The sequence below is a fragment of the Desulfobacter postgatei 2ac9 genome, assembly GCF_000233695.2.
GTDB classification, from domain to species: domain Bacteria; phylum Desulfobacterota; class Desulfobacteria; order Desulfobacterales; family Desulfobacteraceae; genus Desulfobacter; species Desulfobacter postgatei.
In genome coordinates this window covers 1,587,703-1,645,373 of sequence record NZ_CM001488.1, presented here as the reverse complement: position 1 = coordinate 1,645,373, position 57,671 = coordinate 1,587,703, and the positions used below count along the sequence as shown (strand labels likewise).

53 protein-coding genes (1 of these 53 running past the window's edge) are annotated in these 57,671 nt (G+C 46.3%); 23 read left to right on the top strand and 30 right to left on the bottom strand.

Going from position 1 to position 57,671, the window contains the following annotated elements:
- Positions 1-1,573, bottom strand: partial view of a molybdopterin-dependent oxidoreductase gene (locus tag DESPODRAFT_RS07530; protein ID WP_004072542.1) — the 5' portion only. It extends 374 nt beyond the left edge of the window; the window shows 1,573 of its 1,947 coding nt (coding positions 1-1,573); its start codon is at positions 1,571-1,573; its stop codon lies beyond the left edge, outside the window.
- A 258-nt stretch (positions 1,574-1,831) separates the two neighbouring features.
- On the opposite strand from DESPODRAFT_RS07530, the gene DESPODRAFT_RS07525 reads away from it, so the two are divergent.
- From DESPODRAFT_RS07525 to efp, 10 genes are all read left to right on the top strand, one after another.
- Positions 1,832-3,244, top strand: coding sequence for a hypothetical protein (locus DESPODRAFT_RS07525; protein ID WP_004072540.1), 1,413 nt, complete (start codon positions 1,832-1,834; stop codon positions 3,242-3,244).
- A gap of 320 nt (positions 3,245-3,564) precedes the next feature.
- Positions 3,565-5,523 carry a proton-conducting transporter transmembrane domain-containing protein gene (locus tag DESPODRAFT_RS07520; protein WP_004072538.1) on the top strand — a complete coding sequence of 653 codons (1,959 nt, stop codon included), beginning with the start codon at positions 3,565-3,567 and terminating at the stop codon, positions 5,521-5,523.
- A gap of 43 nt (positions 5,524-5,566) precedes the next feature.
- Positions 5,567-6,487, top strand: a complete 921-nt coding sequence (locus DESPODRAFT_RS07515) for a respiratory chain complex I subunit 1 family protein (protein WP_004072536.1) — start codon at positions 5,567-5,569, stop codon at positions 6,485-6,487.
- The gene (locus DESPODRAFT_RS07510) at positions 6,484-7,128 is read left to right on the top strand and encodes an NADH-quinone oxidoreductase subunit K (RefSeq protein ID WP_004072534.1); all 645 of its coding nucleotides are present in this window, start codon (positions 6,484-6,486) and stop codon (positions 7,126-7,128) included. Before DESPODRAFT_RS07515 ends, DESPODRAFT_RS07510 begins: the two co-directional genes overlap by 4 nt.
- Before the next feature lie 3 nt (positions 7,129-7,131).
- Positions 7,132-8,556, top strand: a complete 1,425-nt coding sequence (locus DESPODRAFT_RS07505) for a proton-conducting transporter transmembrane domain-containing protein (RefSeq protein WP_004072533.1) — start codon at positions 7,132-7,134, stop codon at positions 8,554-8,556.
- Positions 8,553-10,067, top strand: coding sequence for a hydrogenase large subunit (locus tag DESPODRAFT_RS07500; RefSeq protein ID WP_004072531.1), 1,515 nt, complete (start codon positions 8,553-8,555; stop codon positions 10,065-10,067). The genes DESPODRAFT_RS07505 and DESPODRAFT_RS07500 overlap by 4 nt, the downstream gene beginning before the upstream one ends.
- Positions 10,068-10,085: 18 nt before the next feature.
- The gene (gene nuoB, locus DESPODRAFT_RS07495) at positions 10,086-10,826 is read left to right on the top strand and encodes an NADH-quinone oxidoreductase subunit NuoB (RefSeq protein WP_004072529.1); all 741 of its coding nucleotides are present in this window, start codon (positions 10,086-10,088) and stop codon (positions 10,824-10,826) included.
- A 68-nt stretch (positions 10,827-10,894) separates the two neighbouring features.
- Complete coding sequence (locus DESPODRAFT_RS07490) at positions 10,895-11,323, top strand: hypothetical protein (protein ID WP_004072526.1); 429 nt, start codon at positions 10,895-10,897, stop codon at positions 11,321-11,323.
- A 4-nt stretch (positions 11,324-11,327) separates the two neighbouring features.
- Positions 11,328-12,650 (top strand): TolC family protein, encoded by a 1,323-nt coding sequence (locus DESPODRAFT_RS07485; protein ID WP_004072525.1) that lies wholly within the window; start codon positions 11,328-11,330, stop codon positions 12,648-12,650.
- Between the two features lie 67 nt (positions 12,651-12,717).
- Positions 12,718-13,281 carry an elongation factor P gene (efp, locus tag DESPODRAFT_RS07480; protein ID WP_004072523.1) on the top strand — a complete coding sequence of 188 codons (564 nt, stop codon included), beginning with the start codon at positions 12,718-12,720 and terminating at the stop codon, positions 13,279-13,281.
- Here efp and DESPODRAFT_RS07475 read toward each other — a convergent pair.
- The 5 genes from DESPODRAFT_RS07475 to DESPODRAFT_RS07455 all read right to left on the bottom strand — a co-directional run bounded on the left by DESPODRAFT_RS07475 (position 13,232) and on the right by DESPODRAFT_RS07455 (position 19,149).
- Positions 13,232-14,239 carry a hypothetical protein gene (locus tag DESPODRAFT_RS07475; protein WP_004072521.1) on the bottom strand — a complete coding sequence of 336 codons (1,008 nt, stop codon included), beginning with the start codon at positions 14,237-14,239 and terminating at the stop codon, positions 13,232-13,234. The genes efp and DESPODRAFT_RS07475 overlap by 50 nt on opposite strands.
- A 15-nt stretch (positions 14,240-14,254) precedes the next feature.
- Positions 14,255-15,727: an MBOAT family O-acyltransferase gene (locus tag DESPODRAFT_RS07470; protein ID WP_004072520.1), complete on the bottom strand. Its 1,473-nt coding sequence runs from the start codon at positions 15,725-15,727 to the stop codon at positions 14,255-14,257.
- Positions 15,728-15,896: 169 nt separating this feature from the next.
- Entirely contained in the window at positions 15,897-17,840 is a 1,944-nt protein-coding gene (locus DESPODRAFT_RS07465; RefSeq protein ID WP_004072518.1) for a hypothetical protein, read from the bottom strand.
- Positions 17,837-18,214, bottom strand: coding sequence for a GtrA family protein (locus DESPODRAFT_RS21715; RefSeq protein WP_004072516.1), 378 nt, complete (start codon positions 18,212-18,214; stop codon positions 17,837-17,839). The genes DESPODRAFT_RS07465 and DESPODRAFT_RS21715 overlap by 4 nt, the downstream gene beginning before the upstream one ends.
- Before the next feature lie 2 nt (positions 18,215-18,216).
- The gene (locus DESPODRAFT_RS07455) at positions 18,217-19,149 is read right to left on the bottom strand and encodes a glycosyltransferase family 2 protein (protein WP_004072514.1); all 933 of its coding nucleotides are present in this window, start codon (positions 19,147-19,149) and stop codon (positions 18,217-18,219) included.
- 278 nt (positions 19,150-19,427) lie between these two features.
- Here DESPODRAFT_RS07455 and DESPODRAFT_RS07450 point away from each other — a divergent pair, with 278 nt between their 5' ends.
- The 3 genes from DESPODRAFT_RS07450 (at position 19,428) to DESPODRAFT_RS07440 (ending at position 22,315) form a co-directional block, all read left to right on the top strand.
- The gene (locus DESPODRAFT_RS07450; protein WP_245532040.1) at positions 19,428-20,705 is read left to right on the top strand and encodes an arylsulfotransferase family protein; all 1,278 of its coding nucleotides are present in this window, start codon (positions 19,428-19,430) and stop codon (positions 20,703-20,705) included.
- Positions 20,690-20,917: a hypothetical protein gene (locus DESPODRAFT_RS07445; protein WP_004072510.1), complete on the top strand. Its 228-nt coding sequence runs from the start codon at positions 20,690-20,692 to the stop codon at positions 20,915-20,917. Before DESPODRAFT_RS07450 ends, DESPODRAFT_RS07445 begins: the two co-directional genes overlap by 16 nt.
- Before the next feature lie 264 nt (positions 20,918-21,181).
- Positions 21,182-22,315 (top strand): sulfotransferase, encoded by a 1,134-nt coding sequence (locus tag DESPODRAFT_RS07440; protein WP_245532039.1) that lies wholly within the window; start codon positions 21,182-21,184, stop codon positions 22,313-22,315.
- Here DESPODRAFT_RS07440 and DESPODRAFT_RS07435 read toward each other — a convergent pair.
- From DESPODRAFT_RS07435 to DESPODRAFT_RS18605, 5 genes are all read right to left on the bottom strand, one after another.
- Positions 22,308-22,496: a hypothetical protein gene (locus DESPODRAFT_RS07435; RefSeq protein ID WP_004072507.1), complete on the bottom strand. Its 189-nt coding sequence runs from the start codon at positions 22,494-22,496 to the stop codon at positions 22,308-22,310. The two genes, DESPODRAFT_RS07440 and DESPODRAFT_RS07435, sit on opposite strands and share 8 nt — an antisense overlap.
- A gap of 12 nt (positions 22,497-22,508) precedes the next feature.
- Entirely contained in the window at positions 22,509-24,095 is a 1,587-nt protein-coding gene (gene tnpC, locus DESPODRAFT_RS07430) for an IS66 family transposase (protein WP_004072245.1), read from the bottom strand.
- A gap of 44 nt (positions 24,096-24,139) precedes the next feature.
- The gene (gene tnpB, locus DESPODRAFT_RS07425; protein WP_004072247.1) at positions 24,140-24,493 is read right to left on the bottom strand and encodes an IS66 family insertion sequence element accessory protein TnpB; all 354 of its coding nucleotides are present in this window, start codon (positions 24,491-24,493) and stop codon (positions 24,140-24,142) included.
- Positions 24,493-24,825 (bottom strand): IS66 family insertion sequence element accessory protein TnpA, encoded by a 333-nt coding sequence (gene tnpA / locus DESPODRAFT_RS07420; RefSeq protein ID WP_004070426.1) that lies wholly within the window; start codon positions 24,823-24,825, stop codon positions 24,493-24,495. Before tnpA ends, tnpB begins: the two co-directional genes overlap by 1 nt.
- A gap of 172 nt (positions 24,826-24,997) precedes the next feature.
- Positions 24,998-26,395, bottom strand: coding sequence for a glycosyltransferase family 4 protein (locus DESPODRAFT_RS18605; protein WP_004072504.1), 1,398 nt, complete (start codon positions 26,393-26,395; stop codon positions 24,998-25,000).
- 154 nt (positions 26,396-26,549) lie between these two features.
- On the opposite strand from DESPODRAFT_RS18605, the gene DESPODRAFT_RS18600 reads away from it, so the two are divergent.
- Both DESPODRAFT_RS18600 and DESPODRAFT_RS07405 read left to right on the top strand, forming a co-directional pair.
- Positions 26,550-27,764, top strand: coding sequence for a class I SAM-dependent methyltransferase (locus DESPODRAFT_RS18600; protein ID WP_004072503.1), 1,215 nt, complete (start codon positions 26,550-26,552; stop codon positions 27,762-27,764).
- The gene (locus DESPODRAFT_RS07405) at positions 27,761-31,174 is read left to right on the top strand and encodes a glycosyltransferase family 4 protein (RefSeq protein WP_004072501.1); all 3,414 of its coding nucleotides are present in this window, start codon (positions 27,761-27,763) and stop codon (positions 31,172-31,174) included. The genes DESPODRAFT_RS18600 and DESPODRAFT_RS07405 overlap by 4 nt, the downstream gene beginning before the upstream one ends.
- Here DESPODRAFT_RS07405 and DESPODRAFT_RS07400 read toward each other — a convergent pair.
- From DESPODRAFT_RS07400 to DESPODRAFT_RS07380, 5 genes are read right to left on the bottom strand one after another with little or no spacing between them, the layout of a single operon-like run.
- Entirely contained in the window at positions 31,161-32,363 is a 1,203-nt protein-coding gene (locus DESPODRAFT_RS07400; RefSeq protein ID WP_004072499.1) for an ABC transporter ATP-binding protein, read from the bottom strand. The two genes, DESPODRAFT_RS07405 and DESPODRAFT_RS07400, sit on opposite strands and share 14 nt — an antisense overlap.
- Positions 32,360-33,502, bottom strand: a complete 1,143-nt coding sequence (locus DESPODRAFT_RS07395) for a glycosyltransferase family 4 protein (RefSeq protein ID WP_004072497.1) — start codon at positions 33,500-33,502, stop codon at positions 32,360-32,362. Before DESPODRAFT_RS07395 ends, DESPODRAFT_RS07400 begins: the two co-directional genes overlap by 4 nt.
- Positions 33,499-34,275: an ABC transporter permease gene (locus tag DESPODRAFT_RS07390; protein ID WP_004072494.1), complete on the bottom strand. Its 777-nt coding sequence runs from the start codon at positions 34,273-34,275 to the stop codon at positions 33,499-33,501. The genes DESPODRAFT_RS07395 and DESPODRAFT_RS07390 overlap by 4 nt, the downstream gene beginning before the upstream one ends.
- A gap of 24 nt (positions 34,276-34,299) precedes the next feature.
- A complete protein-coding gene (gene gmd / locus DESPODRAFT_RS07385; RefSeq protein ID WP_004072493.1) occupies positions 34,300-35,427 on the bottom strand; it encodes a GDP-mannose 4,6-dehydratase in 1,128 nt (375 codons plus the stop codon).
- Entirely contained in the window at positions 35,428-36,405 is a 978-nt protein-coding gene (locus tag DESPODRAFT_RS07380) for a GDP-mannose 4,6-dehydratase (RefSeq protein WP_004072490.1), read from the bottom strand.
- A gap of 283 nt (positions 36,406-36,688) precedes the next feature.
- Here DESPODRAFT_RS07380 and DESPODRAFT_RS07375 point away from each other — a divergent pair, with 283 nt between their 5' ends.
- Positions 36,689-37,336 carry a hypothetical protein gene (locus DESPODRAFT_RS07375; protein ID WP_004072488.1) on the top strand — a complete coding sequence of 216 codons (648 nt, stop codon included), beginning with the start codon at positions 36,689-36,691 and terminating at the stop codon, positions 37,334-37,336.
- Positions 37,320-38,594 (top strand): DUF4214 domain-containing protein, encoded by a 1,275-nt coding sequence (locus DESPODRAFT_RS21450; protein ID WP_004072486.1) that lies wholly within the window; start codon positions 37,320-37,322, stop codon positions 38,592-38,594. The genes DESPODRAFT_RS07375 and DESPODRAFT_RS21450 overlap by 17 nt, the downstream gene beginning before the upstream one ends.
- A gap of 63 nt (positions 38,595-38,657) precedes the next feature.
- Here DESPODRAFT_RS21450 and DESPODRAFT_RS07365 read toward each other — a convergent pair whose 3' ends face one another.
- Together DESPODRAFT_RS07365 and DESPODRAFT_RS07360 are read right to left on the bottom strand one after the other, a co-directional pair.
- The gene (locus DESPODRAFT_RS07365; protein ID WP_004072484.1) at positions 38,658-39,911 is read right to left on the bottom strand and encodes a hypothetical protein; all 1,254 of its coding nucleotides are present in this window, start codon (positions 39,909-39,911) and stop codon (positions 38,658-38,660) included.
- A gap of 66 nt (positions 39,912-39,977) precedes the next feature.
- On the bottom strand, positions 39,978-41,951 hold the full coding sequence (locus tag DESPODRAFT_RS07360) for a BACON domain-containing protein (RefSeq protein WP_004072482.1): 1,974 nt from the start codon (positions 41,949-41,951) through the stop codon (positions 39,978-39,980).
- Between the two features lie 286 nt (positions 41,952-42,237).
- Between DESPODRAFT_RS07360 and DESPODRAFT_RS07355 the strand changes: the two genes are divergently transcribed.
- Positions 42,238-42,933 carry a SapC family protein gene (locus DESPODRAFT_RS07355; protein WP_004072481.1) on the top strand — a complete coding sequence of 232 codons (696 nt, stop codon included), beginning with the start codon at positions 42,238-42,240 and terminating at the stop codon, positions 42,931-42,933.
- Positions 42,934-42,954: 21 nt separating this feature from the next.
- Complete coding sequence (locus DESPODRAFT_RS07350) at positions 42,955-43,218, top strand: hypothetical protein (RefSeq protein ID WP_040015891.1); 264 nt, start codon at positions 42,955-42,957, stop codon at positions 43,216-43,218.
- A gap of 272 nt (positions 43,219-43,490) precedes the next feature.
- Here the strand turns inward: DESPODRAFT_RS07350 and DESPODRAFT_RS20970 are convergent, their stop codons facing one another.
- Both DESPODRAFT_RS20970 and DESPODRAFT_RS20965 read right to left on the bottom strand, forming a co-directional pair.
- Positions 43,491-44,279: a transposase gene (locus tag DESPODRAFT_RS20970; RefSeq protein WP_052314675.1), complete on the bottom strand. Its 789-nt coding sequence runs from the start codon at positions 44,277-44,279 to the stop codon at positions 43,491-43,493.
- A gap of 49 nt (positions 44,280-44,328) precedes the next feature.
- Entirely contained in the window at positions 44,329-44,850 is a 522-nt protein-coding gene (locus DESPODRAFT_RS20965; protein WP_052314674.1) for a hypothetical protein, read from the bottom strand.
- Between the two features lie 109 nt (positions 44,851-44,959).
- Here DESPODRAFT_RS20965 and DESPODRAFT_RS07340 point away from each other — a divergent pair, with 109 nt between their 5' ends.
- On the top strand, positions 44,960-45,925 hold the full coding sequence (locus DESPODRAFT_RS07340) for a glycosyltransferase (RefSeq protein ID WP_337833563.1): 966 nt from the start codon (positions 44,960-44,962) through the stop codon (positions 45,923-45,925).
- Between the two features lie 32 nt (positions 45,926-45,957).
- On the opposite strand, the gene DESPODRAFT_RS07335 is transcribed toward DESPODRAFT_RS07340, so the two are convergent.
- The 5 genes from DESPODRAFT_RS07335 to DESPODRAFT_RS20960 all read right to left on the bottom strand — a co-directional run bounded on the left by DESPODRAFT_RS07335 (position 45,958) and on the right by DESPODRAFT_RS20960 (position 50,933).
- Positions 45,958-47,544: a M10 family metallopeptidase C-terminal domain-containing protein gene (locus tag DESPODRAFT_RS07335; protein ID WP_004072480.1), complete on the bottom strand. Its 1,587-nt coding sequence runs from the start codon at positions 47,542-47,544 to the stop codon at positions 45,958-45,960.
- A gap of 333 nt (positions 47,545-47,877) precedes the next feature.
- Complete coding sequence (locus DESPODRAFT_RS19370; RefSeq protein WP_004072479.1) at positions 47,878-49,038, bottom strand: hypothetical protein; 1,161 nt, start codon at positions 49,036-49,038, stop codon at positions 47,878-47,880.
- Between the two features lie 689 nt (positions 49,039-49,727).
- Entirely contained in the window at positions 49,728-50,249 is a 522-nt protein-coding gene (locus DESPODRAFT_RS07325) for a hypothetical protein (protein WP_004072478.1), read from the bottom strand.
- Positions 50,250-50,313: 64 nt separating this feature from the next.
- The gene (locus DESPODRAFT_RS21710) at positions 50,314-50,544 is read right to left on the bottom strand and encodes a hypothetical protein (RefSeq protein ID WP_353740118.1); all 231 of its coding nucleotides are present in this window, start codon (positions 50,542-50,544) and stop codon (positions 50,314-50,316) included.
- Positions 50,520-50,933 carry an ISAzo13-like element transposase-related protein gene (locus DESPODRAFT_RS20960; protein ID WP_004072477.1) on the bottom strand — a complete coding sequence of 138 codons (414 nt, stop codon included), beginning with the start codon at positions 50,931-50,933 and terminating at the stop codon, positions 50,520-50,522. Before DESPODRAFT_RS20960 ends, DESPODRAFT_RS21710 begins: the two co-directional genes overlap by 25 nt.
- A gap of 53 nt (positions 50,934-50,986) precedes the next feature.
- On the opposite strand from DESPODRAFT_RS20960, the gene DESPODRAFT_RS20955 reads away from it, so the two are divergent.
- Entirely contained in the window at positions 50,987-51,595 is a 609-nt protein-coding gene (locus DESPODRAFT_RS20955; protein ID WP_004072476.1) for a transposase, read from the top strand.
- Between the two features lie 193 nt (positions 51,596-51,788).
- On the opposite strand, the gene DESPODRAFT_RS07310 is transcribed toward DESPODRAFT_RS20955, so the two are convergent.
- The 3 genes from DESPODRAFT_RS07310 to DESPODRAFT_RS07300 all read right to left on the bottom strand — a co-directional run bounded on the left by DESPODRAFT_RS07310 (position 51,789) and on the right by DESPODRAFT_RS07300 (position 54,299).
- A complete protein-coding gene (locus DESPODRAFT_RS07310) occupies positions 51,789-52,862 on the bottom strand; it encodes an Rpn family recombination-promoting nuclease/putative transposase (protein WP_004072475.1) in 1,074 nt (357 codons plus the stop codon).
- 281 nt (positions 52,863-53,143) lie between these two features.
- Positions 53,144-53,869 (bottom strand): hypothetical protein, encoded by a 726-nt coding sequence (locus DESPODRAFT_RS19945; RefSeq protein ID WP_216594047.1) that lies wholly within the window; start codon positions 53,867-53,869, stop codon positions 53,144-53,146.
- Positions 53,760-54,299, bottom strand: coding sequence for a hypothetical protein (locus DESPODRAFT_RS07300; RefSeq protein WP_004072472.1), 540 nt, complete (start codon positions 54,297-54,299; stop codon positions 53,760-53,762). Before DESPODRAFT_RS07300 ends, DESPODRAFT_RS19945 begins: the two co-directional genes overlap by 110 nt.
- Positions 54,300-54,675: 376 nt before the next feature.
- Here DESPODRAFT_RS07300 and DESPODRAFT_RS21705 point away from each other — a divergent pair, with 376 nt between their 5' ends.
- Both DESPODRAFT_RS21705 and DESPODRAFT_RS07295 read left to right on the top strand, forming a co-directional pair.
- Positions 54,676-54,903: a DUF4160 domain-containing protein gene (locus DESPODRAFT_RS21705; RefSeq protein WP_083843552.1), complete on the top strand. Its 228-nt coding sequence runs from the start codon at positions 54,676-54,678 to the stop codon at positions 54,901-54,903.
- Positions 54,900-55,394, top strand: a complete 495-nt coding sequence (locus DESPODRAFT_RS07295) for a DUF2442 domain-containing protein (RefSeq protein WP_004072471.1) — start codon at positions 54,900-54,902, stop codon at positions 55,392-55,394. Before DESPODRAFT_RS21705 ends, DESPODRAFT_RS07295 begins: the two co-directional genes overlap by 4 nt.
- A gap of 817 nt (positions 55,395-56,211) precedes the next feature.
- Here the strand turns inward: DESPODRAFT_RS07295 and DESPODRAFT_RS20950 are convergent.
- Positions 56,212-56,604, bottom strand: a complete 393-nt coding sequence (locus DESPODRAFT_RS20950) for an RpnC/YadD family protein (protein WP_245532038.1) — start codon at positions 56,602-56,604, stop codon at positions 56,212-56,214.
- Positions 56,605-56,736: 132 nt separating this feature from the next.
- A complete protein-coding gene (locus tag DESPODRAFT_RS20945) occupies positions 56,737-57,267 on the bottom strand; it encodes an Rpn family recombination-promoting nuclease/putative transposase (RefSeq protein WP_245532037.1) in 531 nt (176 codons plus the stop codon).
- Between the last annotated feature and the right edge of the window lie 404 nt (positions 57,268-57,671).

The following is a 57,671-nucleotide window of genomic DNA, read 5'->3' as shown; positions in this document are numbered from 1 at the left end:
ATTGGGTCATGAATTCGAATTTCCCCGAAGGGGTGGCAAAGACTTTGTCAAGGTAAGGCGCCATGGGTTCCGGGACTCGAAAGGGGGTGTGCCTCAGTTCATCCAGATCGCCTCCCCAGGCTTTGATCGGCGCGCATATCTCGGCGAGCCAGGCATCGGCGCTTTTGCAGTACTGATCTTTAAAGGAAAACCGTTTGGCAAGTTCCGTGAACATCTGAAATTCGCTTCTGCAGTCGCCCACGGGCTCAATGGCCGGGTTGACCGGACCCACATAGTTATGGCCATAACTTGCCATCACATCATATTCTTCAAGAAAGGTGGTGGCCGGCAGGAACACATCGGCCAGTTCTGCGGTATCATCCAAAAAGTGACCGCTGTAAACCACGAACTCCATGCGCTTCAATGCTTCTGCCACAAGCGCGGAATTAGGGGCCATGCAGACCGGGTTGGCCGCCGTTACGTAAACCATTCGAATCGGAGGGTTTTGGGCGTTTAAAAGTTCTTCCCCCACATAGGGCATCAAAATCGTTCGACGTCCGGGATTGAGCTGGTCTCCCCAGCACTTCGGATCATAGGGACCGTATTCTTCGAACCCCTGGCTGACCCCTCCGCCTTCCACACCGATATTGCCTGAAACAGCCCCTAACGCATCAATGGCGCGGATGGTGAAATGGGCCTCTTTGTGACGGTGAAGCCCCCAGCCCAGAAGGATCGACGTGGGTTTGAAGTTGATCAGCGTGTCTGCGATGTACTGGGCATCTTCTCCGGAAACACCGGCAAGGTAACATAATTTATCTACCCTGTAGCGATCAAGAATGGCTTTGTATGCAGTGTAACCTGCACTGTGATGGGAAAGAAAATCAATATCATGAGCACCCCGGTCGATCAAAATTTTTGCGGCAGCCATGGCCAGATATGCATCCATATTCGGAGCTGGCGCGATATGGCGGTCGGAAAGGGCGGCGCTCCGGTTACGGAAGGGATCAATGGTGATGATCCGGCCGCCTTTTTTCTTTATCTCTTTGATAATGGGAACCAGTCCGATCTGTGTGGTTGCAGGGTTCCTGCCCCAGAGGATCATGGCCCTGGAGTTGTAATGGTCCAAAGGGTCATGGGAGATGCGGTTTCCCAAGTCCATATTCTGGGATGCCTGACCGGTACCTCCGCACAGTGACCCGTGCAGGGTAGTGACCCCCCCGAACATGTTAAAAAAACACTTGTTGAGCAGTTTGAGAGCGGTTCTTTCCCCATAGCCCTGATAGTAGAGAATGGCTTGGGGTCCATCCTCATCACGGATCGTTTTCATTTTTTCGGCAATGAGATCCAGGGCCTCATCCCATAAGACCTCGCGCCGGCCTGATGCGCCACGCATCATGGGTTTTGTGATGCGCTCCTTGCTGTAAACCCGGTCAATGTATTTTAACGCCTTGTGACAGGCCATCCCCCGGGTCAGCGGATGATTTTTCGATCCGGTCAGACGCACCAGACGGCCGTTTTCAACCGTGGCTTCAAGTCCGCAAGTGTTAGGGCAGTCCCTGGTGCAGGTGGTAATGATTTTTTTGATATCGCTCATATCCGTGCCTTTGCTCTCATGTTTTTCTCCCCTTGAGATGGGTTGTAAAACAATATTGAATGCAGGGCAAGTTGTTAATAGCCGTCTAAAATATTGTCACCTGATGGTTTCTGTGATATAAATTTTTGAGTTTTAAACCGTTTTAACATCAAGGATTGTAAATTGAATTACAGACACGCTCCTTAACATCGAGCCCCGGATTTTCTCTAATGATTAGAAAAATCCTGAAATTAACAATTTTAAAAGACAGGATACAATATGAACCCGTTACAGCAACTCAGCGACCGGATTATCAGCCGTGTAAATGCTAATTTAATGGAGTTTGAGTTTGACACGGCAACTTTTGTCAACCATGCGCTTGATCATGAAAAGATGCTCGAATTCTATGCATTTTACGGCATTACCTCCCGCCATCCCCTTTATTTTAATTTTAAAAATTCCAATATCGCAGGCAGTTATTTTTTAGGAAAATGTTATGTGGGACGGTCCGCTATTTATAAGAGCGATGTCCGGGGAGATGAACTCAAAAGAGAAGGCGATTGCATAAAATCGGCCAAGGACATCCCCCTGGTTGAGGATGAAATGATCTCCATTCTGGACAGCCTGCTTTATAAAACCCTGGTCCACAGCAATTCCCACAACCCTGAAAGTCCCGAATTGTTTAGTATCCGAAACACCATTTCCGCCCACTACGCCAACATCCACGGATCCACCCTGGAAGGCTGTTTTCTAGGGCCCTTTGCCACCGTCGATTTAATGAACCTGCATTCGTGTATCGTGGGAGAGTTTTCCTATGTTCAGGTTGGAGAACTTTTTCACCGCAAAATTGATCCCGGCACCATCTGGATCAAAAACCCCCATTTTGAGTTTAAATACAGGTTTAAGAACACCATCCTTGAAAATTTTGTAGGGGTGAATGATACCCACCAGCCCCGGGGGGTAATTTACGATTTTGTCAGGGCCCGGGATCAGGAATTTGAGCGGTTATTCGAGGTCATGCACTTAGAACCCTTTGAAGTCCCGGGTAGTTCTGCAGTCAATCGATACGCTGTGATCAAGGGAAAAACCCGTATTGGCGAAAACGTCCTGGTAGCCCAAAGAGCCTTTCTCCAGGATGCAACCATGGGGGACGGGTCCAATGCCCAGGAAAATTCCTATATTATTGACTCCGTCCTGCAAGGCAATTGCATTACAACCCATGGCGGCAAAATCATCCATGCCGATGTCGGCCAGGAATGTTTTGTGGGATTCAACTCCTTTTTAAACGGTAGATCCGACGAACGGATTAAAATTGGTGAAGGCTGTATTATTATGCCCCACACCATCATCAACCCAAGTATGCCCATAGAGATTCCTAACGAACATTTGGTATGGGGATATATCCAATCCCCGGAGGACCTTGCCACCCATACCATTTCGCTGGATGCGTTGGCCGAAATCAGGGAAAGCTTGACTGTAGGGACGATGACCTTTTCAGGAAAAGGTGCTGTGTTTATCGGATCTTTCAAGGATCGCTTAAAGAAGATCCTTAAGGATAATGGGGCATTATTTAAGGACGGAGAAAACAGAGGGCACGCCCAGGATGACCAGAACATCTCCTATAATATTATCCAGCCTTACCGGACAGGGGAACGAAAGGGTTTGTATCCATCCATAAGAATCAAGCCTTAGGTATCGAGTCGAAATAACCTGTACACATTGCGCCGAATTTTCAATTGTATTCAAGACGAGGCAAAGCGTGCATAATGAGATCTGCACGCTTTGCCCAAAATAGATACCGGAATAACCGTCTTTACAAATATGCCATTCAATTCTCAGCATGATCTATTTAAAAAGTGGAAATAATTACATTTCAGGCTGTGAAATTATTACATTCCGTTACAATTTCCTTGACAAGTCGTAAAAACAGCATGTACATACCAATGAATTTTTTCCAGCAGGGGGCTTGACGATAGAAAAATACAAATAGAAAAAAATAAATTGGGGAAGGTATGTGTCAATTTTTTAGTTCCACACTCATCATTCTGCTTGGAGGTTTTTTAGCGCTTGTTTTTGCGCGGCAGAAGAAGTTTTCAAAAGGCATTGCCGTGTTGTTTCTCAGCGGGGGATCTCTCTTAGGACTGATTGATGCCGCAGATAAACTTCTAAATACAACCGGGGCCTCGGCCTCTTTCAAGTATTTGGACCTCTTTTCACTTTCTTTTCATGTTGACGGCCTCTCCGCCTTTTTCCTGACTGCCATATTCGCCGTTTCTATGATGGCCGCCATTTACAGTTTCCACTACATGGAAAGTGAAGCAGGCGGCATTAAAACCGGGGTCAATTACTTTTTCTTCAGTATCCTGATTTCGTCCATGGCCCTAGTGGTGACCGCCGCCAATATCATTACGTTCATGATTTCATGGGAAATTATGTCCCTGTCCTCCTTTTTTCTGGTGATTTACGGCCATGAGTCAGCCGAAAACAGAAAAGCCGGTTACCTTTACTTTGTCTTTTCCCATGTGGGCGCCATGTTCATCCTTGCCGCATTTGGGCTGATTTACGGGCACACCGGCAGCTTTGAATTCGCTTCCATGGCCGATGTGCCTGAAACAATAAAAATAGTAATTTTTGTACTCTCCTTTATCGGATTCGGCTCCAAAGCCGGCGTCTTTCCCTTTCATATCTGGCTGCCCCATGCCCATCCTGCGGCCCCCAGCCATATATCAGCGGTGATGTCCGGGGTGATGATCAAGACCGGCATTTACGGGATATTGCGGGTTTACGCGATCCTGGATTTTCACTCCCCTGTTTTCGGGTACATTACCCTGATCGCCGGCGTGGTTTCCGGGATTCTGGGGGTGGTTTATGCCCTGGGCCAGGACGATATCAAGCGGCTTTTAGCCTATAGCAGTATGGAGAATATCGGAATCATCCTCATCGGCTTGGGAATGGGGATGATCGGTGCGGCAACGGGTAATCCCCTGGTTGCTGTTCTTGGCTTTGCCGGTGGCATTCTTCATGTTCTGAACCACTCGGTGTTTAAATCCCTGCTGTTCATGGGGGCGGGCATGGTGCTGCACCAGACCGGCACCCGGTCCATTGACGCCCTGGGCGGACTGCTCAAGGGCATGAAAATTACCGGAAGCACATTCATCATCGCCTCTTTGGCCATTTGTGGCCTGCCGCCCTTTAATGGATTTGTCAGTGAATTTCTCATCTATATGGGCAGTTTCAAGGCCATCCCCCTGGGGTCCATAAGCTTTGCCATGAGCGTATTTGCAATCATCAGCCTGGCCGTTATCGGCGGACTGGCCCTGGCCTGTTTTACCAAGGTCGTCGGGGTGGTCTTCCAGGGAGAACCCCGGACCAAAGCCGCCGAAAATACCAAAGAAAACGGCTTGGCCATGATGATTCCCATGGGCGTCCTTGCGGCAGCCTGCGTCATCATCGGTGTGTTTCCAAAGGTGTTCATCCAAATGGCCTTAACGGCAGTTCAGGCGTTAGGCCTTGACTACGCCCGGTTACCTGTAGAGCCCTTTGGTCAGATAACGGGGAACATCACCTTTGCGGCCCTGCTGTTCTTTGTGATTGTCCTGATTGTCATGGGCATCCGGTCAATCTACTACAAAAATAAAACGACCCCGACATCCGGAACATGGGGTTGCGGCTTTACCCAGCCAACGGTTAAAATGCAGTATACGGGATCTTCCTATGCCGGGTCCATTTTAGAATTTTTCAGTGCCGCTGCACCGCTGTCCGAGGACCATCCGCCCATCAAGGGACGGTTTCCGTTAAAAACCCATTACCACAGCCATGTCAACGACATTGCAGAACTTCACATGAAAAATGCGGTTGTCCGTCCTGTTTTTTACCTGTTTGACAAGCTTCGGTGGATGCAGCACGGGGATATTCATCTCTATATCGGATATATTTTGCTGGCAATTGTATTGCTGCTCTTTTTTATATGAACACAACAGCAGCTAAAGGCTAATAGCGTTAAGGAGTAATTCCATGATTCAATCCATTTCACTCTGGCTTGCAGCCATTCTGGCAGCACCGTTTTTTTCAGGCCTGATCCTCAAGATCAAGGCATTTTTCGGGGGGAAAAAGGGACCGCCCATTTTGATCAATTACTACACCCTGATCAAACTGTTTAAAAAGGGATCGGTTTACAGCAGCAGCACCACCTTCGTGTTTAAGCTGGGTCCGGTGATCTCCCTTGCCGCCTCAATCACGGTTCTCATGTTTCTGCCCATTGCAGGGTTCAATCCCGTGTTCTCCTTTAACGGGGATGTAATTTTCGTCCTGTATGTTCTGGGGCTTGGCCGGTTTTTCACCATTGCGGCGGCCATGGATACCGCATCTCCCTTTGAAGGTATGGGCGCGGCCAGAGAAGCGTATTTTCCCATTATCTGTGAGGCTGCCATGTTTATGATCCTGATCTTTTTTTACCGGATCACCGGGGAGCTGCAATTGTCCGCCTACTTTGCAGGCAGCAGCACCCAAAACCTGTGGCGTTTGGCAGGCGCACCGTTGGTGTTCATTGTACTCTCGTTGTTTATCATTCTGCTGACTGAAAATTCCAGAGTTCCGGTGGATGACCCGGCCACTCACCTGGAACTGACCATGATCCATGAAGTCATGGTCCTGGATCACAGCGGCCCGGATTTCGGGCTTATTGAACTCGGCTCTTTCTGCAAGCTCATGTTCTATTCCACCATTATTTCAAGGATGATTGTTCCCTTTGAATCCGCGATATTCGGATTCCCGATAGTAATGTATATCGCAGGCCTTCTGATTGTCTACGTAGCTGTGGGTGTAACAGAGTCGATAACTGCCAGGTACCGGATGGACAAGGTGCCAAAATTTGTGCTGACCTCCTTTGCCCTGGCCTTTTTTGCAACCATCATCACCTTGGAGTTTGTAAAATGATGTACAATCCAGTGGACATAATTCTGTCCTTTGTGCTGCTGTCAGTTCTGTTTTCATTCGCCACCGACCGGGTCCTGATACTGATCAAACTGCTGGGATTCCAGGGCGTCGTGATTTCAATTATTCCCTTTTTCATTGGTGATCATGTGAGTGGCGGCGGCACGGTGTTTACCCTGGCCACCCTGCTCATCCGGGGAATTATTATCCCTTTGAGTATTTTTGTGGCCATCAGGAAGGGAACCATCCGAAGAGTCGTTGAGCCCATTGTGGGATATCATGCCTCCATCTTGTGCGGTCTGGCGGTGATTATCGGCGCGACCTATATTTCCGGACGCCTGGATATCGGATCCGTGAACGGGTTTAAACTTTTGGAGCCTGCAGGCATTGCCCTTTTGGCAACGGGAATGTTTCTGCTCATGGCCCGGAGAAACGCCATTGCCATGGTCATCGGCTATATCATGATGGAAAACGGGATTCACCTGCTTGGGTCGGGTTTGTCCGTCAGTACCCGCCATATTGTTGAATTCGGTATTTTGCTGGACGTTCTGGCCGGAGTTATGATTATGGCCGTGATCCTCCGTAATATTAAACAGACCTTTGACGACGTGGATACGGCGTTGCTCAGAACGTTAAAGGATTAGAGTATGGTTGAAATAGTATTTCTGACCCCTTTTATTACCGGTCTTGGCACATTTTTTCTACCCAAAATTATTGGCCGGTGCCTGCTGGTACTGACCGGAGCGGCTCATTTAACGCTTTCGTTGATGCTGTGGAGAGATCAACCCCGCGCGATTTTCGATCAATATTTTGCAGTGACGCCCGAAGGTATGCTCTCCCTGCTGGTAATCTCCCTGCTGTTCTTTTTGATATCCATTTACACCGTGGGCTTTCTCAGAGAAAGCAAGATCCAGTCCGAGAGGCTTTTTACCGGCGCCATGCTGGTATTTTTATCCACCATGACCATGGTCACTCTGTCCGACCATATCATGGTTATGTGGATCGCCATTGAGGCGACAACTCTGGCAAGTGCCCCTTTGATCAACACCCATCGCTCGGCAGCCTCCCTTGAGGCAACCTGGAAGTATGTTCTCATCTGTTCGGTGGGCATTGCCATGGCCCTTTTGGGGTCTGTTCTGGTGGCTTTTTCCATGGGCCAGGGAAATACAGATACGCCACTGTCTTTTTCCGCCCTGGCCGGGGTGGCCAAAACCCTGAATCCATTGTGGCTCAAGGCCGGATTTGTCTTTATCCTGGTGGGATACGGCACCAAGATGGGACTTGCGCCCATGCACACCTGGCTGCCCGATGCCCACAGTGAGGCCCCGAGTCCTGCATCGGCCCTCTTGTCAGGGGTGTTGCTCAACTGCGCTTATCTGGGGATTTTCAAAACCAATAAGATTATGGTGGCGGCAGGACTTGAAGATTTTTCAGGCGGAATTCTCATGGTGTTCGGCCTGTTATCCATTTTGGCCGCAGCCACCTTTATACTCAAACAGAACGAATACAAACGGATGCTGGCCTATTCCAGTATCGAGAATATGGGTATCATTGCATTCGGAACCGGTGTGGGCGGCTTAGGGGTATATGGTGCGGTGATCTGCATGCTCCATCACAGCCTGATCAAGTCCTCTTTGTTTCTCTCCTCGGGCAATATTCTTTTGGGATACGGAAACCGGCTGATCAAAAATACCGGAAACCTGGTCAAGGGTATGCCCCGAACCTTTGTGGCCTTTTTTGCAGGATTTGCCGGGATTTCCGGTTTACCGCCTTTCGGCATTTTTATCGGGGAACTTTGCATTATCATTGCCGCCTTCAGGTCCGGTTCCTATGTGGCTGTCACCGTTTTCATCCTTAGTCTGTGCGTTATTTTTGCAGGATTTGGCAATCAGGTTATGAAAATTTGTTTTGAAGAATGCAGCACGGAAATTAAAATTCAAGAAAGGGCCAGTATGGTCTTGCCCCAGTATTTATTACTCCTGACTTCACTGATCTTGTGTTTCTTTATACCTGATTCATTGAATCAAACCATATCCGATGCGATATCAGCCATTGGCGGAGGACTTAGATGAGCAACGCTTTTTTACAGATTTCAAACGCCGAAAAAGTCTGTCGAAAGGAGATTCCCCATCTTTCTTTTGATGAATTCCGGACCCAGGCCCTGGACATGGTGACCGACGGAGGAAAAGTTGTTCAGTATTTTGCCTACCCGGACAAGAACCGTTTAAAACTTTTGGCGGTGTTGCGGACCGACAAACTTTTTGTGGCCGGCTGTGATGTGCCGGACCCCTATCCCTCATTCACCCGAATCTGCGAACCTTTTCACCTGTTTGAACGGGAAATGGCAGAGCAATACGGCATCCGCCCCCAGGGCCATCCCTGGCTAAAAATGGTCCGATACCATCCCAATTACTCCGACGGGACGGCTGATGTGTTCGGCAATGACTACACTCAGGACATCCCGGGAAATTATACGTATTACCAGGTAGAGGGCGAGGAGATCCACGAAGTGGCTGTGGGGCCGGTCCATGCCGGGGTTATCGAACCGGGCCATTTCAGGTTCAACTGCATCGGTGAACGTGTCCTGCACCTGGAAATCCAACTGGGATACCAGCACCGGGGCATTGAAAAACAGCTTACGCAGGTCCCGGACAAGCGGCTTCCCATCCTTGGGGAAAACATTGCAGGCGATACGACCATCGGCCATAGCCTGTGCATGGCCCAGAACCTGGAGGCACTGACCGAAATTCAACCGGATCAGGGGGCGCAGGTCATCCGAACCATTGCCCTTGAACTGGAACGTTTGGCAAACCACATCGGAGATCTCGGAGCGCTTAGCGGCGACGTTGCCTTTCTGCCGCCTGCCAACTATTTTGGCAGGATCAGAGGAGATTTTCTCAACTTATCCCTCTTGATTTGCGGGAACCGATTCGGCAAGGGCCTGGTCCGGCCGGGTGGGGTCCGGTTTTCCCTGTCCAATGAGATAAGAAGAGTGCTCAACGATCGCCTGGCAGAACTTCGGCCCGAAGTGACACACGTATTGGAGCTTCTCTTCAACGCTGTCACCGTCCGGGCCAGATTTGAGGGATGCGGAGCCGTGAGTCATGAAGATGCCGATCATCTCGGGCTGGTGGGGCCTGCCGGCCGGGCCAGCGGCATGGCCTACGACGTGAGACGGTGTTTCCCCACGGAACACTACCCGCACATCGACATACCGAAAAATAAAAAAGCCACGGGTGACGTCTATGCCAGGGCCCGGGTCAGGTATGATGAAATCCACCAGTCTCTTCAAATAATTGAATCATTGGCCGCCATCCCCGTCGAAACCCGGTGTGTAAGCGATGGCATGGCCTACGACCTGCCGGCTTCAAGCTTTTCCGTGGCCCTGAATGAGGCCTGGCGGGGGGAAGTCTCCCATGCTGTTCTGACCGATGAAAATGGAAAAATCCTAAGGTACAAGATCAAGGATCCTTCCTTTCACAACTGGAACGGTCTGGCCATGGCGCTCAGAGATACCGGGATATCGGATTTCCCCTTAAACAACAAAAGCTTCAATCTATCCTATTGCGGATTTGATCTTTAAAAAAGCGGAGAACATTATATGCTCAGTGTACTGAAAAACAGATTTGAACAAGGCTGCCGGACCAACCGGTATCCCGAAGAAAAGGTCAAGGTATTTCCCCGCTACCGAGGCAGACCCGTTATCCAGGATAATATTTCCACGGCAATCCTTAAAGCATGTGCCGCATCCTGCCCCCAGGACGCCATAGATGTGCAGAATAAAAAGATCGACATGGGCCGGTGCGTATTTTGCGGGACCTGTGAGAACACCTCAAACGGACAGATCAAGTTTACCAATGACTATGAAATTTCAACGTCTCAACGGGCTGATCTGATAACATCAGGTGATCTGCCTGCTTTGGCCGAACACGCCAAGCAGCATTTTAAAAAATTGTTTGGACGCTCCCTGCAACTTCGCCAGGTGTCAGCGGCCGGATGCAATGCCTGTGAGGCTGACCTCAACGTTCTGGCCACGCCGTTTTTCGATCTGGGCAGATTTGGCATAAACTTTGTCGCCTCTCCCCGTCATGCCGATGGGATTGTGGTCACGGGCCCAGTATCCAGAAACATGAAAACAGCCCTGCTCCAGACCTATGAGGCCACACCGGCGCCGAAGGTGGTCATTGCCGTAGGCTCATGCACCATCAGCGGCGGCCCGTTCACCGGAAGCCCGGAAATTACCGAGGGGCTGGATAAGATCCTGCCGGTGGATCTGTTTATCCCGGGATGCCCGCCCCATCCCATGACCAACCTTCACGCGCTGCTCTCCTTTTTTAAATAATTCTGTTTGACTTTTTTTGGGGGGAATCAACGCATGGCCCGGTAAGTACATAAGCACATGAGGATATTGTGATTACACCCCTGGACGCTTTTTTACAATGGTTTGACGACCTGCCGGTCCCCCTGCGCAGGCACCTTGCCCATATTTTCAGAATATGCACCACCGACGACACCTCCCAGATGGTTGCATTGCCCCAGCAATCCCTTGAAAGGTTCAGGCACTGGGCCGTCAAATCAGACTTTCCCCTACGCACTGCAGCCCGCCTGTTCTATATCAGGTCCATTTTCGATATGGTAATTTTGCATCACAAGGAAATATGCCGAGGCGATGATTTTTTCCCCATCTCCGATGAGACAAAAAATATTATACAGCTCTCTTCAAGACAATGGGAAGATATCCTTGAATCCTGGATAGACTTGCGGTCAAAGGAAATGTCTGATACTTATGTTCATTCTTGGACATCTTGGATGATTAAATTACAATCGGAGGCTAAGTAGCAACGTGAAACGGTTTGGTTCTTATATTGGTTTTGGATTGATGTTGACGCTTTTTTTGGGGGCTGCGACGGGTCCGGCCTGGGCAGGAGAACAGAAAATGACCCTGGCGCAATGCTTGAAGGCAGGGATGGAAAACAACCCGTCCCTTAAGGCTTCACGCTTTGACGTTGATATAAGCACCCACGGCATCAAGGAAGCCAGGGCTGATTTTTTGCCTTCTGTTTCCTCCTCGTACTCGATGACCCCCATCAGAAGTATCAGTGCCAAGGGATCTTCTGACCCCGATTATGTCGACAAAGATGTCCGCTCTTTCAGCATTCGACTGACCCAGATTCTTTATGCAGGCTCACGCATTACAAACACCTACCAGCGTGCCCGTATTTCGGAAGAGCTGGCCAAAACCGAAATGGAGCTTGCCGGTATGGAGCTGGCTTACCGGATCGAAACCACTTTTTACAAACTGATGAAGGCCAAACAGGATGTGATCACAACCCAGGAATCCGTCAACCGCCTGACTGAAAGTGTTAAATCGGCTGAAGCCTTTTTAAAAAGAGAGCTGGTGCCCTGGGTGAATGTGCTTCAGGCCCGGGTGGATTTGGCCGATGCCCAGGATCTTTACAAAATAGCCAAAAATGATGTGAACAGGCAGCGGGTGGAATTATTCGCCCTGATGAATCAGACGATGGATCCGGCCATTGAATTTTCCGGACGGTTGAACCCTTTGCTGGCAACGGAGCCTGTCTTTGATGACAGTTTAAAATATGCCCTTGAAAATCGGCCGGACATAAAAAGCCTTGCCTATCAGCTTGAAATTGCAGACAAAAATGCAAAAATTGCCATAGGGAAATATTTACCCACGGTAAAATTCGATGTCGGATATTACGACCGTGACGATGAATACGAGCAGTGGGTGGAACAGAATAAAACAAACCGCTACTGGTCAGGGGGGGTGACGGCATCCTGGGACCTGTTTGACGGCGGAAGGGCCTGGTATGAAAAAGAAAAATACAATACGCAAGCCCAAAAAATAAGCGCCCTTATTGAAGATGCCAAAAATGCCATTGCAACGGGTATCTACAATGCCCTTTATTCAATGAACGAGGCCAAGCAGAGAATTAAAAGCTGTGCCGAAGGCCTGACCGCAGCCAATGAATATTATGATGTTGAAGAAAACCGGCTTAAAGCTGGATTGTCGACGATTCCTTCCCTTTTGGATGCCCAGGACCGGCTGCTGCGTGCCCAGGCCAACGAAACCCGTGCCACGCTGGATTACCAGCTGGCAGTCTCTGAGTTAAAATTTTACACAGGAAAAGAGGATATTGAATAATTTTTGAGCCAACCCTTACTTTCCCAAGGGGTTGGCTTTTATTTTTTATAATTTTAAGGAGATTTGGATGTACTTAGCCAGTGATTTGAAAAAAGGGCTTAAACTCGATATTGACGGAGATCCCCATGTAATTGTCGGTTTTGAGTTTAAAAAACCGGGCAAGGGGCAGTCCCTGTATAAATGCAAACTTAAAAATATGATCACAGGTTCCCAGTTTGAACGAACCTACCGTTCCGGTGATAAATTTGAAAAGGTTGACCTGGAAGAGGCGGATATGGAATACCTGTATTCAGACCGGGATGGATGGTGCTTTATGAATTCAACCACTTACGAGCAAGTCATGCTGACTAAGGAACAGATCGGAGAGAACGTGGATCTGCTCAAAGAAAACACCCTGTGCACCGTGCTTCTGCATAACCAGAAACCCATTGGCGTTACACTTCCCAACTTTGTAATCCTGCGAGTCACCTCCACCGAACCCTGGGCCAAGGGAGATACGGCCACTGGCGACACCAAGCCGGCCACGGTTGAAACCGGGTTTGAACTCCAGGTGCCTCCTTTTGTCGATGAAAATCAGTTGATTAAAATCGATACCCGGACCCGGGAATACGTTGAACGTGCGAGTGAATAATTTCCTTATTCATGATCGGTCCTATCAGTTCGATGATTCGGGTTGTGTATATTTGCCTTGCTTCGGCAGTCAGGTGATAGGGGGTATCAAAATAGTAGTCGGGGGGAAACATATATTCCAGGGGACGGCCAAGGTATGTTAACCCCTTTTTCCGTGCAAGGGCGGGCAGCGTGGTATAAAAATGGTTTTCCACCGGATCTGTTATATAGGCTTGTTGAAATAGAAAACCTGGTGGGATGAATATCAGGCAAATGTTCCGGCTGTCAGCCCAGTGCTGGAAAGCGGTCAAAAGGTTCCAGGCTTCATTTTTTTTTGAAAAATTCTTACCATAGTACCGGGGAGTCAGTGAATTGACGATTGCCTTTTGATTCTCGGACTGTCTTGCGACTTCAGAGTGGGTTTGGTCACCATGGGCATTCATGTGGTGGGGGCCGTACAGCCCTTGAACTGAGAATCCCCTGGGAATCCCCCGATACCCCTGGATAAGACGCTCGGGGGTAACAGCGAACAATAATTTTAACTGAAGCTGCCACGCCTGTTTTGCCAGAAGCCCGGGTTCAGAAAGATAAAAATCCACCATAACCGGATTGATCGTATAATTATAGTTATACAGGGGATATTCCAGAGGAAGCAGGGCGGTATCGCCAGGGGTAAGGACGGCTTTTGCCTGTTCAAGTATATAAGGCAGTGAAACTCCTGCATTGACCCCTAAATTGATAACAGGTCGGTGATATCGCTCCTGCAGCGCAATGGAGTTGATAGAAAAAAGTGCGGCAGATCCGCCGACAATCACGATCTTGGACCCTGAAATTTTGTCGCATAGGGCCCGCTTATACGCATAGGCCTGCCGCACCCACTGGCTGTCAGGGGTCGCGTTGCCCAATTGCCCCATAACCAGCAGGATCCATAAGAGAGCCGCGCCGCAGAATCCTCCGAAAAATCCAACGATAATTTTCATCTGTGTTGTGGCCCTTTAGAAATTAAAATAAAGAAATTCACTGCTGCCGGTGCCGGCCAGCACCTTCAAAGAAACAAAAAACAGCATGCCTGCCACAATGGCTTTTGTTCTTCCCTGAACAACAGGAAATGCTCCCTTGTTTTCGGTATATAAGCGACACCACGCCGCAGTATTGGGAAGCCCCCACACGATCAGGGCGGACAGGATCAGCCAGTATGGGGCTGATCCTGATCCGGCCGTGATAAAGTTGGCTATGTCGAACGTTGGAAAAGATAATTGCACTGATTTCAAAAATTCGCTCAAACAGAACATGGTTTTATAAAGGTACAAGGCGGTGCCCATGTTGACGGCCCTGAAAGCTGTCCATAGCAGGGCAATTACCAAAAATGTCACCAGAACGCCCAATGGGCGGGGCAGCCGTAATTTGGGAAATCGGGATTCCCTCAGATGGTCCAGCATCAGAAACAGCCCGTGCATCCCACCCCAGAAAACAAACTGCCATCCGGCACCATGCCACAATCCGCAAAGAAGCATGGTGATCATTAGATTGTTAAGATGCCTGGGAAAAGAACACCGGCTGCCACCGAGGGGAATATACAGATAATCCCGAAAAAAATGGGAGAGGCTGATATGCCATCGCTGCCAAAAGTTAATGAAATTATGAGCCCGATAAGGAGAGTTAAAATTGTCCGGCAACCGGATGCCCATCATGGCACCCAGTCCAAGGGCCATATCTGCATATCCTGAAAAGTCAAAATACAATTGAAAGGTATAGGCCAGGGTTGCCGTCCATGCCGCCATAGCCGAAACGACATCCCCACGCGCACCGGCATCAAAAACCGGCCCCACAAATACCGCCAGTTGATCTGCCAGAACTGTTTTTTTAAATAAGCCCAATGAAAAAAGAGACAGGCCTGTGGCGAAACTTTCATTGTTCCATCTCAGCCATTCAGGGGAGATAAACTGCCCGTGAACTGTGTTGTAACGTATAATGGGACCGGCGATAAGTTGCGGAAAAAAAGAGACAAAGGCCATATATTCTAAAAAGGAGCTGCGCTTGATCTTTTTATGATAAACATCCACTAGGAATGCAATCTGCTGAAAGGTGTAAAAGGAAATACCCAAGGGCAGGACAAGGGGGTGAATATTTGGATCAAAGGGTAATACCTGGGCAAGGGAGACTAAAAAAAAATTCCAGTATTTAAAATACCCGAGTACGCCCATGTTCAGGAAAATTCCGACCAAGAGCCATGTTTTAGGATGTTTCCCCGGCGTCTTCATGATCCGAAGTCCGATTTGGTGGTTAACCAAGATCGAGCCCAGGAGCAGCACCAGGAATATAGGGTTCCAGTACCCGTAAAAAACAAGTGAACCTGAAACAATGCAGGCTAACCCGCCCCGGGCCCCATACAAATAGCGGCCCGCAACAATCAGGGCGAGAGTGACGGGTAAAAAAACAAAAATAAACAGATATGAATTAAACAGCATTCGTGAATGGCACCCAGTTAACAGCGACTACATCAATGGATTCTTTTGTTTTGTGCATTCTAATTGTTCAAAATAAATTGTCAACATGTGGAAAAGCTTATCCAGCACTCGTCTAACGTTGGTAAATCTTTTCAATTGGATTATATAGCATCGCCTTATATTTGCACACTTACTCAATGATAAGCGACCTGATCAACATCGCTAACATTCTTTTATCATCAGTATTGGGAAGGCGTGCATCCGGAAATTCAAAACTGAGGATATTTGTCTGCTCCTTGAAAAGAATATTCGATTTGAAACGGATGCTTATTTTTTTATCTGCTGAATTCAAAGAGTTGGAATAAATTTCATAATCATTCATGCGTATATGTATATGCTGAACCCCCAATGTCCCAATATGTAGATTCAATTTGCCCTCAATATGATCAGGGTTGATTCTAAACAAAATTAGAGACTGTTTCCCATGTGACCATCTGTGATGCGTCTCATTATAAGACCACCCACTAAAAACCACATCCGATGAATTAAATCCGATGGTTTCATCCTGTATTTCCGGTAAGTTTTGATAGGGAGCTTTGCTTAATGTGTCATTTATCACCATTTTGTTTTCATAGTACAAAATCTCAGTATCAAAGCACTTTACAACAGCCGAAGGCTTACCGTTTAAAGAGAGAATCTTATTCTTGTTTAATGAATTATTTTTAATCAGAGCAAAGTCATAATAATTTTTATACCAAGCGATGGTATTAACTGCTTCAAATCTTGTCAGATCAAAGGTGTACTGAGCTATCGTAATATCATTTTTACTTAACAAATGAGTATATTTACTGTCCCAATACTCAGAAATTCCGTGCTTTGCTCCCGTTTTTTCAATAAAGCTATCGATACAAGCAACTGTTTCAGGATAGTATTCATTTTTAAAGGAGACATCATTAAATTTTGTATAGGTTTGAAACAATAAAACAAATGCCATCAAAAATGAAAAAGTGACATAGCTCCGTTTAAACAACTTGCTCTTTAAATGAAACCTTGTCCAATATAAAACAGCAGGTATTAGAATAATCGGAAGTAAAAAAACCGGAATCATGTAATGCTGATAGATTTTATTCGGATAAATAAAGCTTAGTGCCAATATATTCCCAAACAGCGTTACTATCAGGTATATAAACAGGAAAAGCAGTCTATCTAATCCAGGTTGATCAGCTTCAAGCTTAGGATTTCTGACATACTTCAGAAGCAAGTATGTTATCAAAATATACATTGCCAAGATCAACAAAGAACTAAGAGGATATTCATTGAAAGACAGTTGAATTATCTCTAATATTCTAGAAATATTCACAAATAAATGTTTTGTGGATAATGTAATCGCTTTAGCATAGTTGCTTTGATTGATGGTAATAATACCGCTCAAAATTTTACCCATAAACATGGATATAATGAGTGAAGCTGAAATAATGAATACCTGCTTATGATGCACCATCTTCACCAACCATAGTACTAAAAGGGTAACCAATGTTGGCAAAACTAAATGTAAAATATACATACTATCTGAAGCCGTTGTCAAAATTGACAGACAGATCAACAGTACATAATTCGTTTTTTTCCATGGATAACGAAGCATCGCCAGAATCAGACCGACTGACAGCAGAGCAATAATGAACTCTCCATAATGAAATACTGTTGCAAACTGCATTGAATATACATAAGTTGGAAATATATAGAAAAATGAAACTGGGAGTACGGTCATGTATAACGCAGCAATATGATCAAAAAAATTACGATTAATTCTGTATACTGATATTAAAATCAGAATTGAAAAAATTGTAAAAGATAGCGGGATGGCGTGATAGAAATTACCGGTAATAAAATTTGAGAAAAAATATACCAGCATGTCCGGAAAATAATAAGGAGCTGCAGAACCATACCAATCACTGTAATTCCCACCATTAACAAATAAATCTCTATATAAAGTCGGCAAATAATTACAGTCTGAATCAAATAGTTTATCTGAAGGATATGAATGAGAATAATATACACCTAAATTGTGTAACAAAACAAAACCAATCAATATGTATGGGAAATACAGATAAAGGAACTGACGAATATTTTTCATAACCCGTTTTCCTTAAATGTCCAAAATTTGTGAACTGTGTATGTAATAAGCGGCATAATAATGATGATAACAATTGTCTTTATATAATTATTAAAGTCACTCAGTAAGTCGGACACATATATGGAAACGATCAATACGCCGAATTGCACTATAAAGTACTTTACTGCTTTAATCGGTGAAATTTCTTGATTAAAAACAACCTTTGACTGCATTATATAAGAATGCACATATGCAATGAGAAAACCAATGACATTTGATATAAGTAAAGAATCATGAATCATATAAATACACAGCGATGCTATCAAAAAATGAATTAAAGTTGAAACACCACCAATCAGAAAATAATTAACCAACCTGATTCTCAAAAAAAACATTTCTAATATTCTTTTTCAATAATGTATAATGGCCGTTTTTTTGTTTCTTTGTAAATACGCCCGATATATTCACCTAAAATACCTATTCCAATCAACTGGATCCCGCCTAAGAATAAAATAACCGTAATCATTGATGCATAGCCGGGAGTATCCACTCCTAAAATAAGCGTGTTGATAACAATCGTACTACCGTAAAGAAATGATAAAAAGGAAATCAAAAAACCAATATACATCCAAATTCTTAACGGCAGAGTGCTAAAACTTGTGATACCGTCCAAAGCAAAATCCCATAATTTCAATCCGTTATAACTGGTTTTTCCTGCAGCTCTGGGCGCCTGTTCATATTCGACAACAGCAGTATTAAAGCCGACCCATGCAAAAAGCCCTTTCATAAATCGCTGATTTTCAGGTAATCTTTTGAGTGCTTCAATAACTTTTCGACTCATTAATCTGAAATCACCGACATTGTAGGGAATTTCAACATCGGAAATTTGATTATGAAATTTGTAAAAGTATTTGGCAGTTAATTTTTTGATAACCCCCTCTCCGGTTCGGACTGTACGCTTACCAACGACCACATCAAATCCGTCTTCCCATTTTTTGATAAATTCGATTATAATTTCCGGCGGATGCTGTAAATCTGCATCTATGGGAATGACCACTTCACCCATTGCATGCTCAAGTCCAGCAGTCAATGCAGCCTCTTTTCCAAAATTCCTAGATAAATTTAAAATGCGAATTTGAGGATTTTTTGATTTTGCTTTTAACAGTACATTCAGAGTATTATCTGTACTGCCATCATTAATAAAAATAATTTCATATGGCCGTTGAACATTTTGCATTATCGGAATTAATTTCTCCAAAAACATTTTTATTGTACCTTCCTCATTGAAACATGGACATATGATAGATAATGAAACATCAAAACAATGCATGAAACACCCCCTCTGAGAATAAATTCAACTTATACCATTTGGATTGTAATACGTCCCAACATATTGTCCAATGCGAATTGTTTCTTACCAAGCGCCTATGTAAAAGGTGGGACTCCTCCGAATATTCACCTTGCGAATCCTAAAAACCTTGTGATATATTTCCACCCTATGATAACTATGTCTGAATTAAATCGTACCCTCCCCAAATATGAAGACTGATTTGTGTTCTAATGTTTAACAAAGGAAAAATTGTCAGAGTTGTTGCGTTGTTGTATTTAGTGTCTGTCGGATTTTTTGTCTGGGGCCTTGCGGCCGGGCACTATCACATATTTCCCTGGAAACAGATTGAGGTCATTTATTGGGACTTACACGCCTTTTTGACCTTTAAAGACGGCCCACCCAAAACCGTAAAGGAAAAAATTTTACTGGATATTCAGGAGCGGCCCACACAATTTGATTTTTCCGGTTTTAAGTTAAGGGATTCAACCTTCCACGATACCGGATACCTGCTGATGCCAAGATACAGCAAAAACGACGGTCAGGTTATAGTCCAATTGTTCTCCATTGGTGATAAAAAAATTGTACACACCTGGGTGCCCCCGCTGGATGACATTTTTAAGAGATCAAAGGTGGAACAAACCGGTGCCAATTCAGTCAAGGAATACCGGGCCCAGCACCCGCTCCTCTTAAAGGACGGCGGATTAATTTTTACCAGCGGTGAAGGGCCCATGGTAAGAATTAACGCCTGCAGTAAACTGATCTGGGTGAACGACCGCCACTTTCACCACTCAATTGAACTGAATGCGGACGGCAATATAGTGGTTCCGCTTGTCATGACTCCCCAGGTTCCGGAAACAGTATTGCCCATAAGGGATGACGGATTTGCCATTGTTTCACTGGACGGAAAAATCATAAACGAATATTCCGTCACAGACATACTGCTGAAAAACGGATATCGCGGCTTGATATACGGTGTCGGCAGATTCGAGACAGACCGAATCCACTTAAACGATGCCCAGCCCATATTAAAAGATCTGAATGAGGCGCAAACCGGAGATGTCGCCCTGAGTATCCGCCATTTGTCAACCGTCCTGCTGTTTGATCCGCAAACCGGAAAAATTAAATGGTTGAAAACAGGGCCATGGTTAAGTCAGCATGATATCAATCAGCTTGATGACGGCAGGTACAGCATTTTTGGCAATGATATCATCCGGCAGCAGGACACCAGCCAGATATTTGTTGAAAAAGAGCTGTCAAATATTTATCTATTTGATGCAGACAATGGCCGCATAGAACAGCCCTATGCCGGGGTAATGGCGGAACATAAAATAGCCACCGGCTCATCGGGGCGTTTAAAATTATTGGCAAACGGTGATGCCTACATTGAAGAGAGTGATAAAAGCCGAATCTTGCGTATTTCCAAAGATAAGGTAAGATGGGAATATGTGAACGCCGTATCACCGTCTACGGTGGGTGCGATACACTGGACACGGTATATTTCCCAGGAAGAAATAGATTTAAAATGGAAGGATAACTTGGCATGCGATCAGCAGTAATGGCCTTATCGATTTTTTTATTAGTAATGAACCCTGTGTGCGCCATGGCATATATCGGCCCGGGCCTTGCGACAGGGACTATCGGTGTGATCCTGGGGGTTGTGGGCTCACTATGTATCGCTGTCTTTGCCCTGGTGTGGTACCCCATTAAAAGAGTATTGAAAAAAATTAAAAAATCATCCCCAAAAGAGAACCGCCAGTCCCCGGAATAGGTACCAATGGCCTGGTTTCTTTTATCATTAAGTTCCATTGGTTTTGTATGCATATTTATATGGGCAAGTATGCCTGCTCACATTCAAAGCCTTCAAAACATTGTTGCAAAAATCTTTAACGTCATACGCTCACCCGGCATTTCCGATCACTGGAAAGAAAAAGTCCTTCCTTGCTATTCACTGCAATTGTTCTTAAAATCCATTTTAATATTTGGATTACTGATTTTATCGTTTTCTCCTTTTATTGTCTTTTCAGTATATTCCTTGTTTACGGATGGCCGATTCATTGAACTGGTCTCTTCTGTCAAGGGCATTGCAGTCAGCACCATGATTGCCGCTTTATTTGGATTTATTGTATCACGCACCTCCAAGGGTGATTATGGAAGCGGCTCAAAACTTCTCCACCATCTGGTGTTGGGAAATAATTTTGTGGGAGAAACCCTGTTTGACGTTGAACGGCTGCTGTTTTCCCCGGATATTAGATCGGAAAAATCCCATCTCTTTGTTGCCGGGCTTGCACGTGCAGGAACCACGGTTCTTATGCGCACCCTATACGAAAACGGAAAATTCACCTCCCTGACATACAGGGACATGCCCTTTATTCTTGCACCCAACCTATGGCGCAAGATCGCCGGCTTCTCCCGGCAGGACACAGAGATGCAGGAAAGGGCTCACGGGGACGGCTTAAAAATCGATTATGACAGCCCGGAAGCCCTTGAAGAGGTTTTCTGGCGCACCTTTTGCGGCAGTGATTATATTAAAAAAAACGGCTTGATCCCCATGACGGCCGACAATGAAATTTTAGATAAATTTAAAGCCTTTGTTGGTCTTATTTTAAACAACACCCCTGACAACTGCTATTTATCCAAGAACAACAATAATATTCTACGCTTGGATTCCATTGCCCGTGCATTTCCCAATGCCTTGATCATTGTCCCTTTCCGGGACCCTTTACAGCAGGCATTTTCACTTTTGAACCAGCATAAAAAATTTTTAAAAAAGCATTCGGATGATCCCTTTGCAAAAAAATACATGACCTGGCTGGCCCATCATGAATTCGGCGCAGATCACAGGCCTTTCCTGTTTGATGGAACAAATGAGGACGAAAAAAATACGCAGGATTTAAGCTACTGGCTTACGATCTGGATAAACACCTATTCATATCTGATGAACAATCTTCCCCCCCAGGCTGTTTTCTTAAGTTATGAGAACCTGTGTGATAAGAGTGAACTGGTCTGGGAAAAACTTTCCAAACAAATTAACCTCTCCCCTTACACGGATAAAATTTCATTTACAAAAGCACTTCACCGGATAAATGAACCTCTCCCCGGTGATCTTTTGCAAAAATCAAATGATATTTACAAGCGCCTGATCGTTAAATCAATTGGTGTTATTTAAAAGTCAGCAGCATTTTGTTAATTTTATCCAGCAGCATTCTGGTGCTGGATTCCCAGTCCAGCCAACGATAATCGGGATCTACCCTGAGAGCATCAGGGATACCGTTCTTTTCAATACCCTCGATTTGTTTTTCAAGGGAGCCGGGATGAGCCAGATCAAAAGTAAGCGGTGTATGAACCACACCTTTTTAAGCCTATCGGGGTGTTGTATAGTTTTCCAGCAAGTTTTTATCCACGTTTTGTGGCATCAAAGCTTTAAATTCGTCTTCCGTCATGGCTTCCGGTAAATTTTCAAAAAGAAATTTGAGGTACCAATAAGGTTCAAGTCCATTGGCCTTGGCGGTTTCGATTAGGCTGTAAATGCAGGCACTGGCCCTGGCGCCTTCGGATGTACACGAAAATAACCAATTTTTTCTACCGACCACAAAGGGTCTTATTGCATTTTCAACCACATTATTGTCGGGCATTACCAGACCACTTTCCGTATACAGGACCAGCCGATGCCATTGATTAAGGGTGTAGTTGATGGCTTTGCCAAGAAGGCTTTTGGGGGGCACCTTCTCAACTTGAGCATCCAACCATTTTTTAAATTCATCAAGGATAGGCAAGGCTTGTTCCTGCCTTTTCCGGTAAAGTCCATCAGCAGACAAACCAAGTTCTTTGGCCTCTCTCTCTATTTTGTATAATTTGCTGATGTACTTCAGGGCTTTGCCGGAGATTCCTGTCGGTTTGCCGTCTTTATTCCCGGCAGCTTTGACCACCTCCATGAACTTTCGACGTGCGTGTATCCAGCAGGCAACATGAATGATTCCCTCAATATGATCAAGAAAGTCATATGCACCATAACCATCCGTTTGGACAATACCCTGATAGCCGTTCAAAAAATTACGGGCAACATCCCCGGATCGAGTTGGGTGATACTGGAACAGAATAATGGGATTGTCCGGTGTTCCTCCTTTGAACACCCACATATAGCATTTTGACCGTTTCGGTTCTTTCAGAACTTGGACAGTTGTTTCATCAATATTGATCACTGGACCGTTAAGGATTTCACCCTTCATGAATTCCAGCAGGATCTCACAGCCCTGGGCCACTTTTATTGCCCAATTGCACATATTTGATCTGTGAATGTCTACTCCAATTCGGTGAAACTGTTTTTCCTGCCGGTAGAAAGGCAAGGCATCTGCAAATTTGGCGGTCAGGATATGAGCCAGAAGTCCTGGGGTTGCAATGCTTTTGGGGATCATTTGTTCCGGCATTCTGGCAATGGACACTGTCGGGCCGTCATCTTCAACACCTTCACAGTTTTTACATGCGTATTTATAACGGATATTCTTGATCACTCTCATCTGTGCCGGAATAATCTCAAGCTGTTCAGATTCTTCCTGGCCACAACGCGATTTCATGCAACCACAGCCACATGTTTTTTCTTCCTCGCTCAGATCGTGGATCACTTCAACCCGTGGAAGGTTTGCAGGCAAAGGCTTGCGCCCTGTTTTTTTCCCCTTATGGGCAGGCACACTGATTTCTTCGGGCTCGTCGTCTAATATGGGAGTATCCGGTTCAAAAGTATCGAAAAGGGAGCGTTGACCGTCATCCTTATTAATTTTTTCTGTCTTTTTGCCAAAAAGTCGGTCCAGAAGGCTTTTAATCTGCTCGTTGAGAATTTTTATTTCGGCTTTATAATTGTGTTCTCTGTCTGAAAAATCACTGACAAAAGAAGCCATTATTTCTTTTAATTTCTCAACGTCATTTATGTTCGCAAAAGCCTCTTGATTCATGCGTTGTATATACCATAACCACCCGGTTTTTGACAGTTTTTTCTTCAAAAAACAGCCGAATATTTTAATGGCTTATGTGCTTTTTCCTGATGAATTGAGAGCCCGTCCATTAGCCAGGAAAGTTCTTTTGCGCCAATGGTTAAAATCTCATTTTTTGACTTGGGCCATTGAAAACAATCCTTTTCCAGCCTCTTGTGCCAGAGACAGAATCCATTACGATCCCAATACAGGATTTTCAATATATTCTGTTTCCGATTACAGAATACAAACATGTGTCCTGAGAATGGATCTAAATTCAATGTTTCACTCACAAGTATGGATAACCCATCAATGGATTTACGCATATCAGTGCTCCCAAGTGCAATATGAATTTTTAAATTCTGGGTGGGAGAAAACATCAGCACCTCCCCAATACTTGGAGTACCTGGGCCAGGGTTGTCTGGGAAAATCCATCCGGTATTTCGATCTGAAATCGGTTATCTATATTCAGCCTTAATCCTTTTTGCTCAGAAAGGTTTAGAACCTGGGTGCTTTGTGTTGAAGGGAGCTGAACGAATTCTGGAAAAAGGGTCTGGTTTTTGAATTTGCTTTTCCAGTATGTAAACTGGTTGGGCCTTAAGTCATGTTGCCTACAGTATGCATTCTGTGACATGCCGGATTCAGACCATTGTTTAATATGGTGCTTCCAGAATTGGGTGCGCTTTTGATTTTTCTTGTTTGCTTTTGACATATGATGAACCTCCGCTAATTAAAAGATGGCTCATCTTCTCATGGCACGCTAACGATTTGTAGATGGGGTTTGCTAACCGCTTACCTTCACCGGATAAATGAACCTCTCCCCGGTGATCTTTTGCAAAAATCAAATGATATTTACAAGCGCCTGATCGTTAAATCAATTGGTGTTATTTAAAAGTCAGCAGCATTTTGTTAATTTTATCCAGCAGCATTCTGGTGCTGGATTCCCAGTCCAGCCAACGATAATCGGGATCTACCCTGAGAGCATCAGGGATACCGTTCTTTTCAATACCCTCGATTTGTTTTTCAAGGGAGCCGGGATGAGCCAGATCAAAATAACCGATGTGATCAAGCCCCACTTCTCTATGGATCGGGGTGTCCGATGCCAGAACCGGAAGGCCATGGCCCAAACTTTCGATTATAGGTAACCCGAAACCTTCAATGAATGACGGAAAAACCAACATGGATGCATGCTTATAACAATATGCAAGTTCAACGTCATTAATATCGGACCAGAAGAACAGCCGCCTTTGATATTCACTGTTACTTTTTATACGTTCAAGCAAGTCGTCTACCTTCCACCCTACCCTGCCTATAAAACAAAGATTCACATCTATACCTTTCGCCCAAAGCCCATCGAATGTATCAAGCAAATAGGAGTGATTTTTTCTCGGTTCAAGGGTCGAAACCATCAAGTATGTGGGCCGTTCATCAAACACCCGGCGAACCTGCTCACGAATGCCGTCTTCGTTGATTTCAGTAAAATTAAAGTCGCTGCCTAAATGGAAAAAATCAAGTTTCTTTCCATGATCGGGACCATATTTGTTTTCAACAAAAGTTGAAAAATCATTTTTAACCGTGGCGGAGATGGCAATAAAGCCGTCCACAAATTTCAGGGCGGACTCAAACCATTTTCCAAAGGCAGGGATCAAGGGTTCTTCGCAAAACTCTGGATGGGTAACCGGAATAATATCATAGAGGACTGCAATGACTTTGGCTCCGGACTCTTTTGCTTTGGCCACACTCGGCCAGATATCCATATGCCAGCTCGAATCCAATAGTAAAAGGACATCTCCGCTCTTTGGCAAAAATTCTGAGGTATCCCTATGTCTTATACGTATCGCAATCAATCTAACAAGGGCCTTGGCCGGCTGTATCAGGATTTTATCAATAAACATATTCAAACCGAAACGATTCCGGGGCGCAAGGAGAAATGCCCTGACCCCAGGGCGATATAGAATGGCGGCAATTAAATTAAGAAAAGCAAGATAAATCTGCTTTAGATACAATACAAACCACATGGCGCCCTTCTTAGCCAATTCTTTGGTATTAAGTTTAAATGTCGGGCTTGGTTCTATGTTTTCCTTTTTTTTCTTTCGGTAAAGATCCTTGACATCCACAGGAACAAATTGTCCATAACTTAAATTCACAGGGATCACTTTATAATCATCTTCGGTAGCAAGGTGTTCCATATGCCGCATGATTTCACGCACCACCCGCTGAATGCCGGTGTTCAATTCAGGGTTTTCCGGCAGGAACGAACAATCTACATAAATTTTTTTCATGGGCTATCCTAAATATGGTCAAAGAAAGCAAAATAGTTTATAATTTATAATTTTCCTGGGTTCATATAAAAAAAATTTTGGTATAGCAGGTTGTGTAACGAAAAGCCAGATTTAAAAATCCCAATAATGTCAGGACGCTTGATTTAGGAAAAATATGATAATAAAAAAAACAATTCAAGAACTTACGTCTGAGCTCGATCAACTTGACGATGATCAGGCTTTTTTAAGACAAGCATATCAATTAATTTTAGGCAGACAGGCCAGTGACGATGAACTGCAATTTTTGCAACACCGGTTGGATGCCGGAGTTGCCAGAAAAATCGTTATTGCCAACCTGCTGCTCTCCCCGGAATATGCCCAACTCAATAAAAAAAGCGTACAACTTTCCTGGCTGGAAAAAAAGCAACTCCTTATATGGAAAAATTGGCATGCCCTGTTATCCAGGATAAAGGCAATACACACCTTTGGCCGGTTGGTTTTCAACTATGCTAAAGACCCTGCATTCATGAAAAAAGACGTACTCTCTCTTAATCGCCAGGTGGAAGAGATCAAATCCAATTTATTTTTTTTCCTGAACCAGGAGGCCCAGGCCCAGCAGCGCAGACTTGACCAGTTCTTTTTTGATGTCAGGCAGGAGTTAAGGGCATCAAAAGATCCCACCGTACTGGATAAAATAGATGCCATTTCCCTGCACGCAATAGATAACTATTATCTTTCCCTGGAACAAGCCTACAGGGGAAGCCGGGATGAAATACTCGAGCGATACAAAGCCACGGTTGATTTGGTGAAGCCTCTTTTTGCAAAGGAAAAAGAGATGCGGGCAGCAGATTTAGGCTGCGGCAGGGGAGAATGGCTTCAGATCATATCCGGTTATTGTGCCAAGGTTACCGGAATCGACATGAACAGCGCAATGATAAGCCAATGCCTCAGTCATGGATTGCAAGCCGAGCAGAGCGATTTGCTGGAATGGCTGCAACAGCAGCCTGATCAAAGCCTTGATGTGATCACAGCCTTTCATGTCATTGAGCACCTGCCATTTGAAAAACTCAATATGCTGATACATGAAATTTACCGGGTACTCACCCATGGCGGATCTGTTATTTTAGAAACCCCCAACCCCGAGAATATCCATGTGGCCACCCATATGTTTTACAGGGACCCCACCCATAAAACCCCGGTCCCCAAGGAATTGAGCCGCCATCTCCTTGAATTCAACGGATTCACGGAAATAGCGGTGCATCCTCTCCACCCCTTTGAGGATACCATGCGCGTTCCGGAGGACAGTGAAGTGGCAAAACGTTTTAATTCAATGGTTTACGGCGCCACAGACTATATGATAACAGGGACAAAGCAGCCGGCAAAAAAATGACCATTGCCATTCATCAATATACACCGGCCATCACCAAAGCAGACGGTGTCAGCAACAGCCTTTTTTTCATTAAAAGAATGCTGACCTCCCTGGGGTATGAATCTGAAATATACGCTGATAATATAGATCCGGAATTAAAGAATCTTGTCCGACCAAGGCGCACCTATCAAGAAAACAGCAACAATATCCTGCTACTCCACCATGCGGCGGCCCAGCCCGACCCCGGGTGGTTTATTAGTCTGGCCGACCGTCTGGCAATGGTTTACCATAACATCACCCCGGCCCATTATTTTGAAACCGGAACAGCCCACAGCAATGCAACGAAACAAGGCAGGGAACAGTTAGCCGGCTGGCAGGGTCTGTTTGACGGCATCATCGCCGATTCGGAATATAATGCCCAGGAGTTAAAGGGCTTGGGGTATGAAAACGTACATGTCATCCCTTTGTTAATTGATTTTGAAAACATAAAAAAAACCACTGAGTCCCGGCAGATCACTCACCGGCATGAAACCACTTTTAACCTGCTGTTTGTGGGCAGGATCTGTGAAAATAAATGCCAGCACGATCTGGTCCACGCACTGGCCCGGCTGGGTAACAAAAATGTTCACCTTTTCTGTGTGGGAGGAAACACCAGCCCCCCTTATCTGAAATATATTAAAAAGCTGGTTGCAGGCTACGGCTTGCAGGAACAGGTCCATTTACCCGGGAAAGTCAGTGATCAAGACCTTTGGGGATACTATCATGCAGCCGATCTTTTTGTCAGCTTAAGTGATCATGAAGGGTTCGGCATCCCGCTCATAGAAGCCTCAAGCATAGGGCTGCCCGTCGTTGCCTACGACAGCAGCAATATCAGACACACCCTTGCAGGTTCAGGTCTTATTTTATCCCACAAAAACAGTGCCGATGTTGCAGCGGTATTGCAACGCCTGATGACCCAGCCGTTATGGCGCCACAGATTGGCACAAGGACAGCAGGCAAACCTTTCCCGGTTTGACTTTGAAAATTTAAAAACCGGTCTCAACGCATTTATAAATTCACTGCTGTCCGGCACCCGCAATACCATTGACCTTCATCACCCCGCCGCAGATAAAAAAAGCACCCTGAAAATAAGCTTTGAAGGACCGTTTGACTCCAATTACAGCCTGGCGCTTGTGAACCGTGAGCTTGCGCTGGCGCTTCAGGATCAAGGTTTCATCCTTGAGCTTCATTCCACCGAAGGAGGGGGGGACTTTTCTCCGGATGAAAAGTTTCTTAACTATTTCCCCCGGATTAAAAAAATGTGGAACCGTGGCGTCAGGCAAGAAAAAGCGGATCTGGCCATCCGGAATCTTTTCCCCCCGAGGGTCAGCGGGATGAACGGCGCTTTGAAAATTCTTGCACCCTATGCATGGGAGGAATCGGTTTTTCCCGGGCAGTGGATTGATTCATTCAACATTCAGCTCCACCTTGTGGGGGCTGTATCCGGTTATGTTGCCCGAACCTTGAAAAATAACGGCATCACCGTACCCACGGTCACCATGGGAAATGGGGCTGATCATTTAAAAGAGGTCGCGCCGGAGCCGCTTCCTTTCCGGTTTCCGCCCGGATATACCCTGCTGCATATTTCTTCGTGCTTTCCCCGGAAGGGCGCGGACCTGCTGCTGAAAGCCTTTACTGCAGCTGATTTCGGGGCCCGTCCGGAAGTTACCCTTATTATCAAGACCTTTCCCAATCCCCACAATACGATCCGCAGCCAGTTGGACAAAGCGGGGTGGATAAAAGAACAACAGTCTCAGTTGTTCTTTTATAACGGTACAATGAACAGCAAAAAGAAAATACTTCTAGTGGAAGATGAACTCTCTCCGGGTCAACTTGTTTCCCTGTACCGGCACAGCGATCTTCTCGTGGCGCCCAGCCGTGGAGAAGGCTTTGGGCTGCCCATGGCCGAAGCCATGGTGTTCGGCCTGCCGGTCCTCACCACGGGTTTTGGCGGGCAAACAGATTTTTGCAGCCATGAAACAGCGTGGCTGACGGATTATAAATTCAGCCGTGCCAAAACCCACATGGCACTGCCCGATTCCGTTTGGGTGGAACCGGACCTTGGGGATCTGACCAGGCAAATGGAACATATATCCCGGCTGCCTGCTGAAAAAATAACCCGTAAAACCCGAGCCGCCAAAGAAAATATCCTCAAAAACTACGCCTGGCGACAGGTTTCAAAACGATTGACCCAGGCAATTAAGGCCCTGGACCATCAGAATTGTCCAGCCACAGAACCGCGCATCGGCTGGGTAACGACATGGAATACACGCTGCGGCATCGCATCCTACTCAAAATACTTACTCCGTTGTCTTTCTGTCGGAAAAGTGACGGTACTTGCAAACAACGCCCTTAATCTGACTGAACAGGATGGACCTGAGGTCATCCGCTGTTGGGAAGCAGACGAAAAAGATAACCTGCAGCAACTGGTTCATAGAATTGTTGCTGCTGGGATCACGGATATCGTGATTCAATTTAATTTCAGTTTTTTCAATCTAAACGCATTATCCGGCTTTTTAGATACCATGAAAGGATATCAAAAACGCTGTTACCTTTTTTTACACTCTACGGCAGATGTCCTGCCCCCCCACCTCCCCAAATCCCTATCCCAGATAAAATCATCACTGATCAATACCCACAGGCTGGTCGTTCATTCCGTTCACGACTTGAATCACCTCAAATCCATGGGTTGTGTTGAAAACGTGATGCGCTTTCCCCATGGCGTGGATGTCAGTTCCCATTCATTGGCCCGTACAGGGGGCGCATCGTTTCCTGCACCCGATCATCCTCCCACGCATCGACCTGAGGCAGAGGTGGATGAAAAACTGATTGCGGCCTACGGCTTTCTGCTCCCCCATAAAGGCATCCGGGAACTGATTTGCGCCTTTGAGCTCCTGAAAAAAAAGGACCCGGACCTCAAGCTGCTTCTTTTAAACGCGCTCTATCCGGCCGCCCCAGCTTCAAAAGAGGAACAAAGGCTGCGCCTGCAGCAGATCAAAGAGAGTCCATACGGCAATGAGATCACCATGGATAACAGGTATCTGGAGGAAAAAGAGATTTTTAACAGGCTATCCCGGGCGAATGTCATTGTTTATCCCTGCCAGACCACCCAGGAGTCTTCCAGTGCGTCGGTCAGGGCGGGGCTGGCCACCGGCCGCCCCATCGCAGTGACCCCCCTGGATATCTTTGAAGATGTGTCGGACGTTGTCTATACCCTGCCGGGGACAACACCTGAACACATGGCCCAAGGTATTGAAACAATGATCAATAATCGTGAAATATCCAGTCGCCTGATGTCAAAACAAAAACAGTGGCTGTTGTCCCACGATTGGCAGGTACTGGGAAAACAATTGGGGAACATAATTAAAGGGTATGCGCTTAGTCTCCATTGACATGCAACTTGGGCGTCAACCGGATAAGGCCTGCAAAAAAAGGCTCATCCCCCAATACGGTTTCAAAGACCGCACAGCCATCAACCCAGTGTACACACTGATCAACATGGCTTGCACCAGTGTGGATTGCCGCAGTAATCGAATATTTGCCCGGACCCAGGTTAAACTGATCAAATGAATAGACAATATCCATTGTCCGGCCCTGCTGAACATCAATCTTTTTTTTCAGATAATGTGAGTTTGTGCCGTAAACGTCTTGTCCGAATCGATCCCGTATGACAATCCCCAGGGTTAAATCTTCCATGGATGCCTGCCCTTTAAGGGTTATTACAATGTCCGCCGGTTTACCGCTGATGAGGATCTTTGTCTCGTTTTGATGCTCATCTTTCAGTGTCACGGATTCGATCAAAACCTGCCGGCTGCCGTACCCGTTGAGTGAACGCCCTGCCCTGACATCATCATTTGATACAGAACGCCGTGCAATATGGCAATTATAGGCATTGATGATGGTTTCGGGTTCTCCATATTCAATTGCTGTGCCGCGATCCAATAATATCGCTTTATCACATAAAACCTTTACGGCATTCATATCGTGGGAAACAAACACAATGGATCCCCCGCCCGCCTTGAACTCCCGTATCTTCTGCATACATTTTTGCTGAAAATAGGCATCTCCTACGGACAGGGCCTCATCCACGACAAACGCCTGGGGTTCGGCATGAATGGCCACGGAAAAGGCCAGACGCATGATCATGCCCGAAGAATATGTTTTAAGGGGCTCATGGATAAAATCCCCCAGCTCCGTAAATGAGATGATCTCATCCAGCTTCCGGTTAATTTCCGACCTGGAAAGCCCAAGATATGTTGCATTATGAATAATATTATCAATGCCTGAAAATTCATGGTTGAATCCGGTACCAAGTTCCAGCAGACCCGTTATTTTGCCCGATATATGAACTGTCCCTGTGTCCGGTATGAGAATGCCTGTGAGAAGTTTTAAAACCGTTGATTTACCAGCCCCGTTTTCTCCGATAAGCCCAAGGGTCTGCCCCCCGGGAACCGTAAAGCTCAGGTTTTTAACCGCATCAAATTTTTTGTGGCGGCACTGCCTGAATATAATCTCCTTAAGTCGTTCCGATGGCTTGCGGTACAGTTTAAACGTCTTTGATATATTTTGAACTGAAATCATCTTGCCGCGTTCCTGTATACATCAAGGGTTTGATTGGCAGTGGATTCCCATGTAAAGCCCAGGGCGCGCGCTTTTCCTTTTTCCGCCAAAAGGGTTCTTGCGCCTGTGTCATGGACAACAGTTTCAATGGCCTGGGCCAGTTCACTGCTTTGCCGCGGATCAATTAAAACGGCCGCATCTCCCGCCACTTCGGGCATGCTGGAGACGTTGGAACAGATAACCGGACAGCCGCAGGCCATTGCCTCCACAATGGGAAGGCCGAACCCTTCGTATAAACTTGGATAAATCAACGCCTGGGCGCCTGTGTAAACAGCCCTTAAATCATGGTCCGGGATATGGCCTGTAATATAGACCCTGTTTTTAAGGTTTTTATTTCTGATTTTCTCAAACCAGGATTTTTCACCCCACCCTTTCCAGCCCACAAGGACAATGGGGATATCGGTTTTTGTTTCCGCCAGGGCATCCACGAGAAGATCAATGTTTTTTCTGGGTTCAAGAGAGCTTACAAAGAGCAGATACGATGGGGGCAGGTTGTACTTTTGCCTCACCGTTGCCACAACGTTCTTATCCGCAGGGGTAAACACCGGGTCCGCAGCCAGCGGTACCGCCGTGACCATGGACGGATCCACCTTGAACTCGCTGATGATCTCCTGCCGGATAAATTCTGAAATAGTCAGGATGTGCCTGGCATACCGCAGTCTTGTTTTTATAAAATATTCAAAAAAAAGCACCCGCTCCTTTGGATGAGTCTCCTTATACCGGCGCAAAGAGAGATCATAGATGGAAAATACCGTAGGGACCCTTGTCAGCTTTGCCGGTGAAAAGGCTGTTTCATGGTAAACCGAAAACCCGGGTGTCTGGTTCCGACACACCCTGTTCAGGCAATACTCATACTTCATCCACCGGGCAGCCCTCACCCCGAAAATTACATGGTCAGGCAGGTACCTGACAGCTCCCACGGTTTTCTGCCACCGTCCGGCGTCTGCCATGGGCGGCATGGCGTCCACAACGCAGCTTCCGTTAAAATAACGGATATCGGCCCGGCCCATGCCATGGATGGTGTGGTATAAGTTGCGCAGGTACCTTGCAATGCCGGTTAAAAGTCCGGTCATGGGTATTGCGTTAACCAAAATTTTCATAGAAAATCCCTTATATCTTTTTCCAGATACCGGAGCATCAAAAAGGAAAAAAACAAAATCAGGTGGGTAACCACAGCGAGTACCCAAAGGCCTTTAAATGAAGGGTATGAATGAAACGCAAATATTTTGTGGTAGGCATCTATCAACCTGAACGCCGGATTGTACATGATAATTTTTCTTACCGGCTCAGGAAGAATATCAACAATATAAACAATAGGCGTAAACCAGAACCACAGCTGTAAAATCACCCCTGTAATTTGACGCACATCACGGATAAAAACATTTAAAACCCCTGCAATCAACCCAAGCCCCAGCGCCAACATCTGTTGGAGGTAATACAAAACCGGGAGCAGCCATAACGAGATGTGAAATTCATAACCGGTACACAAAAGGATCAGAAAAAAAACCAGCATGGATATGACATAGGTAATGGTTTCAGACAGGTTAATATGCAAAAGCAGCGCCAAAAATGAGGTATTTACCTTTGTGATAATATGCTTTTTTGCCGGAAACACTGATGCGCAACGATTTATTGTTTCTGAAAAGGCCAACCAGGGGATAAGTCCTGCGGCAAGATAAATACCGTAGGAATTCATCTCCGAGGTTCCGGGAAGACGGGCCCCCATGAGCTTTCCGAAGATTACGATATAAATAAAAAGATTGATCATGGGCCAGATAATGGCCCACATGGACCCTAAAACCGACCCTGCAAACCGCTCGGCAAAATCCCTGCGGGTGATCTCTATAATATATGACAGGTTCAGACGTGACATAGCCTGCCCCCGATGCCCGACAAGCTATTCATCGTAATTGCACACCGTAAAGCCCTCTTTTCGGCAAAGGGCGTCCCGGCCCGCCTCTTTCATATCATGGGCCACCATCTCCTTAACCATATCCTCAAAAGAAATACGGGGCTGCCAGCCGAGTTTTGATTTTGCCTTGGCAGGGTCACCCAAAAGGGTTTCAACTTCAGCAGGCCTGAAATACATGGGATCAACCCTGACCACCACATCTCCCGGGGTCACATCGGCAGCACCGCCCCCGGCTTTGTATGGGGCAACAGCCTCGACAATGCCTTGTTCATCCACCCCGGCGCCTTTCCATGCCAGGGTAATGCCCAGATGTGCGGCGGCAATCTCCACAAATTGCCTTACGGAATGCTGAACACCGGTGGCAATGACAAAATCTTCGGGTTTTTCCTGCTGAAGCATGAGCCACTGCATTTCCACATAATCCTTTGCATGCCCCCAGTCCCTTTTTGCATCCAGGTTGCCCAGGTAAAGGCACTTTTTAAGCCCAAGGGCAATCCTTGCCAGGGCTCTGGTAATTTTACGGGTGACAAAGGTTTCTCCCCTCAAGGGGGATTCATGGTTGAACAGGATGCCGTTGCAGGCATACATGCCGTAGGCTTCCCTGTAATTGACCACAATCCAGTAGGCATACAGTTTTGCCACGGCATAGGGTGATCTGGGATAAAACGGGGTGCTTTCGGTCTGGGGGAACTGTTGCACCTTTCCGTAAAGTTCTGAGGTGGATGCCTGATAAAACCGGCAATTTTCATGAAGACCAACTATTTTAAGGGCTTCAAGCATGCGAAGGGTCCCAACGGCATCGGTATCGGCAGTATACTCGGGCGCCTCAAAGGAAACCGCCACATGGGACTGGGCTGCAAGGTTGTATACCTCATCGGGCTGAATCTGCTGCACCAGCTTAATCAGATTGGAAGAATCGGTCATGTCCCCGTAATGGAGCATAAGCCGCCTGTTTTTTAAATGTTGATCCTGGTAAAGATGATCAATCCTGTGGGTATTGAAAGAGGAGGCACGTCTTTTTATGCCGTGAACCTCATATCCTTTGCCGATCAAAAATTCAGTCAGGTAAGCCCCGTCCTGTCCGGTAATACCGGTAATTAACGCTTTTTTCATTTATAATCCTAATTGGTTCCCTTCGATGTTCAGTTCGGCTTCAACCATCATCCTTGCCACATCATATCCGGTGAATTTGGCTTTCCATCCCAAGCGGTCTTCGGCCTTTTGGGGATTGGCACGGATGGTCGCAATATCAGAAGGCCGTAAAAACCTGTGATCCGTTGTAACATATTTCTTCCAGTCCAGATTAAGCCGTTGAAAAACGGCACGGATAAAATCTTCCAGGCTTATGGTCGTGCCCGTGGCAATAATATAATCGTCCGGCGTTTCCTGCTGGAGCATTTTCCACATGGCCACCACATATTCCGGTGCCCAGCCCCAGTCCCGTTCAATGCCGATATTACCTAAAATCAGTTCGCTGCATTTGCCATGGGCAATACGGCAGGCGGTTTTCACAATCTTTTGTGTGACAAACTGTGCAGGCCTCAGGTAGGATTCATGATTGAACAAAAGTCCTGTGCAGGCAAAAATACCATAGGCATCACGATAAGCTGCCACCTGCCAGAATGCGCAAGCCTTGGCGACCCCATAGGGACTGGCGGGGTTAAACCGGGTTTCCTCGGTGGCGACCTGACCCTTTATATTTCCAAAACAGTCACCCGATCCGGCATTATACAATTTGACAGGCAAATTAAGTGTCCGGACCGTTTCAAGGAGATTCAATGTACCCATGCTGATTCCCTCAAAGGTAGCTACGGGTTCCTCGAAAGAGCGGGAGACCGAACTCTGCCCGGCCAGATTGTAAATCTCATCAGGTTTATATTCTTGAACAATCTGCTTCACATGGTCAAAATGGCCGATTGAGGAGGGAATCAACTCAATCCTGTGCCTGATATTCAGCAGATCAAGATTATTTAGAAAAGCGTTCCCGGTATTTCGGCAGACCCCGATCACCCGGTATTGTTTTTCCAGCAGCAGCCGGGATAAAAAAGCGCCATCCTGGCCTGAAACCCCAAATATAACAGCGGTCTTCATCACCTACCCTAAATAATATATCACCTGTAAAATTATTATCTTTAAAAAACCCTTAACCAATGAGAAGAAAAGATATCGACCCGGCAACTGCCCAGGTAAAGGTGGGTCTATATATCAACCATCAGGTTTCAACGCAAGTTTTTCATCGGTATGAAAGCCTTTTTTCTATACTCTGTTAAGCTATTGCCTATGGTGTTGATATGTCAATAATGAGGTTGTATAATTAAATAATCACCTCAAAAATTTGAGATTTAAAATCTGTTTTAAAACCAAAGGAAGCCACATGAAATCAGACAAACAACGCCTGTTGACGATACTCCTCCTGGTCCTCACAAGTACGCTGCCCCTTTCAACAGTTTATGGAGCAAGCGTCTTAAAAATAACCATGGATGAACTGCTTACAGGATCCGAATTTATATTCGAAGGGCGGGTATTGTCTGTGGAATCAAAACAGACCGGACCCAAACGGATCCACACCTTTGTCACCTGCGAAATCAAAGAAATCATTAAAGGGGAATACCCGGAACAGACAATTACCTTAAGATTTCTCGGTGGAGCCGTGGGCAATCTGACCATGGCCGTCAGCGATATTCAAATTCCCCGAGACGGGGAACGCGGTGTTTACTTTGTGGAATCCCTTGAAAGAAACCAGGTTCATCCGTTGTACGGCTGGAGCCAGGGACATTTTACCGTGACGGCAGACGATACCGGGATAGAGAGGATAATGACTTCAAAAAACCAGCCGGTAACCAGGATCTCCTTTGACGCGGACAGCGTGCAGCCGTCAAATGAGACAAGGCGCGTTAAAGCCTTCAGTAGAGGGGTGGCAACAGGTGTAACTGTTGAACAAAACCGGGAAGAGACAAAAGGGCTGCCCTTGAACGAGTTTAAACAGGCATTAAGGAAACGATTAAATGAAACCAATCCATAAGCTGAAATCTCACAAGACCTTCACCCTGATCTGTCTGCTCTGTTTTGCAACACTAATGACGCCGGATGTCGGAGCCTATGAATTGGCGGCCTATCGCTGGCCAACAGCTTCTGCGATCTTTCATGTGGATATCCCGGGCGAAGACGGCCTGTGGAATGATGCCTTTGAAAGCGCCATGTACCAATGGAGTGTGAACACAAGCTTTGAATATTATATTGTCAGGGAGACCTACTCGAATCCTTGCCGGGAAGATGATGAAAGAAACGGGGTCGGTTTCGCCGCTTCGGACTGCGGTGACGCCTGGGGCCAAAACACCCTTGCCGTCACCCATATCTGGTATGTCGGTGATACCATTACTGAAACCGATATTGTATTTAACGCCAATCAACACTGGGATGTTTATTCCGGCCCATGGTCCTATTCATCCAACGATTTTACCAGAATTGCCATACATGAACTCGGACATGCCCTTGGCCTGAACCATGAGAACAGCGGGATTGACTCGATCATGGCATCCTATGCCGGAGATATCTATCTTCCCCAGGAGGATGATATCGCAGGGGTTGCCGCCATATACGGAACGCCGGATACCACCTATTACCGGGACTGGGACGGTGACGGATACGGGGATACCTATTCGCCTTATACGACGGCCAACCGGCCTTCCGGCTATGTTATCAACGATTGGGACTGCAATGACAATGATGACACCATCCATCCCGGGGCCGCGGAAACCCGGCACGACGGTATTGATCAGGATTGTGACGGTGCTGATGTAACAAATTCAAAAAGAACCCAGGTGGCCAAACTTTATGTGGCCAGCTTTAACAGGGCTCCTGCGGATGCCGGGATTGAATACTGGACCAATTCATCCTTTACCATTGAGATGATTGGCAAAAGTTTTTTCGACCAGCCTGAAACCCAGACACTGTATCCGGCGGAAAATACGGATACCGAGTTTGTCCAGGCCATCTTTAACAATCTTTTCAACAGGGACCCGCTCCAGGCAGGCCTTGTTTACTGGGTGCAGGCCCTTGCCAACGGGGTGCCAAGGTATGTCATGATCGAAGCGGTGAAAAACGGGGCCGCCGGCACCGACCTGATCATCATGGAGAACAAGGCCGAAGTCGGCCTGTACCATGCCAATCTGGGCCTGAGTGCCGGCAATTTTTATCTTTACGATATCACCGAAGATGCGGCAACAGTGGAAGCTGCAAAGCAGGAAGTGTACGACTTATATCGTCAAACCATTGACTGATCTACTCGAAGGAATCGGCAAAAAGCAAGGGGATTTTTTCAAATCCCCTTGCTCGTAAACAAATTATCGTTCAGTACTTCCGGCGCTTGAAACCGGATCAAGCTGTGTTCGGTTTTTAATTGTCCTGGCCGGAGAATCCACATAAATGGTACCCGTGCTGTCAATCGGATATTTATGCAGCCCACCGTAGGGGGTAACATAAAGGGTCCCGTCATCATTTATGCGGACAATGCGCCGATTATTCTCTGTGGCGGCAAAACTATCCACAAGGCGCTCGCATACCTGCTGAATCGCATGGCTCATCAACGTATCCGCATCTTTTTTACTGAAAACGCTCTCGGTCATTGTTTTAACCTCTGAGCGGTTGGTCCACACGATACCACCGGTTCTTGTGTCCTGAACAATCATCCTGAGCTGGACCACCGCGTTGTCAACACGGCCGCCCTTATGCGCCAGATGGGCCACAGCAGCCCCGGCAACGCCCCAGATCGCCGTATTCCATTCTGCGTAACTGGTACCGCCTATAGCAGACAGGCCTCCGTCAAAACGGGGGTGGGCGTCGGAAAGCACCGTATCGGCTGAGGACTCTTCAATAGGCCAGCCACTTGGGGCAATAGCCGCCCCCAGCAACCCGCCGATGGCCATTTTATCGATCATCTCATAATTTTCAGACTCGGCGATACCAAAGGCGGTTCGGCTTCCGAAATTGAAAAAAAATGGAAGCACACCGGTTTGAAGCGGATTAAAACTGTCTTCGCGGCCGGTCTTAAACACCATGATCCGTCCCCGGACAATATAATCCGCATCAAATGTTCGGCCGATATCCCTGATAACCCCGGCATCCAGGGCAATTGTTTTATATTCCGATGCCATATCGCGGCTATATTCCGCTTTTCTCTTTTTCGCGTTTGACACCAAAACATTTGCAATTTCAACCTTCATCTCATCGGACCACTCTTTTTCAAGTTCGGCTTTAAGCATGGAATCTGCGGATGACGGCTTTCTGGTCATCTTCTCCTGGTTAATGATTTTTTTATCCGTCAAATAGGATATGACATCTTCATTAATAACCGGCATATACCCATATCGAAGGATTTCGTCCTGGAGCGATTCCATTATGAGCACATTCCGGCGCCAATATCCCATGGGAGAATCGGACGGGGTATAATCGGCAAAGGGCAGAATCACAATCTTTTTTCCCTCCCCAAAAGATGCCGTTTGAACCATCGGGTGAATCGAATCGACTTTCGTGGTGCCGCAGGAGGCAAACAATGCTGCCGCCAATAAGCTTATTACCCCGGCCCATACTATTTTCATTACACACTCCTAAATCAAAGATAAATATGGCATTTTGAACGCTTCAAGCCGACACCTTCAGCACTTTCAGGGAAACGTAAGTTGCCATAGTGGCCGTTGGGCCTCAAAGGTCTCCCAATCAGAGGAGGTGCCTCGCCAGGTGTATCGCCATTGTCCCGACATCTGGCTGCCGGAGAGGCGTTGTATTTGATATGTATAATAAATTCCCCCTTCTTGCTCAAAAAACAATTGATATAACCAGTTACTCCCGTCACCGAAGGAGACGCGAACCGGCATATTCTCCCACGAGGCGGTATAGCCGGGCTGACCGTCAATAATCCGCTCAACGGTTAACGGAGCGAAATCGTACACATAATAGGAGCCCTTGTAGGCTTCGGTCACTGTCCATTGGCCTTCCAGGGTCTGGAGGCTGATCAGCAGACGTTGAATTTCCACGGCAGATGACAGGTTGTTTCCGATTCTCAGGCTGACCACCACTGTGCCGTAGCTGCCGATCATCTGAAGCGGGCCAACGGGGATATATGAAACCGGCCCGTCCGCATAGGAAAGGTCATCCGCCCCGGAGACTTTGATGCCGTTCTCATAGGCCAGGGCCAATGTGCCGGTTTTGGTCATTGCGTATACCATTCCGGGCTCCATGTCCCGACGCTCCAGCAGCACATAGGCACGTTCATTCAGACTGCAGTACGCATCCAGGCTGTCCAGGAGAGTGTTGTTCGGATCAATCCAAGCCCCCCCTGCCGCCTGGCATGTCGCGGCAGTCGGATAGTGCGCAATGTCCTCGGGAACGGGAATCTGGACATTGATAAGACTTGATTCAGCCGCTTCCATCTGGCTGTAGGAGCTTGTAAAATCCACGACCGGCAGATACACCGCGTCCCCGGGTTCTCGAATGTTGATGGTGATGGGAATTTGAAACTGAACTTCTTTATCCAGGTCGGAAACCGTGATATAGCCGATGTAGGTTCCGTAATCCATGGAGGAAAGAATTTCGGCGTTCGGGGTCACCTCCACCCAGCCATAGGGATCGGTGATAATCACCGTCCCCGAATCGCCTGCAGCATTATAAAGTTCGGCAGAAACAAACCCCATATCACTGGCTGCCGTCCACCCGGATTCAAATCCAAAAACCTGCAGCCGCTGCGCCGAAAAGCTCAAAGCGGTGTCAGCGGTACTTTTCTCAACCGTCCAATAGAGCTGGGAGGGCGAAACCGCAGGTTCAGCAGAAGAGAGGATGGTCGCATTAACGGTCAGGGTCACGGCTTCAACATTCAGGCTTGAACGAAAGGTGATGATGCCGACGGCTGCATCCGGAACACCGTCATTATCGGTGTCAGTGTTCAAGTAAATAGCGCCCGGGTCCACCCGAAGGGAAATCGTTGTATCTCCCGATCCCTCATCATCAGATAAGACCAGCCAGCCGACATCTGTCCGGGCACTCCAGAGGTAACCGGTTGATTTGTTGGGATCGGCATTGGCAATGGTGACGGGAAAGGTTTGCTGGGACGTATTTTGATCCGTCATCTGCAAATCCAGTTTGGTGGGGGAAACGGTCAGCAAATCCCCTATGCTTCGGATCACATTAATCGTCACCGGAATCGTTACCGGTTCGGTGGCAGGATCAAGCCCGGAGAAAATGGTCACATTGGCGCTCCATAAACCGGAACCCATGGTTTCGCTGATTGTGGCAGTTGCCGTTATACTTCCGGGGGCAGTACTCTCTGCAGGTTCCAGGGTCAACCAGGTCGCATCGCAGGAGGCCGTAAAGACGGCCTCTTCATCCGAATCTGAAGTTGTAGTTTCACCCGTATCCGGATCTACAACTTCCACTGAATCATCTGGTACAGGTCCGCCGACAACGGAAATAGTGAAGGCGTAGGGCCCGGCTGGAGAACCGGGAAGCACTCGTACCGTACCCAGGTCGACTTCCGCAGGTGAAACGATAAATGCACCAGGTGTAAATGCAAAACTAAACACAGGCAGCCAGACCATCAGAAATGATCCGGCAATTATTCGTAAGGTCCAAGAAAAAAAGGTCATACGTTTTTTACCCCCTTAAGTCATATTGGAGTGTAATGAGTTAACGACATTTGAGTCACTTGGGTTAACACGGGCTGAGCAAACTTTTTAGGATTACCGAATTCTAGAATAAATCTTTCGCCTTTGTCAAGTTAAATATCGTACCACACCTCTGCTCAAAGCTTAAATACCCTGCCGCCCAAGGATCGGGTTTTAGAATAGAGTCCTTGTCATTACGGTTGTTATATGATAGAAAAATTCCCGCAGTTGGCAGATAAACTATCATTAAAATAAGGTGTTATAAATTATGAATAAACATATTGAGGCCCTGACTCACTCACAGCATAAAGATTTAAGACTTTCCAAGATTACTTCATTTTCCTTTGCCGCAAATATTTCTTCCGTTAAGCTTTCGTTGTCAGAATTGCGGAAAGCCTCTCTTTACTATCCCATTGTTTTTTTAAAAGGCAATCCGACTCTGCCCCAGGCCTTGCTTTCCCTTGAGCCCGGTAACAATAATTTTATAGATGACAAGGGAAACTGGAAAGTTCCCTATATACCGGCGTATTTCAGGTTGTATCCGTTCGCGCTTGCGGCCATCCAGAATCAGGAAGAAAAGCTTGCCTTGTGCATTGACCCGGAAGCCGAGCATTTTAAATCAGGCATGGGAGACCCTCTTTTCACAGCTGACGGCAAATTAACCGAATTTGTCCAAAAGATTTTAAAATCCCTGGAAGTGTATCAAAAAGAGATTGCACTGGCCCAAGCGCTGTTTAAATCGCTTGATAAACAGGGACTGATTGTTGACCGGGCTTATAAGTATCGTGTCAATCAGGCTGAAAAAAGCATTCAAGGGTTTAAAGGTATTGATATGAAAAAATTGCATGCAATGGATGATAAGCCCCTTGCGGAATATGTGAAAAACGGTACCATGAAAATGGTCTATGAAGTGAATGATTCATTGTCGAACTTTTCAAAATTCATTGCCCCGGTACAAAAATAAGGAAGGCAAAAAAAAAGCTCCATGAAACCCAATATTTTATTTGTTCATGCAGTTTGCCCTGCCCAGTTCAGTGATTTATGTGAGTATTTGAACACCACGGGAACCGCAAACGCCTATTATATGACAACCCCCGGCAATATAGAACGCAACAAGCATCGGTATAGAAATCTTATACCGCTAATGCCGGTAGGGAATATGATGGCTCCCAACAGTTGTTATTATTCCGGTAAAGTAGAACGGGCAGGGAAAGTTGGTGCAGGGTTATTTCGGGGACTAAAAAAATAATCAAATTTCTTAGGATAGACCTGGATTCCCGGCATAAAATTTGCTTAGCCAACCCTTGCGCTCTGATACATAAAAATCTGCTGAGGCTTGGCCTCTGCAAACCCTGACCCAAGATCATATTTGATGACTTATTGGCCAGCAATCTTAGCTAATCCATTTTTTTACTGAACTATACTTGATTACCCATGGTCAAATCACGCCAGATAGGCACAGTTCACCATTAGCGCTCTGCGCATAACTTCTCCATCCCGATTTTTTACCCAATAATGTGCTTATCCTGGAGAACAACGTAACCGGTACAATACGTTCTCAGCCAATTGGGCAAACGGGTTGATCTTACCAAATGAAATGCTCCACCGCCGACCACTATATATTAAACGGCCAGCCATATACATTAAATCCTGCATAACTGTTCTTAACCTCCTTCGTGAGACTTTTTTTCTACGGTTGATCGGAAGATTGTTCTCATCCTGCTCCTCAAGGCTAATTTGGCCTATGATTCTAAGAATGTTATACGCCAAAAGAGCAAGATGGAGAATCAGGCTGTTGCTGCTAAAACGGCAACTGGGGAAGCGTTCTAACCCAAGATCACTTTTGATTTCTGAATGAAATTGTTCACTGGTTCCATGATCATGGTATAAATTGATGACCTCTTGGGGGCTCAGCCCGGCGATGGTAACCCAATAGGTCTCGACTTCAATTGTGGGAAAAAGCAGGGGCTCCCCTTTTTCTTCATATCGTTCAGTCACTTTGAAGACAATCGGACGTGGCAATGCCCGCCCTTTTGGGTCAACAGTTGTTTGCCCGACCCACACACTTTTGTGTCCACAGCGAATCAATCTAACGCTTTCAGTATTCTGGGCCAGGATAAGCCAACCATCCAAAGATTCTTTACGTAAATTGCGCTTAACCAAGACATCAACACCTTCGCATGTTTTTATTACTTCAAAATTATCCTGACTGTCATTTCCTGAATCAAGACGGATAAGAAGAGGTTCCTGGGTAATCTGCCTGGTTAATTTTAATATTTCTTGAATGAATTCCGGGGTGTTTTTTGACAATGCTGGCTGCCTTCTCTAAGCTCTACATTGATTAAGTATCCTTCAGTTCCTAAATATCCGAACATTGGTGCATAGCCATCACAGCCTTTGTATGTCCTGGAAACTCCCTCTTTTTCGTTTTTGAATTGTCAAAAGGGCTAACGTCCAGATCTAAGGGAATATAATTGCCGACACTCGTCTGAACCGGTGAAATGGCGGGTGCTTTGCCTCGAATCATTTCAACTGAAGCCTCCTTGATAAGTTCATTGGCAGATTCCCCGATCAGGTCAATGCGTTCACGCAATGTTGATTGAGAAGGACAATTGCTGATTCCCAGAGATTGTGTAAAGAAAAATGGATCCTGCCTGAAAATTTCAATAGCGATATAGTCTGGCTTACCAACACAAATAAGTCCCAACATGGACGAAAGGATCTCTCCATGAGAAATATTAGGATCAACACAATGTACATCCGGTAAATTTTTGAACCGCTGGGCAAAATTAATCGACTTAAGCAATGCACCTACAGGGAGCAATCCGCTTTGACTGACAAGGTTTTCATTTCCATGTTTTACATTGATAGTGGTCGGCATCGGTCTTCACCTCCGAAGTGAATGTTTTTTTAATGCCATTGTATTAATTTTATATTAAAATTTCAATATGTTATAATTAAAAAAGCAATCTTTATGCCGCTAACTCAGGATAGACATAATCGTTGCCCATGGCTCCTGGGCATCGCCGCATCTGATTTTTGACGAATTTGACATTCCCATCATTACTTACATCGAGTTTCCATCCTACGCCGACCACGGCTGGGACGCAAAATATCCACCGACGGAGGCACAACGCCTGACTGACAAAAACATGCAGATGCTCTCCTATTATCAGGTGATGAAAAGCCAAAAAACCATCGTGCCCAGTGAACATGCGAAAAAAATGTTTCCCAGAAAACTTCAATCCAGTATAGTGGTCCAGTTTGAAGGATTTGATCTTCATAAAATTGCCCAGCGGGAACCGGCCAATATCCAACTGCCGAAAGGCGTGAAAACAATCGGTTTTGCAGCCAGGGATCTCAGTTCGGCTAAAGGGTTGGAAGTCTTCATTAAAACGGCCGAACACCTGAGTAGATCCAATCAAAAGATTCACTTTGTAGTTATTGGTGATCCAAAGTCAACAACATATGGCTATGAAGGGGTCTTCCTCGAAAAAAAATATGGAAAAGGGAATCCAATCACCTTTATTGACCACTTATTTAAAACCCATAACTTGAACGGAAAACACTTCACCCTGACCGGTAAATTGCCTTACCCGGAATATTCTGATCTCCTCCACAAAATTGACCTGTTTTTATATCCGGTACAATACGGCAGCGGTAACTGGGGGCTTTTGGAACTTTTGATCAGAGGCTGTACGGTAATTGCTTCAAACCGATGCTACGTCAATGAAATTATAGATCATAATGTCAACGGAATTTTGATCAACAGTAATGATCCCCAGGAATGGGCCAATTCAGCTTTGGCGCTCCTTGAGGATGATGCCCAAAGGAGCGCGTTGGGGAACAAAGCCCTTGAAATGGCTTCTGACTATTATTTACCTGCTGTTTCAAAACATTATATGAAAATATTTACCGAAACGATACAACGTCATAAAAAAACTACGCCACCATAGTGTAAAGGACTCGGAAGGTGAGCCCTGCCCGTTCACACTATTGTGTATAGCCGATCTGCAAACTGAATCCCCGCAATCCCTTGCATCTGGACGGAGAAGTCATCTCCGACCAGGAGCACAGAATCCTCGAAAAATCCCAATTCCACCTGATCCATGATGTATTGCTCCAGCACCACCAGATCATATCCGCCGCCGCCCACAACCGTATCAAAACCGCCCGCCCCCAGATAGAAGAGGTCATCGGCTGGACTGCCCGTCAGAGAATTGTCCTGGGCATTGTCAGTAATTCGGTTGCCCGCAGGACCACCGATCACATTTTCGATCATAGTTCCCCAGGCAATGCACAGGGCGTTTTCTCCTGTGTAAATATTGGCGCTTTGGCCGGTGAATACATCTGCCACCCAATCGTCGTAATAGCTGGTGCCCAACTGGCTTTGGTACACGGCCTGCTGGTCGGCAATCTGAGTATCAATATCCCTAAAATTGATATCACTGTGGGTGCCGGGAGTCAGATCTATCACGTTATAGTATCCAGTACCGCTGAAATCCAGAACATCATCCCCGCCTGCATCCCAGATGCTGGTATAAAAAGGCGCATATCCAAAAGTATATGTCGTATCGGATGGCCGGGAATTCGTGTCAGGGCCGTAAACCGCCTGGAGCGCCGCGATATCATAAAGCATAAATTGATCCGGTGTCACCATGCGATATGAAACACTCACATTGCTGCCTGATCCGGTCAGGGTTCCTGAAAATTGCGGCACCCACGGTCGGAAATCCGTATAAGACATCACTGTGTTGGCACTGTGATCTTCACCGGCAGGCAATATGGATGCTCCTTCGAACGGATGGGCCAATCCCAGGGCATGACCCAGCTCATGGACAATAGCGCTTCGGCCGGCGCCGTAAGGTTCTATATTTCCGCTTTCTGTGTCCGTACCGATATGAAGGCCCAGAAAGATATCGCCGCCCACACGGGAACCCGGAAAATAGGCATAAGCAGGGGTACCTGCATCGGTTTCCACCATATTGAACCGTATCTGGCCACTGATGGAAACTTTTTCAATATCAGGCAGAATAATCCAGTCGGTGGTGGAGATCACCTCATCTGCGACATTCCGCACAATGGACGTCAGCGGTTGCCAACCTGCTGTGTCGTCGGTATCGATATACTCCGGCGGTAAGATTTCGTTGAAGTTGTAGGTAATGGGATCAGAGGAATCCTGGAAATTCAGCCAGCTGTCGCCTTCATACAAAGCCGCTATGATATAATTATCAAGGGATAGCAGATTATCATAGTCTATGTCGGGAATTGTGATACTTTTGCCCAGGGCTGCTGTCATTAGATCGGCATCGTCATTGTTGGTATCATGAGATGTTGCTTCAATGAGCGCTGCATTTGTTTCAACAGTACTGCTTAATTCGCCGATCGTCGTGACATCATTTATCGCGGTACTGAAACCGCTCATGGCGATGGCGGCAGCCAGTTTACTGTAAGTTCCATTATCAATCATCTGCTGCAGTTTCACAGACAAAGTATTGAAGATAAGGACGTTAATCTCCACGCCAGTCGTTTCAATGATGGAATTTAAAAGATTTTCTCCTGTCAGGGTCACCATCTATGTTTCTCCTTAATATTTGCGTTATAGGATTGACAATTGCTATCATTGAAAATGGTTTGCTGTCGGCTGTTCCCGTGCGGGGGTGAGAAGAAGAACATGATGATGATAATTTAAAGTTACAACATAGTTTAATATAGTTAACCCGTATCGGCGCTTGGCTTCAAAAAGCCATTGAATCCATCTATGACGGTCTTTTGAAAATTTCAGCAAAAATTCGCGTTTATGGCATTGATGGGTGATATGCCAAGTATGACCTGGGATATAATGTCGTTTACTTCTGGCCAAAGCGTACCCTTTTCAATCAGTGTGGGCGCATTCCCATTTTCCCGGTTATGCAGCTAACAATGAAATATGTGAATTGGCCATTTGTTTCAAGCAGTTCCATCGTCCTGATTTATAGTATGAGCGCAGCATGAGGATTTTCTCCGCATTTTCCCTATACCAAAAAATGCAGGGACCTTTGAGCCTCAGATTGACCACTCTTCGAATCGAACTTTCAATCGCACCACTGCCAATCGGCAAATTCAATGCCTTGACAGTTGGAAAAGCAAGGCGGTGCCTATTACGTACAAAGTAATCTCGTTCTGTCTTTATGGCTTTGCTGTTCCGACCTCGACAAAGAGTCTGTACTACTTGTACGACCGTTTCCGATTCACCTTTTAGTAAAAAGCGTCGCTGTTTTGAGACCCAGGATTTACGTTCTTTGGCTGACCAGCTTTTTCGCAAGCCTGCAACCTTTCCCAAATGCTCTACTGCATGATAAAAATCAAGGAGCTCATACACTCTCTCCGGATTCAACCCCAATGCCTTGATCAGATCAGGGACTCGATTCCAGATCCAATGTGCCCCGTCCGCAACAAACAAGACCTTGTCTGCTTCTTGGATGCAAAGTGACTCCAAATAGCTCTCCAGCAATTGAAACAAGCCATCAGGATCATTAAAACCCCCATCAATAAAGGGGGTAAAACTTTTTTCTTGTTTCCCGTGGGCATCGACAACATAGATGATTAAGAGTTTGGGTTCTCTCCAGGCCCCATGATATCTGCCTCTTCCTTTGGAAGTCTTGGGACCTCGCTTTTTTTCCCGCAATCGAGTACGGCCACCATCGGCGCTGATGACAACCCGACGACCTTGAAGGTTGTCCTTTTCATTCAAGGGAATCAGACCCATTTGCTGTACCACCCTTGCCCGTTCCGCATAACGGTACGCCAATTTCCGGATTACCTTTACATTCAAGTCAACGCCGTGATCACAAAGGACCTGCCGGACCTCTTCAAAGGAACTCAGTAAAGCTGACCAAGCGCTGACCATCGCCGCCAAGACCAGTGTACATCGATCATGAATTCCAAGCAAGGCTAAACCAGCATACAACCCTTTATGTCTTTTTCCATTTCGACGGTCGCAGGCTCGCCGGTAGTATCGAACACGGATTTGGATCGTGCCGCCGGAAGTAGTTTGAATTTGAACTGTTTCAAAACCTTCACTTTTCATGCGGCCAGGCCAACTACTCACCAACTCTTTTTCCTGTTCGTTATGCTCTGGAGAGTTCAAGCTGGTTTGGACTTTTTTTTAGCATCAACGTGGCTAAACGATTGGTATAGCTTAAATTGGTATAGCTTAAAATTTCCTGTTCAACCTGAATTAACTCTTCCGGACTGCGAATTAGCCGCTTCTCTTTGTCCAGCTGTTTCAATAATTCATATTTCTTCTACGGTTTCACAGGTTTCGGCTTTTTTGAGCTTCATGCTGTTTTCTTTCCCATCGAGTTATCGTTGAAGGAAAGCATAGCTGCTTTTTGTTAAAAATGATAGGCTGTTTTGAAACCGGCAAAATGGGAATGCGCCCCTTTTATTCTGCTCAGTGGAGGCTGGCCAACCGATGGGTGAGATATCAGCTGGAATAGTTGGTATTATACCATCGACTTGACCAGCCTTTACATTTCCCAATATTGTGACATTGTCTAATCCCAAAAAACTGGATCATCGAGTATAAGACTACGAGCATTGTCAGGGTGACCGTAGTTCTCTCTGAATACCTTATCGTGGGGGTTATTTACCCCTATATTATTTTCTTTGTCTGTCATGGGAAAATTTTACCCGGACGGGCTATTTCAGTCAAGGTGTATCCTGAAAGCCAAGGTAATAATCAAGGTTTGAACCCAACTCCACAACTCCATGCTTCTAAAGCAGCGCCAATCCCCTCAATATTTCAGCAAATTCAGGATTCTTTCCGGCATATTGTCTCAATGCCTCAAGCTGCCTTCTTAAAAGTGAACCATCCGAGTGTTCCAAATCCAGATCATCCAGAATTTTACGTTCCAGCCGATTGACCTGTTCAATCACCGGCTTCACCATAGTACGACGATCCCAGGCAATATAACCAAAAAGTGCCACAATCAACGTGATGAGAGATCCAAAAAGAACAAGCATCGTATTATTTGAATCATCCTGTCTTTTGTTTAAATCATCCAGTCTTTTATTAAGCGCTTCCTGGGCCGATTTCATTTCAGTCCTGAGGGCCTCCTGGCCTGATTTCATTTCAGTCCTGATCGCTTTCTGACCCTCTTCCAGAACAACAAGCTTTTCTATGATCTCACGATCTGATATCCGGGGCGCTATCTCCACAGCCGATAATGACATCGGTAAAAACAGATGAAGAAATATGAATACGATCATCACACGGTTCAATAGGTTTGATTTCATCTCCCTCCCCCCCTTTTTTACTTCAACCAGCGATCACTGGTAGACTTTTTCACATCAATCGCTATCAAATAATTATAACCATCAGGGCATTGATTAGCAACCACCCAAAAAAGAAAACAGCCCACACTTGCGATTCTTTACCCGATTGCCATCGACTTTGATGATAATAAAACCGGGATTTGCCCTTTCGAGAGTAGTCGCCGACATGGACGGTGGCTTTGGTGTCCACGCTGATGCGAACCGTTTTGGGGTCCGAATCAGCTTCGGTATTTACCTCATGGACATTTTTGAAAATCTGGTCTGTCCATTCGTTTTTTTTTGAACTTTGGTTTTTGCCACGCTTCGCAGCCTGTAACCCTGGCGCAACAAAATCTCCGAGAGCGTGCGCACTGCGGACACCTGCTCTTCCGGCCAACCCTTTTTCAACAGGGCATCGCGTACAGCTGCCGCTGTCATTTTCGTATACGCCAAGGTGGTACGCAAATGGGGATCGGCATGGCTTTGGGGAACTACGATCTCATGAATATCCTCGATCATTTGTGGATATTTGTCCTCAGTCCTGGGCTTGTGTCGTGTGGAAATGTCGTTAAGGCACACAATACCTGTTCTCAGTTCGTTTATCCCCATCTCTACGGGTACACGCCCCCATCCGAATAGGTCTTTTCGCAACCCGGGGCTTGCCATCCAAGAGCCTATTTGTTACATCCGCCATTGCCTGCCGACGCTCAGGCCAAGGGATGCGCCCAACCAGAGAGCAAACCATCTCCACGACTTCCGGTGTTATCCCGTTCTTCTCCACTGTCGATATCTTCATGACCTTTTATCGGGAAGGAGCCAAAAAAGCCAAAGCGCATTGTGGTTTTGACATTAACCATGGCATCCTTACTCAAGTATACCTGACAGACGGGAACGGAGCTGAACGCCTTTTCATTGATCAAATTCTTACTGAAGGACAAACCGGCGTTATGGACCGGGATTACCAATCCCATGACATTTTTGATTTGCTTCAGGGCAAAAACAAACATTTTGTTTGTCGGATAAAGTCCAAAACGACAAGGACAATCATTGAACAATATCCAACGGAAAAAGGCAGTTATATTTTTTATGATGCATTAGTGCTTCTTGATGAGATCAACTATGCGACCCAAGGCTGGTCAGCTTACTTTCACTACCAGCACAGCACGAAAGTGATGGCTCGGGTCAAATGGTTTACCGAAGAAAGGGTCCGTAAGCATTTATGCGTACGGCATAAAGTTCGTACCAGGACAAATGGGTATAAACGGTTCTCTACAGATTTTCTGTACAACAAGTTGTATTTGTATACAATTCCAACTTACGCAAAGTGAAAAAGGGCGCAAGCCTTACGATGAAGAACATCGGAAAGCCGTGTACGGAAAAACCGTATGCACGATTTGATGAGGGAGCGTTGAGGATGCAAGGCATTTGGAACATGTAGTAGCCGCGTGCGGCAAGGCGTCTCGAATATAAAAAGGGCTGAAGAAAACCGCCGAATCAGTACTCTACTCTACCCTGAATTCCCTATAAGATTTCAGAAACATCCTTTGCCGTTTTAATGGCTTCCTTAATTTTTATGAGGGTATCAAGATCCTTGATTTTTTTTACCTCTGCCATTACCTGGTCAACCTGATCCGGGAATTTAAGGATCATCCCCAGTTCAATGGCATCCATCAACCCTTCAAGTTTGCCTTCAAGTTTACCTTCAAGTTTGCCTTCAAGTTTGCCTTCAAGTTTGCCTCTGATTTCCCCTCTTATTTCCCCTTCTTTACGAAGTCTTTCGGCAAGTGTCATGATATACTCTCCTTCCTTTGCGGAAAGCGCCTGCTCGGCAACTTCCCTGATTGCTTCAGCGGATATGTCATCCATTGTATTAAACAGATACCTCAGCACTGTTTCAAGATATTGAAGCCCGGTCTCCTTTTCCATCAAGCTCTTCATGAGCGACAATATGGCCGGCAATTTTTTCTGCAAATCCGGGTCAAACACATGCTTGAAAAGCAACAAAACCACCCTTGCCATGACCGTTCCTTTTATATCTTTATCTGTGAAACGGGTCAGATCATGGAGCTGAAAGCCAAAATCAGGAATATAGCCTGACAGCTCATCCACAGGACCTGACAAAAACGAAGATAACCGGACTTTATCTTCAGGCCAGGACCTCTTTCCATGGCAGATCAAAAGCGGGATCACAATGGGCAACGCTTCTTTTTTCTTCTTCTGCTGCTTTATAAAAAGGCGCCATATCTTCACCATGTATTCCAGGATCTGGAGATGCACGTGCTTATCATAATAGCTCTTATGCTCAAACAGAACATGCACAAAACCGGGCTTTCCCGACAACATTACCTTGTAAAGCATATCTGAATAGTAATCCGACAGCTCCTTTTCCACAAAGCTGTCCTTGCTGATTTCAAGGGTGTCAAGATCCATCAGGCGCAATACATCGTGCGGCAGGTAGTGGTGCAGAAAACTCCTGGCATTTTCAAGGTTGCTCCATGTCTCCCGGAAGAGCTTGTCATGGGGATTGCTCACATCGTTCATGCTGCTGGTGCTGGTGTTTTCATTGTTCATGGAACAAATTTTAGACAGTTTCATAGGGAGAGTCAAGGCGTAATAATTGTTACCCCAATCTCCCCAGTAAGATCTCCTCCGAATTCGCTATTTCCCCCGGCATTTCGATTGCCCTGCCCTTATGGTGAATTGCCATTGCAATATATTAAATCTTTGGTAAAATCTATTTTTAACAATGGACCCGGCTTTGCCTGGAGGAATCATGATTAAACAAGAGGAAATCCTCACTTACCTGAGACGATTCAAAAACAAAAATCAAAAACAATACAGCATCCTTAAAATCGGCATTTTTGGTTCGGCGGTACTCACCCGCTATTACTTTGATTATGAAACGGCTCAAATTTAGCGGTCAGAAGCTCTCGAAATGTCCAGACATGATTCGTCAGTCCGGCAGCCATTCCAGGGGTTCGATGTTGCCACTTGGGGTGAATCAATCCCAAGGCGAATGTTTCCTGCTCAGACAAAGGTAAGCGCAAACTCATATGTGGCCTGGCAAAATTATAGAAGGCTTGAAAGAAGGTCACACGCCGTTTCATTTGGGTCCGATCCTTACAGAAACACTGGCTTTTTCGCACCAGAGGCGCCAGGGCATGACGAAGCGTAAGATTGAGACGTTCAATCAAACTGGTACTAATCGACAGCCCCAGTTCCGCCAGACGCCCCGCACCGCAGCAAACCCGATACACCAACTCTTGAAGTCGCCCCTGACGCTTTTTTTTGATCAGCTGGCCATAGACCAAATTCGGGTGAGGTTCCTTTACCGGGTCCTTGGGACGGCCTTGCTTTCCTGTGCGCGGAAACGTTTTCAGGGTATGGTAGACCTCAATCAGAGCCGACAGATAACAACTGAATCCATCACTGAAAAAGCACGGTACGCCAGAGACCACGGCTGCCGTCATCAATATTAGTTGCAAGGCACTCTCAAACGTTCTCGGGCCGACAAACGTCGCCAGGATGAGGCGAAACTCCGGAGCAAAGCTGATCCATACCCACTGCCGCCCGTCCTCGTTCAGGTCGCTGCTTTCCCCCATCCGCCTCGGCCTGCTGTGCATGCTTACGCTTGATAAAGCTCCACATTTCATCAAGTTGCACTTCGGTGACCGGCAAGTCTCTGAGCAGGTGCGTGTTAATCTCATGAGCTTTTTGCGCAGCACGATCAAGCCACATCAAAACCGTTTCTTCATTGACGCCCAAGACAAAGCCAATGTCCGTCAACCCGACTTTGACCAGGAGCATCTTCAGGGCCATCATCACCTTGTCTTCCGGGGTCCGCAGGTCAAAGAAGACGGTATCACGTGTCTCAGCAAAGCAGTGATCACATTTGTTGCAATAAAAGATACGTCGTTTTCCGCTCTGGATCATATAGGTCGAAATGGCGCTAATGTTACCTCGGTTCATCAGCCGATAATGGGAACAGTCCGGGTTTGGGCATGGCTGGCCCCACTCCTTGGGTTTTCGCATGGCTCAATCCTCCAATCAATTCGGTATATATATCCAAACTGATAGGATAATTGGCATTTTTTCTTTTTCAAAGTATTACCGGGTGAGTACCGCATTTTTGGGGTCAAAAAGGGTTGTTAGGCCATATTTGGACCATTCCCATGTTTTTTTATGAGTAATATCAATACTTATCTCGGTCCGACCCCGAATCAAAGAGCATGTACAGACCCCGAATCGCAGAGGGCAGAACCGAATCGGGTAAATTAAGGGTAATAATCAAGGTTTGACACCATTCTTCCCTCTAATGTACCCCACCGAACGACAATTACATAAGGTGTCTCTGGAATTCCTTTACTTTTTTTCTTGAAGTAGAGCAACAGTTGCTCTATATTGAATTATGCCGAGCCTGAAACGATTCGATAATTGTCGGGTAGTGATGTACCGAAACGACCATCCCCCACCCCATGTCCATGTAAAATTGCATGATGGGCGAGATTGCATGGTCGATATCCAAACATTGGAAATCAAAGGCCGGATAGCTGAACGGGAAATCCAGCCAACGTTGGCCTGGATTTCCGTAAAACAAGCGTACTTGCTCGACGAATGGCGGAGGTGTAACCCATGAATGAGTATTTTTTTCCTAAATTGCAGGCTGTTGAGGCTCTAACGGCTTACCGCCTGCGTACCACCTGGAGTACTGGTGAAGTCCTGGATGTCGATGTCGAATCCATCCTGAGCAAACATACCGATCTCCAGCCCATCCTCGACCCCGAGGTATTCATCCGTGTCCACATTGGTGAATGGGGCAACAGCGTCGAATGGTTCGACGAAGAGTTTGGCGCCGATAACGTTTACGCCTGGGCCAAAGAACAAGCCGGCGCGGTGAGCCACGAGATGTTCAATGAGTGGATATACCGAAACGATCTGTCGCTCTCCACCGCGGCTGAAGCCCTGGGAATCAGCCGTCGAATGGTCAGCTATTACCGCACAGCGCACAAAGCCATTCCGCGCACTATCTGGTTGGCCTGCCTGGGATGGGAAGCCACCAAACCCCGGGCTCGCGCCCTGCCCCGAGTTTTACCGACTGCAAAGCAATACGCGGCACTTCACGAATAACCTCCAAATATTTTCTGGCTTTATAATGTACGCCACCGAACGGCAATTAAGTATGGTGTTCGTATGCCGTAACAACTGTAGTTCTAACAGGTTAAAGTCCTGAAGGAGGAATTATCCGTACGCCTTCTTAGCACCGGGAAGCAGCGTCTGGGTAACCAGGGGTTGTAAGTTTCTTATGGGCAAAGATGCAGGCCGTAACGAAAGTGAACCTATATGTAGCCTCGTCAACTAATTGAAGATGCCGACCTTTTGGACATCAAGGGAAGGCCGTAGTGCCTGGGAGTAGAAAACGCAAATCCTTTCAGGTGATCTTCCGGGGTAGCAGGGATGGCATGTGTCGGAAGAATTGCAGTGCAGTGCGGGAGACCCAATGCGGTTACGGTGAAGGGCCGTTAACTGATGGATATAAGGATATCCGAAATTCCATGGGGCTGTATTGGGAGTCGGAGGGGTTCATAGTACCGATTGAGGCTGAGGGACAACATAACCCCGGCCAAGGAAAGGGACCCTACTTTGTTCACGTAACTAACGAGCGGAGGATCAGGAGATTGCAATATGCTACTAACTCCGGATAGGATCAGTACGCTTCAGAGGAAGCTTTATTGTAAGGCCAAGCCAAGCAGTCAAAGAGCGCAAGCCTTACGATGAAGAACATCGGAAAGCCGTGTACGGGAAAACCGTATGCACGGTTTGATGAGGGAGTACTGAGGATGCAAGGCCTTTGGAACACGTAGTAGCCGCGTGCGGCAAGGCGTCTCGAATATAAAAAGGGCTGAAGAAACCGGCCGAATCAGTACTCTACTCTACCCTGAATTCCCTATAAGATTTCAGAAACATCCTTTGCCGTTTTAATGGCTTCCTTAATTTTTATGAGGGTATCAAGATCCTTGATTTTTTTTACCTCTGCCATTACCTGGTCAACCTGATCCGGGAATTTAAGGATCATCCCCAGTTCAATGGCATCCGTCAACCCTTCAAGTTTGCCTTCAAGCTTACCCCTGAGTTCCCCCCTGAGTTCCCCCCTGATTTCCCCTCTGATTTCCCCTTCTTTACGAAGTCTTTCGGCAAGTGTCATGATATACTCTCCTTCCTTTGCGGAAAGCGCCTGCTCGGCAACTTCCCTGATTGCTTCAGCGGATATGTCATCCATTGTATTAAACAGATACCTCAGCACTGTTTCAAGATATTGAAGCCCGGTCTCCTTTTCCATCAAGCTCTTCATGAGCGACAATATGGCCGGCAATTTTTCTGCAAATCCGGGTCAAACACATGCTTGAAAAGCAACAAAACCACCCTTGCCATGACCGTTCCTTTTATATCTTTATCTGTGAAACGGGTCAGATCATGGAGCTGAAAGCCAAAAATCAGGAATATAGCCTGACAGCTCATCCACAGGACCTGACAAAAACGAAGATAACCGGACTTTATCTTCAGGCCAGGACCTCTTTCCATGGCAGATCAAAAGCGGGATCACAATGGGCAACGCTTCTTTTTTCTTCTTCTGCTGTTTTATAAAAAGGCGCCATATCTTCACCATGTATTCCAGGATCTGGAGATGCACGTGCTTATCATAATAGCTCTTATGCTCAAACAGAACATGCACAAAACCGGGCTTTCCCGACAACATCACCTTGTAAAGCATATCTGAATAGTAATCCGACAGCTCCTTTTCCACAAAGCTGTCCTTGCTGATTTCAAGGGTGTCAAGATCCATCAGGCACAATACATCGTGCGGCAGGTAGTGGTGCAGAAAACTCCTGGCATTTTCAAGGTTGCTCCATGTCTCCCGGAAGAGCTTGTCATGGGGATTGCTCACATCGTTCATGCTGCTGGTGTTTTCATTGTTCATGGAACAAATTTTAGACAGTTTCATAGGGAGAGTCAAGGTGTAATAATTGTTACTCTGCCCCCTATCTCCTTGTCTTCTATATCAGTATTTTTGACCCTAAAAAATCAATTATAGATAGGATATGGAGGGGATATTAAATCCAATTTAATTTTATTTCAATTGGTTAGCATGTCCAGACCCCGAATCGCACAGGGCAGACCCGAATCGGGTAAATTAAGGGTAATACTCAAGGTTTGACACCATTCTTCCCTCTAATCTACCCCATCGAACGCCAATTACATAAGGTGTCCGTATGCCGTAACAACTGTAGTTCTAACAGGTTAAAGTCCTGAAGGAGGAATTGTCCGTACGCCTTCTTAGCACCGGGAAGCAGCGTCTGGGTAACCAGAGGTTGTAAGTTTCTTATGGGCAAAGATGCAGGCCGTAAC

Excerpts from the sequence above, each read along its gene's own strand:
- DESPODRAFT_RS07360 (WP_004072482.1), bottom strand. The coding sequence starts at position 41,951 with ATGACCTTTTTTTCTTGGACCTTACGAATAATTGCCGGATCATTTCTG.
- DESPODRAFT_RS07445 (WP_004072510.1), top strand. The coding sequence starts at position 20,690 with ATGCGATCAGCAGTAATGGCCTTATCGATTTTTTTATTAGTAATGAAC.
- DESPODRAFT_RS07300 (WP_004072472.1), bottom strand. The coding sequence starts at position 54,299 with ATGCGAAAACCCAAGGAGTGGGGCCAGCCATGCCCAAACCCGGACTGT.
- nuoB (WP_004072529.1), top strand. The coding sequence starts at position 10,086 with ATGCTCAGTGTACTGAAAAACAGATTTGAACAAGGCTGCCGGACCAAC.
- gmd (WP_004072493.1), bottom strand. The coding sequence starts at position 35,427 with ATGAAAAAAGCGTTAATTACCGGTATTACCGGACAGGACGGGGCTTAC.
- DESPODRAFT_RS07335 (WP_004072480.1), bottom strand. The coding sequence starts at position 47,544 with ATGGTGACCCTGACAGGAGAAAATCTTTTAAATTCCATCATTGAAACG.
- DESPODRAFT_RS20955 (WP_004072476.1), top strand. The coding sequence starts at position 50,987 with ATGCGCCCAACCAGAGAGCAAACCATCTCCACGACTTCCGGTGTTATC.
- DESPODRAFT_RS07310 (WP_004072475.1), bottom strand. The coding sequence starts at position 52,862 with ATGAAACTGTCTAAAATTTGTTCCATGAACAATGAAAACACCAGCACC.
- DESPODRAFT_RS07455 (WP_004072514.1), bottom strand. The coding sequence starts at position 19,149 with ATGCATTGTTTTGATGTTTCATTATCTATCATATGTCCATGTTTCAAT.
- DESPODRAFT_RS07380 (WP_004072490.1), bottom strand. The coding sequence starts at position 36,405 with ATGAAGACCGCTGTTATATTTGGGGTTTCAGGCCAGGATGGCGCTTTT.
- efp (WP_004072523.1), top strand. The coding sequence starts at position 12,718 with ATGTACTTAGCCAGTGATTTGAAAAAAGGGCTTAAACTCGATATTGAC.
- DESPODRAFT_RS18600 (WP_004072503.1), top strand. The coding sequence starts at position 26,550 with ATGATAATAAAAAAAACAATTCAAGAACTTACGTCTGAGCTCGATCAA.
- DESPODRAFT_RS07325 (WP_004072478.1), bottom strand. The coding sequence starts at position 50,249 with ATGAAATCAAACCTATTGAACCGTGTGATGATCGTATTCATATTTCTT.
- DESPODRAFT_RS07375 (WP_004072488.1), top strand. The coding sequence starts at position 36,689 with ATGAAATCAGACAAACAACGCCTGTTGACGATACTCCTCCTGGTCCTC.
- tnpA (WP_004070426.1), bottom strand. The coding sequence starts at position 24,825 with ATGTCAAAAGCAAACAAGAAAAATCAAAAGCGCACCCAATTCTGGAAG.
- DESPODRAFT_RS07465 (WP_004072518.1), bottom strand. The coding sequence starts at position 17,840 with ATGAAAAATATTCGTCAGTTCCTTTATCTGTATTTCCCATACATATTG.
- DESPODRAFT_RS07525 (WP_004072540.1), top strand. The coding sequence starts at position 1,832 with ATGAACCCGTTACAGCAACTCAGCGACCGGATTATCAGCCGTGTAAAT.
- DESPODRAFT_RS19945 (WP_216594047.1), bottom strand. The coding sequence starts at position 53,869 with ATGGGGGAAAGCAGCGACCTGAACGAGGACGGGCGGCAGTGGGTATGG.
- DESPODRAFT_RS07405 (WP_004072501.1), top strand. The coding sequence starts at position 27,761 with ATGACCATTGCCATTCATCAATATACACCGGCCATCACCAAAGCAGAC.
- DESPODRAFT_RS07350 (WP_040015891.1), top strand. The coding sequence starts at position 42,955 with ATGAAACCCAATATTTTATTTGTTCATGCAGTTTGCCCTGCCCAGTTC.
- DESPODRAFT_RS21450 (WP_004072486.1), top strand. The coding sequence starts at position 37,320 with ATGAAACCAATCCATAAGCTGAAATCTCACAAGACCTTCACCCTGATC.
- DESPODRAFT_RS07390 (WP_004072494.1), bottom strand. The coding sequence starts at position 34,275 with ATGTCACGTCTGAACCTGTCATATATTATAGAGATCACCCGCAGGGAT.
- DESPODRAFT_RS07470 (WP_004072520.1), bottom strand. The coding sequence starts at position 15,727 with ATGCTGTTTAATTCATATCTGTTTATTTTTGTTTTTTTACCCGTCACT.
- DESPODRAFT_RS07475 (WP_004072521.1), bottom strand. The coding sequence starts at position 14,239 with ATGAAAATTATCGTTGGATTTTTCGGAGGATTCTGCGGCGCGGCTCTC.
- DESPODRAFT_RS07500 (WP_004072531.1), top strand. The coding sequence starts at position 8,553 with ATGAGCAACGCTTTTTTACAGATTTCAAACGCCGAAAAAGTCTGTCGA.
- DESPODRAFT_RS20965 (WP_052314674.1), bottom strand. The coding sequence starts at position 44,850 with ATGCCGACCACTATCAATGTAAAACATGGAAATGAAAACCTTGTCAGT.
- tnpB (WP_004072247.1), bottom strand. The coding sequence starts at position 24,493 with ATGTTTTCTCCCACCCAGAATTTAAAAATTCATATTGCACTTGGGAGC.
- DESPODRAFT_RS19370 (WP_004072479.1), bottom strand. The coding sequence starts at position 49,038 with ATGAAAAGTGAAGGTTTTGAAACAGTTCAAATTCAAACTACTTCCGGC.
- DESPODRAFT_RS20945 (WP_245532037.1), bottom strand. The coding sequence starts at position 57,267 with ATGAAACTGTCTAAAATTTGTTCCATGAACAATGAAAACACCAGCAGC.
- DESPODRAFT_RS07510 (WP_004072534.1), top strand. The coding sequence starts at position 6,484 with ATGATGTACAATCCAGTGGACATAATTCTGTCCTTTGTGCTGCTGTCA.
- DESPODRAFT_RS07295 (WP_004072471.1), top strand. The coding sequence starts at position 54,900 with ATGAATGAGTATTTTTTTCCTAAATTGCAGGCTGTTGAGGCTCTAACG.
- tnpC (WP_004072245.1), bottom strand. The coding sequence starts at position 24,095 with ATGAATCAAGAGGCTTTTGCGAACATAAATGACGTTGAGAAATTAAAA.
- DESPODRAFT_RS07520 (WP_004072538.1), top strand. The coding sequence starts at position 3,565 with ATGTGTCAATTTTTTAGTTCCACACTCATCATTCTGCTTGGAGGTTTT.
- DESPODRAFT_RS21715 (WP_004072516.1), bottom strand. The coding sequence starts at position 18,214 with ATGTTTTTTTTGAGAATCAGGTTGGTTAATTATTTTCTGATTGGTGGT.
- DESPODRAFT_RS07395 (WP_004072497.1), bottom strand. The coding sequence starts at position 33,502 with ATGAAAATTTTGGTTAACGCAATACCCATGACCGGACTTTTAACCGGC.
- DESPODRAFT_RS07355 (WP_004072481.1), top strand. The coding sequence starts at position 42,238 with ATGAATAAACATATTGAGGCCCTGACTCACTCACAGCATAAAGATTTA.
- DESPODRAFT_RS07400 (WP_004072499.1), bottom strand. The coding sequence starts at position 32,363 with ATGATTTCAGTTCAAAATATATCAAAGACGTTTAAACTGTACCGCAAG.
- DESPODRAFT_RS07505 (WP_004072533.1), top strand. The coding sequence starts at position 7,132 with ATGGTTGAAATAGTATTTCTGACCCCTTTTATTACCGGTCTTGGCACA.
- DESPODRAFT_RS20960 (WP_004072477.1), bottom strand. The coding sequence starts at position 50,933 with ATGGCAAGCCCCGGGTTGCGAAAAGACCTATTCGGATGGGGGCGTGTA.
- DESPODRAFT_RS20950 (WP_245532038.1), bottom strand. The coding sequence starts at position 56,604 with ATGGAAAAGGAGACCGGGCTTCAATATCTTGAAACAGTGCTGAGGTAT.
- DESPODRAFT_RS21705 (WP_083843552.1), top strand. The coding sequence starts at position 54,676 with ATGCCGAGCCTGAAACGATTCGATAATTGTCGGGTAGTGATGTACCGA.
- DESPODRAFT_RS18605 (WP_004072504.1), bottom strand. The coding sequence starts at position 26,395 with ATGAAAAAAATTTATGTAGATTGTTCGTTCCTGCCGGAAAACCCTGAA.
- DESPODRAFT_RS07365 (WP_004072484.1), bottom strand. The coding sequence starts at position 39,911 with ATGAAAATAGTATGGGCCGGGGTAATAAGCTTATTGGCGGCAGCATTG.
- DESPODRAFT_RS07515 (WP_004072536.1), top strand. The coding sequence starts at position 5,567 with ATGATTCAATCCATTTCACTCTGGCTTGCAGCCATTCTGGCAGCACCG.